At 73.0% G+C, this 55405-nt stretch carries 54 protein-coding genes and 1 riboswitch (1 of these 55 cut by a window edge); of the genes, 13 read left to right on the forward strand and 41 right to left on the reverse strand.

The window, feature by feature from the left end; genetic code table 11:
• Window positions 1–112: 112 nt before the first annotated feature.
• Window positions 113–1054, reverse strand: a complete 942-nt coding sequence (locus ACFYXS_RS22095) for an anti-sigma factor RsbA family regulatory protein (RefSeq protein ID WP_389250664.1) — start codon at window positions 1052–1054, stop codon at window positions 113–115.
• Between the two features lie 239 nt (window positions 1055–1293).
• Between ACFYXS_RS22095 and ACFYXS_RS22100 the strand changes: the two genes are divergently transcribed.
• Window positions 1294–2088, forward strand: a complete 795-nt coding sequence (locus ACFYXS_RS22100; RefSeq protein WP_389250666.1) for an ArsR/SmtB family transcription factor — start codon at window positions 1294–1296, stop codon at window positions 2086–2088.
• Window positions 2089–2137: 49 nt separating this feature from the next.
• Here ACFYXS_RS22100 and ACFYXS_RS22105 read toward each other — a convergent pair whose 3' ends face one another.
• The 7 genes from ACFYXS_RS22105 to ACFYXS_RS22135 form a co-directional block, all read right to left on the reverse strand.
• On the reverse strand, window positions 2138–2914 hold the full coding sequence (locus ACFYXS_RS22105) for a hypothetical protein (RefSeq protein ID WP_389250668.1): 777 nt from the start codon (window positions 2912–2914) through the stop codon (window positions 2138–2140).
• Between the two features lie 145 nt (window positions 2915–3059).
• Complete coding sequence (locus tag ACFYXS_RS22110) at window positions 3060–4031, reverse strand: acetylxylan esterase (RefSeq protein ID WP_389250670.1); 972 nt, start codon at window positions 4029–4031, stop codon at window positions 3060–3062.
• Window positions 4032–4050: 19 nt separating this feature from the next.
• Window positions 4051–5658 carry a glycoside hydrolase family 43 protein gene (locus tag ACFYXS_RS22115; protein ID WP_389250672.1) on the reverse strand — a complete coding sequence of 536 codons (1608 nt, stop codon included), beginning with the start codon at window positions 5656–5658 and terminating at the stop codon, window positions 4051–4053.
• Window positions 5655–7961: a beta-glucosidase gene (locus tag ACFYXS_RS22120; RefSeq protein WP_389250862.1), complete on the reverse strand. Its 2307-nt coding sequence runs from the start codon at window positions 7959–7961 to the stop codon at window positions 5655–5657. The genes ACFYXS_RS22115 and ACFYXS_RS22120 overlap by 4 nt, the downstream gene beginning before the upstream one ends.
• A gap of 47 nt (window positions 7962–8008) precedes the next feature.
• Entirely contained in the window at window positions 8009–8827 is an 819-nt protein-coding gene (locus ACFYXS_RS22125) for a carbohydrate ABC transporter permease (protein WP_389250674.1), read from the reverse strand.
• Window positions 8827–9756, reverse strand: coding sequence for a carbohydrate ABC transporter permease (locus tag ACFYXS_RS22130; RefSeq protein WP_389250676.1), 930 nt, complete (start codon window positions 9754–9756; stop codon window positions 8827–8829). The genes ACFYXS_RS22125 and ACFYXS_RS22130 overlap by 1 nt, the downstream gene beginning before the upstream one ends.
• 14 nt (window positions 9757–9770) lie before the next feature.
• Window positions 9771–11075 carry an ABC transporter substrate-binding protein gene (locus ACFYXS_RS22135; protein ID WP_389250679.1) on the reverse strand — a complete coding sequence of 435 codons (1305 nt, stop codon included), beginning with the start codon at window positions 11073–11075 and terminating at the stop codon, window positions 9771–9773.
• 149 nt (window positions 11076–11224) lie between these two features.
• Between ACFYXS_RS22135 and ACFYXS_RS22140 the strand changes: the two genes are divergently transcribed.
• Both ACFYXS_RS22140 and ACFYXS_RS22145 read left to right on the forward strand, forming a co-directional pair.
• Window positions 11225–12277, forward strand: a complete 1053-nt coding sequence (locus ACFYXS_RS22140) for a LacI family DNA-binding transcriptional regulator (RefSeq protein ID WP_389250681.1) — start codon at window positions 11225–11227, stop codon at window positions 12275–12277.
• A 227-nt stretch (window positions 12278–12504) separates the two neighbouring features.
• Entirely contained in the window at window positions 12505–12978 is a 474-nt protein-coding gene (locus ACFYXS_RS22145) for a hypothetical protein (RefSeq protein WP_389250683.1), read from the forward strand.
• 72 nt (window positions 12979–13050) lie between these two features.
• Here ACFYXS_RS22145 and ACFYXS_RS22150 read toward each other — a convergent pair whose 3' ends face one another.
• Window positions 13051–14229 carry an acyl-CoA dehydrogenase family protein gene (locus ACFYXS_RS22150; RefSeq protein WP_389250685.1) on the reverse strand — a complete coding sequence of 393 codons (1179 nt, stop codon included), beginning with the start codon at window positions 14227–14229 and terminating at the stop codon, window positions 13051–13053.
• A 348-nt stretch (window positions 14230–14577) separates the two neighbouring features.
• Here ACFYXS_RS22150 and ACFYXS_RS22155 point away from each other — a divergent pair, with 348 nt between their 5' ends.
• Entirely contained in the window at window positions 14578–15060 is a 483-nt protein-coding gene (locus ACFYXS_RS22155) for a hypothetical protein (RefSeq protein WP_389250687.1), read from the forward strand.
• Window positions 15061–15145: 85 nt separating this feature from the next.
• Here ACFYXS_RS22155 and ACFYXS_RS22160 read toward each other — a convergent pair whose 3' ends face one another.
• The 5 genes from ACFYXS_RS22160 to ACFYXS_RS22180 form a co-directional block, all read right to left on the reverse strand.
• Window positions 15146–15520 (reverse strand): hypothetical protein, encoded by a 375-nt coding sequence (locus ACFYXS_RS22160; protein WP_319658277.1) that lies wholly within the window; start codon window positions 15518–15520, stop codon window positions 15146–15148.
• Between the two features lie 116 nt (window positions 15521–15636).
• A complete protein-coding gene (locus tag ACFYXS_RS22165; RefSeq protein ID WP_319658275.1) occupies window positions 15637–16029 on the reverse strand; it encodes a roadblock/LC7 domain-containing protein in 393 nt (130 codons plus the stop codon).
• Between the two features lie 80 nt (window positions 16030–16109).
• Window positions 16110–17024, reverse strand: coding sequence for a transcriptional regulator (locus ACFYXS_RS22170; RefSeq protein WP_389250690.1), 915 nt, complete (start codon window positions 17022–17024; stop codon window positions 16110–16112).
• The gene (locus tag ACFYXS_RS22175; protein ID WP_389250692.1) at window positions 17021–17404 is read right to left on the reverse strand and encodes a hypothetical protein; all 384 of its coding nucleotides are present in this window, start codon (window positions 17402–17404) and stop codon (window positions 17021–17023) included. Before ACFYXS_RS22175 ends, ACFYXS_RS22170 begins: the two co-directional genes overlap by 4 nt.
• Window positions 17405–17539: 135 nt before the next feature.
• Window positions 17540–18886, reverse strand: a complete 1347-nt coding sequence (locus ACFYXS_RS22180) for a PLP-dependent aminotransferase family protein (RefSeq protein ID WP_389250694.1) — start codon at window positions 18884–18886, stop codon at window positions 17540–17542.
• Window positions 18887–19024: 138 nt separating this feature from the next.
• Here ACFYXS_RS22180 and ACFYXS_RS22185 point away from each other — a divergent pair, with 138 nt between their 5' ends.
• Window positions 19025–19840 (forward strand): alpha/beta fold hydrolase, encoded by an 816-nt coding sequence (locus tag ACFYXS_RS22185; protein WP_389250696.1) that lies wholly within the window; start codon window positions 19025–19027, stop codon window positions 19838–19840.
• A 461-nt stretch (window positions 19841–20301) separates the two neighbouring features.
• On the opposite strand, the gene ACFYXS_RS22190 is transcribed toward ACFYXS_RS22185, so the two are convergent.
• The 3 genes from ACFYXS_RS22190 to ACFYXS_RS22200 all read right to left on the reverse strand — a co-directional run bounded on the left by ACFYXS_RS22190 (window position 20302) and on the right by ACFYXS_RS22200 (window position 24634).
• Entirely contained in the window at window positions 20302–22470 is a 2169-nt protein-coding gene (locus ACFYXS_RS22190) for a putative bifunctional diguanylate cyclase/phosphodiesterase (RefSeq protein ID WP_389250698.1), read from the reverse strand.
• Complete coding sequence (locus ACFYXS_RS22195) at window positions 22467–23282, reverse strand: SAM-dependent methyltransferase (protein ID WP_389250700.1); 816 nt, start codon at window positions 23280–23282, stop codon at window positions 22467–22469. Before ACFYXS_RS22195 ends, ACFYXS_RS22190 begins: the two co-directional genes overlap by 4 nt.
• 203 nt (window positions 23283–23485) lie before the next feature.
• Window positions 23486–24634, reverse strand: a complete 1149-nt coding sequence (locus ACFYXS_RS22200) for a transglycosylase family protein (protein ID WP_389250702.1) — start codon at window positions 24632–24634, stop codon at window positions 23486–23488.
• Between the two features lie 4 nt (window positions 24635–24638).
• A riboswitch (cyclic di-AMP (ydaO/yuaA leader) is annotated at window positions 24639–24849 on the reverse strand.
• 657 nt (window positions 24850–25506) lie between these two features.
• Between ACFYXS_RS22200 and ACFYXS_RS22205 the strand changes: the two genes are divergently transcribed.
• Window positions 25507–26514 (forward strand): aldo/keto reductase, encoded by a 1008-nt coding sequence (locus tag ACFYXS_RS22205; RefSeq protein ID WP_389250704.1) that lies wholly within the window; start codon window positions 25507–25509, stop codon window positions 26512–26514.
• A 37-nt stretch (window positions 26515–26551) separates the two neighbouring features.
• Here ACFYXS_RS22205 and ACFYXS_RS22210 read toward each other — a convergent pair whose 3' ends face one another.
• Window positions 26552–27190 (reverse strand): GNAT family N-acetyltransferase, encoded by a 639-nt coding sequence (locus tag ACFYXS_RS22210; RefSeq protein WP_389250706.1) that lies wholly within the window; start codon window positions 27188–27190, stop codon window positions 26552–26554.
• A gap of 97 nt (window positions 27191–27287) precedes the next feature.
• Here ACFYXS_RS22210 and ACFYXS_RS22215 point away from each other — a divergent pair, with 97 nt between their 5' ends.
• Window positions 27288–27785, forward strand: a complete 498-nt coding sequence (locus ACFYXS_RS22215; RefSeq protein WP_389250708.1) for a peptidylprolyl isomerase — start codon at window positions 27288–27290, stop codon at window positions 27783–27785.
• Between the two features lie 215 nt (window positions 27786–28000).
• Window positions 28001–29266, forward strand: a complete 1266-nt coding sequence (locus tag ACFYXS_RS22220; protein WP_389250710.1) for a D-arabinono-1,4-lactone oxidase — start codon at window positions 28001–28003, stop codon at window positions 29264–29266.
• A gap of 35 nt (window positions 29267–29301) precedes the next feature.
• On the opposite strand, the gene ACFYXS_RS22225 is transcribed toward ACFYXS_RS22220, so the two are convergent.
• From ACFYXS_RS22225 to ACFYXS_RS22300, 16 genes are all read right to left on the reverse strand, one after another.
• On the reverse strand, window positions 29302–29988 hold the full coding sequence (locus ACFYXS_RS22225; protein WP_389250712.1) for a pyridoxal 5'-phosphate synthase: 687 nt from the start codon (window positions 29986–29988) through the stop codon (window positions 29302–29304).
• Window positions 29989–30107: 119 nt separating this feature from the next.
• Window positions 30108–31394 carry an MFS transporter gene (locus ACFYXS_RS22230; protein ID WP_389250714.1) on the reverse strand — a complete coding sequence of 429 codons (1287 nt, stop codon included), beginning with the start codon at window positions 31392–31394 and terminating at the stop codon, window positions 30108–30110.
• 17 nt (window positions 31395–31411) lie between these two features.
• Entirely contained in the window at window positions 31412–31951 is a 540-nt protein-coding gene (locus ACFYXS_RS22235; RefSeq protein ID WP_389250716.1) for an ArsR/SmtB family transcription factor, read from the reverse strand.
• A gap of 191 nt (window positions 31952–32142) precedes the next feature.
• On the reverse strand, window positions 32143–32715 hold the full coding sequence (locus tag ACFYXS_RS22240) for a Clp protease N-terminal domain-containing protein (protein WP_389250718.1): 573 nt from the start codon (window positions 32713–32715) through the stop codon (window positions 32143–32145).
• 2 nt (window positions 32716–32717) lie between these two features.
• Entirely contained in the window at window positions 32718–32927 is a 210-nt protein-coding gene (locus ACFYXS_RS22245) for an HTH domain-containing protein (RefSeq protein WP_319658245.1), read from the reverse strand.
• 138 nt (window positions 32928–33065) lie between these two features.
• Entirely contained in the window at window positions 33066–33515 is a 450-nt protein-coding gene (locus tag ACFYXS_RS22250; protein WP_389250721.1) for a phospholipase, read from the reverse strand.
• Window positions 33516–33748: 233 nt separating this feature from the next.
• On the reverse strand, window positions 33749–34471 hold the full coding sequence (locus ACFYXS_RS22255) for a cytochrome b/b6 domain-containing protein (RefSeq protein ID WP_389250723.1): 723 nt from the start codon (window positions 34469–34471) through the stop codon (window positions 33749–33751).
• Window positions 34455–35165 (reverse strand): molybdopterin-dependent oxidoreductase, encoded by a 711-nt coding sequence (locus ACFYXS_RS22260; RefSeq protein ID WP_389250725.1) that lies wholly within the window; start codon window positions 35163–35165, stop codon window positions 34455–34457. The genes ACFYXS_RS22255 and ACFYXS_RS22260 overlap by 17 nt, the downstream gene beginning before the upstream one ends.
• Window positions 35166–35239: 74 nt before the next feature.
• The gene (locus ACFYXS_RS22265; RefSeq protein ID WP_389250727.1) at window positions 35240–36421 is read right to left on the reverse strand and encodes a 4-hydroxybenzoate 3-monooxygenase; all 1182 of its coding nucleotides are present in this window, start codon (window positions 36419–36421) and stop codon (window positions 35240–35242) included.
• Between the two features lie 7 nt (window positions 36422–36428).
• Window positions 36429–37679, reverse strand: coding sequence for a 4-carboxymuconolactone decarboxylase (pcaC, locus tag ACFYXS_RS22270; protein WP_389250729.1), 1251 nt, complete (start codon window positions 37677–37679; stop codon window positions 36429–36431).
• Window positions 37680–37727: 48 nt separating this feature from the next.
• On the reverse strand, window positions 37728–39197 hold the full coding sequence (gene pcaB, locus ACFYXS_RS22275) for a 3-carboxy-cis,cis-muconate cycloisomerase (protein ID WP_389250731.1): 1470 nt from the start codon (window positions 39195–39197) through the stop codon (window positions 37728–37730).
• Window positions 39166–39753 (reverse strand): protocatechuate 3,4-dioxygenase subunit alpha, encoded by a 588-nt coding sequence (pcaG, locus tag ACFYXS_RS22280; protein ID WP_389250733.1) that lies wholly within the window; start codon window positions 39751–39753, stop codon window positions 39166–39168. Before pcaG ends, pcaB begins: the two co-directional genes overlap by 32 nt.
• Window positions 39750–40532 carry a protocatechuate 3,4-dioxygenase subunit beta gene (gene pcaH, locus ACFYXS_RS22285; protein WP_389250735.1) on the reverse strand — a complete coding sequence of 261 codons (783 nt, stop codon included), beginning with the start codon at window positions 40530–40532 and terminating at the stop codon, window positions 39750–39752. Before pcaH ends, pcaG begins: the two co-directional genes overlap by 4 nt.
• A gap of 11 nt (window positions 40533–40543) precedes the next feature.
• Window positions 40544–41737 carry a thiolase family protein gene (locus ACFYXS_RS22290; protein ID WP_389250737.1) on the reverse strand — a complete coding sequence of 398 codons (1194 nt, stop codon included), beginning with the start codon at window positions 41735–41737 and terminating at the stop codon, window positions 40544–40546.
• Window positions 41734–42417 carry a CoA transferase subunit B gene (locus tag ACFYXS_RS22295; protein WP_389250739.1) on the reverse strand — a complete coding sequence of 228 codons (684 nt, stop codon included), beginning with the start codon at window positions 42415–42417 and terminating at the stop codon, window positions 41734–41736. Before ACFYXS_RS22295 ends, ACFYXS_RS22290 begins: the two co-directional genes overlap by 4 nt.
• The gene (locus ACFYXS_RS22300) at window positions 42417–43187 is read right to left on the reverse strand and encodes a CoA transferase subunit A (protein ID WP_389250741.1); all 771 of its coding nucleotides are present in this window, start codon (window positions 43185–43187) and stop codon (window positions 42417–42419) included. The genes ACFYXS_RS22295 and ACFYXS_RS22300 overlap by 1 nt, the downstream gene beginning before the upstream one ends.
• A 134-nt stretch (window positions 43188–43321) precedes the next feature.
• Between ACFYXS_RS22300 and ACFYXS_RS22305 the strand changes: the two genes are divergently transcribed.
• The gene (locus tag ACFYXS_RS22305) at window positions 43322–44983 is read left to right on the forward strand and encodes an IclR family transcriptional regulator C-terminal domain-containing protein (RefSeq protein WP_389250743.1); all 1662 of its coding nucleotides are present in this window, start codon (window positions 43322–43324) and stop codon (window positions 44981–44983) included.
• A gap of 9 nt (window positions 44984–44992) precedes the next feature.
• Here ACFYXS_RS22305 and ACFYXS_RS22310 read toward each other — a convergent pair whose 3' ends face one another.
• On the reverse strand, window positions 44993–45541 hold the full coding sequence (locus ACFYXS_RS22310; protein WP_389250745.1) for a hypothetical protein: 549 nt from the start codon (window positions 45539–45541) through the stop codon (window positions 44993–44995).
• A gap of 67 nt (window positions 45542–45608) precedes the next feature.
• Between ACFYXS_RS22310 and ACFYXS_RS22315 the strand changes: the two genes are divergently transcribed.
• The gene (locus ACFYXS_RS22315) at window positions 45609–46547 is read left to right on the forward strand and encodes a hypothetical protein (RefSeq protein WP_389250747.1); all 939 of its coding nucleotides are present in this window, start codon (window positions 45609–45611) and stop codon (window positions 46545–46547) included.
• 21 nt (window positions 46548–46568) lie between these two features.
• On the opposite strand, the gene ACFYXS_RS22320 is transcribed toward ACFYXS_RS22315, so the two are convergent.
• Window positions 46569–47972: a peptidase C39 family protein gene (locus ACFYXS_RS22320; RefSeq protein ID WP_389250749.1), complete on the reverse strand. Its 1404-nt coding sequence runs from the start codon at window positions 47970–47972 to the stop codon at window positions 46569–46571.
• 288 nt (window positions 47973–48260) lie between these two features.
• Between ACFYXS_RS22320 and ACFYXS_RS22325 the strand changes: the two genes are divergently transcribed.
• The gene (locus tag ACFYXS_RS22325; protein WP_389250751.1) at window positions 48261–49433 is read left to right on the forward strand and encodes an exo-alpha-sialidase; all 1173 of its coding nucleotides are present in this window, start codon (window positions 48261–48263) and stop codon (window positions 49431–49433) included.
• An 80-nt stretch (window positions 49434–49513) separates the two neighbouring features.
• Window positions 49514–49792, forward strand: a complete 279-nt coding sequence (locus ACFYXS_RS22330; RefSeq protein ID WP_389250753.1) for a chaplin — start codon at window positions 49514–49516, stop codon at window positions 49790–49792.
• Between the two features lie 143 nt (window positions 49793–49935).
• Here ACFYXS_RS22330 and ACFYXS_RS22335 read toward each other — a convergent pair whose 3' ends face one another.
• Genes ACFYXS_RS22335 through ACFYXS_RS22345 form a run of 3 tightly spaced genes read right to left on the reverse strand, consistent with a single transcriptional unit; the run spans window position 49936 to window position 53221 of the window.
• Window positions 49936–51033: a threonine aldolase family protein gene (locus ACFYXS_RS22335; protein WP_389250755.1), complete on the reverse strand. Its 1098-nt coding sequence runs from the start codon at window positions 51031–51033 to the stop codon at window positions 49936–49938.
• Window positions 51012–51776 (reverse strand): SDR family oxidoreductase, encoded by a 765-nt coding sequence (locus tag ACFYXS_RS22340; protein ID WP_389250864.1) that lies wholly within the window; start codon window positions 51774–51776, stop codon window positions 51012–51014. The genes ACFYXS_RS22335 and ACFYXS_RS22340 overlap by 22 nt, the downstream gene beginning before the upstream one ends.
• A 26-nt stretch (window positions 51777–51802) precedes the next feature.
• Window positions 51803–53221 carry a DUF6421 family protein gene (locus ACFYXS_RS22345; protein WP_389250757.1) on the reverse strand — a complete coding sequence of 473 codons (1419 nt, stop codon included), beginning with the start codon at window positions 53219–53221 and terminating at the stop codon, window positions 51803–51805.
• Window positions 53222–53450: 229 nt separating this feature from the next.
• Between ACFYXS_RS22345 and ACFYXS_RS22350 the strand changes: the two genes are divergently transcribed.
• Window positions 53451–54146 (forward strand): glycerophosphodiester phosphodiesterase, encoded by a 696-nt coding sequence (locus ACFYXS_RS22350; protein WP_389250759.1) that lies wholly within the window; start codon window positions 53451–53453, stop codon window positions 54144–54146.
• A gap of 26 nt (window positions 54147–54172) precedes the next feature.
• Here the strand turns inward: ACFYXS_RS22350 and ACFYXS_RS22355 are convergent, their stop codons facing one another.
• Complete coding sequence (locus ACFYXS_RS22355) at window positions 54173–54718, reverse strand: GNAT family N-acetyltransferase (protein WP_389250761.1); 546 nt, start codon at window positions 54716–54718, stop codon at window positions 54173–54175.
• Between the two features lie 37 nt (window positions 54719–54755).
• A protein-coding gene (locus ACFYXS_RS22360; protein WP_389250763.1) for a hypothetical protein crosses the window boundary here: on the reverse strand, window positions 54756–55405 show its 3' portion. 223 nt of this gene lie beyond the right edge of the window; 650 of the gene's 873 nt are visible here — the last part of the coding sequence; its start codon lies off the right edge, out of view; the stop codon is at window positions 54756–54758.

Raw genomic sequence — 55405 nt, forward strand, 5'->3', positions numbered from 1 at the left:
CCGCTATCCTGTTCGTCAATATGCCAATCAACCCCCCCCCCCGGTCGGGGGCCCGGGCCCCGGGTGGGCGCGTGGGGCGGCCCCCGCGCCACGGCGGGCCCCCGCCCCACGGCTATGCCGGGGAAGGCCGCAGGTAGAAGCGGACCCGGGTGCCGTCGGCGCCGGTCCGCGTACGGACGAGGTCGGCGAGGTGATGCACCATCAGCAATCCGCGTCCGTGGGGCAGACCGCGGACCGCGGGACGGCGCCCCGCGAGCGGGTCGTCCAGCCGGCCGGAGTCGGCGACCTCGCACACCACGTGGCCGTCCTCGGCCCACACACCGACGGTCCCGGAACCGCCCGCGTGCACCACGCTGTTGGTGATCAGCTCCCCCGCGGCCAGCGAGAAGTCGCCGAGCCGCTCCCCGGCCAGGCCGAGCCGGCGGGCCCGCTCCGTCGCGGTGTGGCGCGCGTCGGCGAGGTGCTCGGCGTCGAAGGGGTCGGGGACGGTGTCCGGCGGCGGGGGCGGGAGGGTGTTGTACGCGGCCACCACGCGGTCCGGCGCGTACGCCGCGCTGCGCGACAGGCGTCCGCCGTCGACGGTGACGGGGTGCGTGGCATGGGCGTCGGCGAGCGCGGCGGCGTCCAGGCGCGCGGCGTCGTAGGGGCACAGGATCGTCACCGGGCGGCCGGCGAAGGCCAGGTTGATCAGCGCCTCGTGCTGGGCGCAGGCCGGGTACTCGGTGGCGGTGCGGCCCGGCCAGACGGGCTCGCCGATGATGCGGACGCGCCGGTCCGGGTGCTCGTCGGCGAAGGCGCGCAGCACGCCGGGGATGATGCGGCCCGGATTGCGGCCCGCCTGCTGCATGTCGTGCCAGTGGACTTGGTCCGCCCGTGCCCCCAACTGGGCCCGCAGCAGCTCCAGTCGGGCCCCGGGCACGGCGACGGCGACCGGTTCGCCGCTGTAGAGCCCCTCCAGGACGAAGGGGACCGTGCCCTCCATGTACTCGCGCATGCTCCGGTAGAACAGCGCCGGGTGCACGAACGGCCCGGCGCCGGGAGCCTCGTTCCGCACCTCGTCACCTTCCGCCGCCCCCGGCGACCCTACCAACCGCGCACGCGCCGCGGGCGCGGCAGCGCGGGTCGGTGGATCCCCGCGCCCGGGGCGCGGGACGCGACGTGCGCGTCCTGCCCGGTCGGAGGGTCTCCCCCTTGCACGGTCATGCCCGGGTCCCCGCGTTGACAGGCAGCCGGGAGGCTGCCTATGGTCGAGGGACAGGCAGCCGGACGGCTGCCTGTCCGGGACGGCGGGGAATGGACGACGCGATCTTCAAGGCACTGGCGGACCCCAGTCGGCGCAGGCTGCTCGACAGCCTCAACGCCCGCAACGGGCAGACCCTGCGGGAACTGTGCGCCGGACTGGACATGGCACGGCAGTCGGTCAGCAAGCACCTCGCCGTCCTGGAGGCGGCACACCTGGTGACGACCGCGCGCCGCGGCCGCGAGAAGCTGCACTTCCTCAACGCCGCCCCCGTCGACGCCATCGCCGAGCGATGGATCGGCCAGTACGACCGCGAGCGCGCCCGCGCGCTCGCGGACCTGCACAGGGCATTGGAGCTGCCGGCGATGAGCGAGAGCGCGTTCGTCTACACGACCTACATCCGCACGACGCCGGAACGGCTCTGGCAGGCGCTGACCGAGCCGGCCTTCACGCGCCGCTACTGGGGCGTGGCCTTCGAGACGGACTGGCGGCCGGGGTCGCCCATGGTCTGGGAGGAGAAGGGCGACCGGACCGCCGACCCGGAGCAGGTCGTCCTGGAGTCCGAGCCGTACCGGCGGCTGTCGTACACCTGGCACACCTTCACCCCGCAATGGGCCGGGAACGCCGGCGTGGACGCGGACGTGCTCGCCCGGCTGGTCCGCGAACGGCGGTCGCAGGTGACGTTCGAGATCGAACCCCTCGGCGACACGGTCAAGCTGACCGTGATCCACGAGGCCCACGACCCCGGCAGCACCGCGCTCGACATGGTCCGCCACGGCTGGCCCGCCCTGGTCTCGGGCCTCAAGACCCTGCTGGAGACGGGCGAGACGCTGCCGGAGCCGCGCTAGGCGCGGCCGCGCCCTGGGACGGGACGTCGCGCCACCGGACCGAGACGTATCACCGGGAGTCCGCGTGTGCGTCCACGCGGCGCAGGATGTTCTCGCCGAGCCGCCACCTGTCGGTGTCGCGGAGGAGGCGTGTCCGCTGTCCGGCCCTGATGACATCGGCGAGCCGCCGCAGTTGTGCCGCGTCGAGGTCGTCGGCCATCTGCTCGACGAGACGCATCGCCTGGTACTCCTCGAACGCGCTGTGCGAGTCCTCGACGGCGCCGAGCGCCGCGTCGAAGTTCCGCAGCTCCCGTCTGGCCTGCATCATGGCCAGGGCGGTGATGCGCTCCTCGTCGCTTCCTTCGCGGAGCCAGCGGAGCACCTGGCCGGGCTCGAACTCCTGCTCCGCGGCGAGTCGCCGGGCCTGGCTCATCACCGCTTCCATCGCACGCGTACGCTCCCGGCCGGGGCGCATCGAACCGCGGACGGACCGGTAGTCCGCGGCGATGGGACCGGCCGCCTGGAGCAGCGCCTGTGCCTCCAGGCGCAGTTGGGCCGCCTCCGCAGTGTCGCCGCGCTCCTCCGACTCCTCCGCCAACGCGAATCGCTCCGCTGCCGCGGCGCGCAGCCTGAGGGTCGATCCCCCGACTTCGAAGCTCTCGACGCGATTGCCGAGCAGCCCGAACACCAGCAGCACGCCGCCGAAGGTCAACAGCACGGCCGTGCCCGTCCCGTTCTGCGTCACGAAGACGGCGAACACCCCGGTGCCGAAGGACAGGGCGCCCAAGAGGCCCGTCAGCACCTGCAGGACAGGCGTGAACGGACCGGACGTGGGTCGTCTTTCCACCGGCTTCTCCTTGAGACGTGACCTACAACCCTGAGCTGCGGACCGCTGGAAGCTACCGTGTTTTCAGGGCACTTCGCACCGGTACCGGTCCGGCGAACCGCAGGGCCGGGGCGAGCGGATCGCGCCGAGGCGGAGATCGCCGCGGCTACGCGCCCAGCCGCGACCGCAGGAACGCCAGGGCGGCCTCGTCGTCGTCGATCGCGCCGCCCTCGTGGCCGTTGTAGGGCCAGACGGCGATGTTCTTGGGGCCCGCGTAGGCGTTGTACGCGGCGAAGACCGTCGAGGGCGGGGTGATCTCGTCCATCAGGGCCGCCGAGAAGCGGGCGGGGACCCGGGCGCGGGCGGCGAAGTTGACGCCGTCGAAGTAGGACAGGGTGCGGTGGACGCGGGCGGCGCTGTCGCGGTGGACGGCGAGGTAGCGGCCGATCTCGCGGTACGGGTCGGCGTCCGTGACGACGACGGCGCGGGGGAAGTCGCACAGGAACGGCACGTGGGCGACCAGGGCCGAGACGTCGGGGACGAGGGCCGCGACGGCGAGTGCCGTGCCGCCGCCCTGGCTGGCGCCGAGGACGGCGACGCGGGCGGGGTCGACGGAGGGCAGCGTGCGCACCGCGTCGACGGCGCGCACGGCGTCCGTGAACAGCCGCCGGTAGTAGTACTGGTGGCGGTCCTCGATGCCGCGGGTCATCATGCCGGGGGCCTGGGGGCCGGCGGGCCCGGAGTCGGGGGTGGCGCCGCGGCTCCAGCCGGAGCCCTGGCCCCGGGTGTCCATGTGGAGGTGGGCGAAGCCCGCGGACGCCCAGAGCAGCGACTCCAGGGCGTGCCCGCGGCCGCCGCCGTAGCCGACGTAGGTCACGACGGCCGGCAGCGGGCCCTCGGCGCCTTGCGGGAGCCGCAGCCAGGCGCGTACCGGCTCGCCGCCGTACCCGGGGAAGGTGACGTCGAAGACGTGCACGGTGCGCAGGCCGGTGGCGACCGGGTCGACCGTGACGGCGCCGGGTGGCGCGGCGGCGCGGGCCGCCGCGAGCGTGGCGTCCCAGAAATCGTCGAAGTCGTCCGGCGCGGTCTGAGTGCTGCGGTGGGCCCGCAGTTCCGGCTCGGGCAGGTCGGTGAACACGGCGGTGGCTCCAGGGTGGTCAGGGGGTGAGGGGCCGGTAGTCGAACCAGTCGACGTCGGCGACGCCGGGCGACACGGCGCCGTGCGCGGTGGCGTAGGGGCCCAGCCACACGCCGAGGAAGCCCCCGGCGCGCGGGGAGCTGAGGAAACCCCCGTCCACGGCGGCCAGTTCGGTCGCCTCGGGTCCGTACCGCAGCCCGTAACGCTGCCCCTCCGCATGGATGCGCAGGACCACCGGGCCGCCCGCCGGCAGGGGTGCCTCGGCGACGATGGTTTGCACACCGTGCTCGCGGAGGGCGGCGAGCACGCGGCGCCCACCGCGGCCGTCGCCCGCCACCGCAAGGACGAGGTGGTCGGCCTCGGACTGGCGGACGGCCAGGCCCGCCCACTCGCCGGGCGTCTGCGGCGCCACGTCGAACAGCGCGGAGACGCCGACGCTTCGGTGCTGCTGCCGCCGTCCCAGGAAGCAGGGCGTGGCGGTGTCGGCGAGCGACGCGGCACCGAGCGGCAGCCGCAGATGGCCGGGCCGTGCGGTCAGCGACCAGAACGGCTCGCCGGTGCGGACCTGGTTCCAGGACGGGCGCAGCGCGGGGCCGTCGAAGTCGTCGCGGGCCGGTTCCCGGTACGGCTCGTCCGGCGGGCCGGCGACCGCGGGCGGGGCGAACGGCCCGAGGGTCGTGCCGGCGCCCGGTGCGAAGACGGGCCAGCCGTCCTCCCACGTCACGGGGACGAGGAAGGTCTCCCGCCCGAGGTTGGGGTGGTAACCGCCGTAGGGGCGGCTGCCGAGGAGCACCGCCCACCACTCCCCCGCCGCGGTGTGCACCAGGTCGGCATGGCCGACGCCGACGACGGGGAAGTCGCGTCCCAGGTGCCGGTGGGTGAACACCGGGTTGGCGGGGTTGCCGGTCCAGGGCCCGGTGACACGGTCGGCGCGGGCGACGCTGACGGCGTGCCGGTGCTCGGTGCCGCCCTCGGCGGCGAGCAGGTAGTAGCGGCCGTCGACCTTGTACAGGTGCGGCCCCTCCGCCCAGACCGCGCCGTGCAGCGCACCGCGCCACAGCAGGTGCTCGGGCCCGGTGAGGGCGAGCGCGACGGGGTCGAACTCCCTCAGCCAGACGTCGGTCTGGCCGTCCCACTCCCCCGGTTCGGCGAGCCGGGTCCCCGTGCACCAGGCGCGGCCGTCCTCGTCGAAGAAGAGGGAGGGGTCGATGCCGGGGGCGTCGTCGAGCCACACCGGGTCGCTCCACGGCCCGGCGGGGTCGGTGGCGGTCGCGACGAAGGTGCCGTTCCTGCCCGTGCCGCCGACCAGGGTGGTGACGACCCAGAAGAGTCCGTCGTGGTGCCGGAGGGTGGCGGCGAAGATCCCCTCGGAGGAGGCGACACTGCCGAGGTCCACCTGCGCGGGGCGGTCCAGGACGTGGCCGATCGGTCGCCAGTGCACCAGGTCCCGGCTGTGGAAGACGGGGATGCCGGGGAAGTACTCGAAGGTCGAGGTGATCAGGTAGTGGTCGTCGCCGACCCGGCAGACGCTCGGGTCGGGGTGGCAGCCCGGCAGTACGGGGGCGGCGGGGGCGGCAGCCGGGACACGGCCGCCCGCCACCTCCCCCGTACCGTCGGACGGCTTCACCCGGTCGCCCCGGGGGCGGCGGTGACCCGCGCGTGCAGCCTGCGGGTGTGGTCCACCTGCCGTACCGGGCCGGTGAGTTCGGCCCGCGCCGTGAGCCGGACGTCGGCGCTGGAGGCGGCCAGCCGCAGTTCCAGCGTGCCGGGCTCGACGACGCGACGCCCGTCGCGGCCGGTGAACGCCGCGACGTCGGCGGGCACGGTCACCCGGACGCGGGTCACCTCGCCCGCCTCCAGCGGGAGCCGCAGGTACCCCACCAGCCGCTGTACGGGCTGCACGACCGAGGCGACCGGGTCGTGCAGGTAGACCTGGACGACCTCGCTGCCCGCGCGGGCACCGGTGTTGCGGACGGTGAAGGACAGTTCGACCTCGCCGTCGGTGCCGGTGACGGCGCTGCCGTCCTCCCCGGCGCCCGCGCCGGTGACCTCCAGGTCGTCCCACTCGAAGGCCGTGTACGTCAGCCCGTGGCCGAACGCGAACGCGGCGGCCGGGTCGATGTTGGAGACCTCGCTGGCCCGCGCGAGCGGTGCGGCCAGATAGGTGGACGGCTGCACGGCCGGGTGTGCGGGCACGCTGACCGGCAGCCGCCCGGAGGGGGCGATGCGGCCGCCGAGGACGCCGGCGAGTGCCGGGGTGCCCTCCTGGCCGGGGAAGAAGGACTGCACGATCGCGGCGGCCTCGGTGACGGCCCGGCCCAGGGCGTAGGGCCGTCCGGCGAGCAGGGTGAGCACCACGGGGGTGCCCGAGTCGAGCAGCGCGTCGAGGAGTTGCTGCTGCACGCCGGGGAGGGTGAGCGACTCGGCGTCGCAGCCCTCGCCGCTGGTGCCGCGCCCGAACAGGCCGGCCCGGTCGCCGAGCGCGGCGATGACGACGTCCGCGTCCCGTGCGGCGCGCACGGCCGCCGTGAAGCCCTTGGTGTCGGGGTCGTCGATGCCGCAGCCGGCGACGGTGACGATCTCGGCGCCGGGGAACTCCGCGACCAGCGCCTGGCGCAGCGTCGGCAGGTCGATGCCGGGCGGGGTGCCCGGGTGCTGCGACCCGACGTGGACGGGGAAGGAGTAGCAGCCGAGGACGGCGGCCGGGGTCTCGGCCTGGGGCCCGACGAGCGCGATCCTGGCGGGCCGGCCGAGCGGCAGGGTGCCGTCGTTGCTCAGCAGGATCACCGAGCGCTCGGCGAGCCGCCGGGACAGCTCCCGGTGGGCGGCGGAGTCCAGGTCGACGGTGCCGCGCAGGCTCTCGGGGTCGGTGAGGTCGGCACCGGCGAGGGCCGGCGGCACCGGGCTCCACCCGGGGTCGAGCAGGCCGAGTTGCGCCTTCTGCGTCAGGACCCGGCGCAGGGCCCGGTCGATCAGCTTCTCGTCGATCCGGCCGGCGGCGACGGCGTCGCGCAGCGGCTGCCCGAAGGTCTTGACCGTGGGCAGTTCGATGTCGACACCGGCGGTGAGCGCGGTGCCGGCGGCGTCGGCCCAGTCGGCGGCGACGCCGTGCAGGGTCTTGAGGAAGGCGATGCCGAAGTAGTCGGCGACCACGGTGCCGTCGAAGCCCCAGGTGTCGCGGAGCAGTCCGGTCAGCAGTTCCTCGTCCGCGGCCGACGGCACGCCGTCGGTGTCGGTGTAGGCGTGCATCACCGAGCGGACGCCGCTCTCGCGGACCGCCATCTCGAACGGCGGCAGGACGACGTCGGCGCGCTCGCGCGGTCCCATGCTGACCGGCGCCAGGTTGCGCCCGGCGCGGGAGGCCGAGTAGCCGGCGAAGTGCTTCAGGGTGGCGACGACGCCGGCCGACTCCAGTCCCTGGATGTACGCGGTGGCGATGGTGCCGACCAGGTACGGGTCCTCGCCGATCGTCTCCTCCACCCGTCCCCACCGGGCGTCGCGCACGACGTCGAGGACGGGGGCCAGACCCTGGTGGATGCCGACCGCGCGCATGTCGCGGCCGATGGCCGCGGCCATGACCCGGACCAGGTCGGGGTCGAAGGAGGCGCCCCAGGACAGGGGCACGGGGTAGGTGGTGGCGCCCCAGGCGGCGAAGCCGGCGAGGCACTCCTCGTGCGCCATGGCGGGGATGCCGAAGCGGTTGGCGGCGGCGATCCGCTCCTGGGTGCGCATCAGGGACAGCGCGCCGAGGGCGGGGTCGACGGGGGCGGTGCCGAACGGCCGGGTGAGCTGGCCGAGCCCGGACGGCAGGAGGTCGTCCAGGCTCGGGGGCCGGTCCATGTCGTGCTGGTGCGGGGCGACTTCGGCGCCCTCGTTGGATGCGCCGACCCACAGGCCGTACAGCTGGGCGATCTTCTCGTCCGGGGTCATGTCGCGGATCAGCGCCTCGACGCGGGAGTCGGCGGTCACGTTGTCGTTCACTTTCCTCCGACACCCATCAGCCCTTGGACGAGGGCACGGCGGGCGAACAGGTAGACGAGCAGGACGGGGATGGTCGACAGGACCACGGCGGCCAGCAGGCCGGGGATGTTGATGCCGTACTGGGTCCGGAAGTTGTACAGGCCCAGCGTGATCACCTTGGTCTCCTCGGACTGGGTGAGCACCAGCGGGAAGAGGAATCCGTTCCACGCCTGGAGCGCGGAGAAGACGACGATCGTCGACAGCCCGCTCTTGGACAGCGGCACCACCAGCTGGAAGAACGTGCGGCGCACGGAGGCGCCGTCCACGGCCATCGCCTCGAACAGTTCGGTGGTGATGTCGCGCATGGTGCCGGTGAGGATGAGCGTGCAGACCGGCAGGCAGAAGGCGGCCGTGGGCAGGATGACTCCGGCGAGGTTGTCGTAGAGCCCGGCCTTGCTGATCACGTAGAACATCGGGACGATCACCGCCTGGGCGGGGATGGCGAGTCCGAGCAGGAAGAGCCGGAACACCCCGGAGGTGCCGCGTCCCCGGTTGCGGACGATCGTGAACGCCAGCGGTGGCACGAGCAGCACGACGATGGCGACGACGCTGACCGTGACGAGCACGGTGTTGAGGAAGTACTGCCCGAAGCCGTTGCTGAAGTCCTGGACGTAGTTGTCCAGGGTGAAGGACTTGGGGAAGCTCAGCGGGCCGTTGGCGCTGTACGCCGAGCGCGACTGCACGGTGGCGCCGAGCATCACGTACAGCGGCAGGCCGACCAGCGCGAGCCACAGCAGGGCGCCGAGGCCCGCGAGGTAGTTGGGGCGGCGCCTCATCAGAGCCCTTCCTTGGTGCCGGCCATCTTGTCGTAGCCGGAGACCTTGACCACGACGAGCGAGATCACGGTGGCGACGACGACGAGCATGAGCGCGATGGCGGCGCCCGCGCCGAAGTCGAAGCCCTTGAAGGCCTTGTCGTACATGTAGTAGGCGCTGATGGTGGTGTCGGTGCCGGGGCCGCCCTGGGTGAGGATCAGCACGGTGTCGAAGGTGGTGAGGCCGCCGACGACCATGAGGATCACCGAGGTGATGATCGAGTTGCGCAGCTGCGGCAGCGTGATGTGGAAGAACTTCCGTACGGTGCCCGCCCCGTCGATCTCCGCGGCCTGGTAGAGCACCTCCGGGATGGCCCGGGTGGCGCCCTGGTAGATCAGCGCGTGGAACGGCGTGAACTGCCAGGTGCTGACGAAGACCAGCACCCCGATGGCGGCGGTCTGCGTGCCGAAGAGGTTGCCGTCGCCGAACAGCCAGCGCGCCTGCGAGGGCACGCCGAAGTTCGGGTCGAGCAGGGCCCGCCAGAGCACCGACACCGCGGTGGCCGACAGCAGCAGCGGTACGAAGAAGACCGCGGACAGCACGGCCCGGTTGCGCTCGGGGCCGGCCGCCCAGACGCCGAGCAGGATGCTCAGCGGGGTCTGCACGACGACGCCGAGCACGGTGAGCAGCACGCTCAGCCACAGGCTCTTGATCATCACGGGGTCCTGGAAGAGGCGGACCCAGTTGTCGAAGCCGGTGAACTCGGGCGAGCCGAGGCCGTTCCAGGCGGTGAAGGACAGGACCGCGACCATCACCAGGGGAACGAGGGCGAACAGGGCGAAGAACACGGTGGCGGGGAGCGCCCAGGCCAGGCCCGGCCGGCCGACGGTGCGGCCGGCCGGGCGCTGGGTCTGTCGCTTGCCCGTCACGGTGGCGGCGAGGGAAACCATGGGGATCGTCGCTCTCAGGCGGTGGGCAGGGCCTGCATGGCCTTGATGAAGGCCGCCGCGTCCATCTGTCCGTTGAAGAACTGCTGGACGGCCTGGTGGATCGGCGTGATGCCCGACGGCGGGTAGGCCTGGTCCCACGACAGCTGGAACGACGGGGCCTTGTCGACCAGGTCGAACTGGTACTTCAGGTAGTCCGGGTTGTCGGCCGAGTCGAGGAACTTGGAGGTGTTCGTGGTGGTGGGCAGGTTGCCGATGGCCAGCTGCTGCTTCACGAAGTCGTCGGAGTACATGAGCTTGAGGAAGTCCGCGACCGCCTCGGGGTGCTCGGTCTTCTTCAGCACCGAGTAGAAGTTGTTGGTGTTGCCGACGACGTTCGCGCTGTCGCCCTTGCCGCCCGTGACGGTCGGGAAGCCCGTGTACCCGAGGTCGTTCTTGGCGAAGTCCGGGTTGGCGTCCTGCTGCGTGGAGTACTCCCAGGAGCCCATGAGCTCGAAGCCGGCCTTGCCGGCCGCCAGCAGGGCGGGCGAGCCGCCGTCGGTGAACTTCACCGAGTCGTAGTTGGTGCCGAAGGCGCCGGCGTCGATCAGCTCCTTGAGCATGCCGAGCGCCTTCTTGCTGTCCTCGCTCTCCCAGGCGCTCTTGTCGCCGGACAGCGCCTTGGTGAACAGCTCGGGGCCGGCTATGCGGTCGTAGAGGTACTCGAACCACATGAGGGTCGGCCACTGGTCGCCGCCGCCGAGGGCGATCGGGGTGACGCCCTTGGCCTTGAGCTTCTTGACCGCGTCGACGAGCTCGTCCCAGGTCTGCGGGGGCTGGACGCCCGCGTCCGCGAGGACCTTCTTGTTGTTGAAGAGCAGGACGGGCTGGGTGCCGCGCATCGGGACGCCGTAGGACTTCCCGTCGATCACCGCGGTGTTGAACACGGAGGACAGGAAGTTGTCCTTCAGGCCGGGGTCCTTGGCGATGAAGTCGTCGAGCGGGAGGAGCAGGTCCGCCTTGACGAAGGGCTGGATGCTGCCGCCGCCCCAGTTGAAGAAGACGTCGGGCGCCTGCTTGGTGTTGATGATCGTCTGCAGCTTCTGCTGGTAGTCCGCACCGGGGATGGTGTCGAGGACCGCCTTGACCTTGGAGGTCTTGTTGAACTCGGCCACGATCTGCTTCTCCACCTTGTTGGCGGAGTCGCCGTACACCAGGACGTGAATCGTCCCGGAACCGCCGCCCGCGGAGGAGTCACCGCCGCCGCAGGCCGTCAGGGTCAGGCCCAGTGCCAGTACCGCACCGCCGGCGACGGCACGGGGAAACCACGCACGCTTCTTCATCTTCGACCTCTCGAAAGTTTCGGCTACTTTGCCGAAATTCGCCTGACGACGGACCGTAGGCTTCCCCCAGCCCGGGGTCAACAGGGTGGAATCCCCGCGACCAAACCGTTATCGAACGGCAGCGGGTCCGGTGCTCTATCCTGTGCGCCATGCATGAAGATGAGATCGAGGGCGGCCGGATCACTCTGGCCGACGTGGCTTCGAAAGCCGGCGTGTCACTTTCGACAGTTTCGAAAGTCCTCAACGGCCGTCCCGATGTCGCCGCCCCGACCCGGAGCAAGGTCGAACGGCTGCTGGAGGCCAACGGCTACCAGCGCCCGGCGCCCACCCAGCCCGAGTCCCGGCTGATCGAGATCGTCTTCCACGAACTCGAGAGCATCTGGGCGATGGAGCTGATCCGCGGCGTGGAGAACGTCGCCAAGAGCCGCAACATGAGCGTGGTGCTCACCGAGAGCGGCACCCGGCACGCCCCCGGCCCGGAGTGGATCGAGGGGGTGCTGCGCCGCCGCCCGCTCGGCGTCGTCCTGGTGTTCTCCACGCTCCCGGACGACCTGAAGCGCAAACTCCGGTCGCGGGCCATCAACTTCGTGATCATCGACCCCGCGGGCGACCCGGAACCCGACGTGCCGTCCGTGGGCTCGGCCAACTGGGCCGGCGGGGTCGCCGCCACGCGGCACCTGATCGAGCTCGGCCACCGCCGCATCGGGATCATCACCGGCCCGGACGACATGCTCTGCTCCCTCGCCCGCCTCGACGGCTTCCGCTCCGCCATGGGCATGGCCGGACTCGCGGTCGACCCCGACCTCATCCGGTACGGGGACTTCCACGTGCAGGGCGGCCACGACGGCGCGGTCGAACTGCTGGAGCACCCCGACCCGCCGACCGCGATCTTCGCGGGCAGCGACCTGCAGGCGCTCGGCGTCCTGGAGGCGGCCCGGGTCAAGGGACTCCAGGTGCCCCGCGACCTGTCCGTCGTCGGGTACGACGACATCCCGCTGGCGCAGTGGGCGAGTCCGGCGCTCACCACCGTCAATCAGCCGCTGCTCGAAATGGCCGAGGAGGCCACGCAGATGCTGCTGCGCATGGCCCACTCCGGGGACACCGCGGACGTCGGCACCATGCGCGTCGAGCTCGGCGTCCGACTGGTCGTCAGGAAGAGCACCGCCCCGCCCCGCGACTCCACTGGTCCGGACGCCGGCTGAAACGGCGGCGGCCGCGGGGAGGGCGCACAGCGGGCGCACGGCAGCGTCGGCGTGGGCGCGGAGGACTCTCCGGCCGGGTGGTGTGACGAAGGCCACACCCAATGTCAACGGTCGTCGGAGCGGCGGTGATTACCGCGGCCGGGTGGCGGGAAATGCTCGCTATGGCCGTGGCCGAGAGCCCTGGCCGGCCCCACTGATGGGCGTTCTTCTGAGGGGGAGATGCACCCATGCGTACCCACGCACGACACAGTCGCGGCGAGCGCACGACAGCCGCGCTCGGGGAGGAGCACGAACGCACTCAGGTGCTCGCGCTCCTGACGGCGGACGACTCCGACTCCGACGCCGCTCACGACTCCACCGATGACGCCTTCGACGCCTTCGACGAAGAGGGCTACGAGATCTTCCGCGTGCACTGCCCCGACTGTGCCCGTCCGATCGCGCTGCTCGCCGACGAGGACCTGCTGCCGGAGCACGCGCTGTGCTCCTCGCCGTGGAATCCCTTCGGGCTGACGGTCTGCCCCGGTTCGGGCCGGCCCGCCGCGGACGCGACGCCCGCCGACGGGGACGACGCGGTCGAGGACCAGGACTGGGTGCAGCTGCTCACGCTGCCGGACAGCCTCGACTGGCGCACGCAGCCCTTCTCGCACGTCGGCGGCCCGGGCTCGCAGCCGATCCGGCTGCCGTTCCAGCGCGCCGCCTGACCTCGCGCGACCGCCGCGGTGCCGCGCCGCCCGTGAGGAGCGGCGCGGCACCGATGCGTCACCGGGTGCCGCTCAGGGGGCCTTGCTCTCCGGCCCGGCGAGGCTGCGGGCGATGACCATCCGCTGGATCTGGTTGGTGCCCTCGACGATCTGCAGGACCTTGGCCTCGCGCATGTACCGCTCGACCGGGAAGTCGGCGGTGTAGCCGTAGCCGCCGAGCAGTTGGACCGCGTCCGTGGTCACCTGCATCGCGGTGTCGGTGCAGAACAGCTTGGCCATGGCGGCCTGCCGGGAGAACGGCCGGCCGGCGTCGCGCAGCCGGGCCGCCGCGAGGTACAGCGCCCGGCCCGCCTCGATCCGGGTCGCCATGTCGGCGAGCATGAAGCGCAGGCCCTGGAAGTCCACCACGGGCCGGCCGAACTGCTGCCGGTTCATGCCGTACGCCAGCGCCTCGTCGAGGGCCGCCTGCGCGATGCCGATCGCGCACGCGGCGATGCCGAGGCGCCCGGAGTCCAGGGCGGACAGTGCGATCGTGAAGCCCTGCCCCTCCTCGCCGATCCGGCGGCTGTCGGGAACGGTGACCCCGTCGAAGTGCACCTGGGCGGTGGGCGAGCCCTTCATGCCCATCTTCTTCTCCGGAGCCGCCGCCGACAGTCCCTCGGCGTCGCCCGGGACGAGGTACGCGGTGATGCCGCGCGGACCCTCGACACCGCTGCGGGCGAGCACGGTGTAGAAGTCGGCGACGCCGCCGTGCGTGATCCACGCCTTGGTGCCCTCGATGCGCCAGCCCTCGTCCACCCGGGTGGCCCGGGTGCGCAGCGCCGCGGCGTCGGAACCGGCGGCCGGCTCGGACAGGCAGTAGGCGCCCAGCAGCGAGCCCTCCAGCATCGCGGGCAGGTACTCGGCACGCTGCTCCTTGGCGCCGTAGTGGGCGACCGCGTGGCTGGCCAGGGTGTGCACGCTGACGCCGAGTCCCACCGTGAGCCGGGCGGCGGCCAGTTCCTCCAGCACCTGCAGGTACACCTCGTACGGCTGGCCTCCGCCGCCGTACTCCTCCGGGTAGGGCAGGCCGAGCAGTCCGGCCTCTCCGATCAGGCGGAAGGTGTCGCGCGGGAAGATCCCCGCGTCCTCCTCCCCGGCCGCCTTGGGCTTGATCTCCCGCTGGGCCAGCTCACGCACGAGCGCGAGCAGGTCGCGGGCCTCCTCGGTGGGCAGTTGGCGTTCCACCGGCTGGGGGCCGTCGTGGGTCATGGCGGCGCTCTCCTCCCTGTCGGGCGCGGCGGTGGCGTCCGCCCAGGATGTGGCGGCGCTACCGGTATACGTACCCTCCGCCCATGGTCTCCCGCCGGGTCACGGCATGGTCCGACCTGCGGCTTCGGCGCGATGGAGTATGCCCGATCGGAGGTGTCGGCGTCACGGGTTGCCGGTCGGCATGCGCGGGAGCGGCGGATTTTGTCATATCGCGCGCCACCGGGGCGCCGCTTTCGCAAGGCCGTACGGGTGGTGCGGGGTCCGGGTTACCGTCTGCGGGCGCGCGGTGCGCGTGGAGGGCCGTGCGATCCGTGCGGCCGGCACAGACGCTGGGGAAGGGTGATGCGGGTGTCCGTGATCCGTACGTGGGGTCCGCGGGCGGCCGCCGCCGTGGCGGTGGCGCTGCTGGGGACGGCCTGTGGCGGTCAGGGCTCCGGGACGCCGGACGGCCCGGTGGCGCTGGAGCGGATCGGCCGGGCGATCGGCTGCACCCCGCAGGTGCAGACCGACGTCGACGAGCTGCGCCAGGGGGCGTGCACGACGGAGCGCGGGGCGTACGTGATGGTGACCTTCACCAGCGCCACGGGACAGCAGTCCTGGCTGGACGAGGCACAGCCGTACGGCGGCACGTACCTGGTGGGCGAGCGCTGGGTGGTCGAGGCCGACCCCGACGCCCTGGAGCCGGTCCGCAAGGAGCTCGGCGGCACGGTCGAGGAGGGGCAGCACCACGCGGACCACGCCTCCCACCAGGGCGCCTCAACTCCCTCCGCCCCTTCTTCCGCCTCTACCTCCACTTCCTCCTCGGCGTCCTCGGACTCGCCGACGGGCTGATTCCCCCCACGGGACCGGCCCGGCACGCGGCGTCGCCGCCGTGTGCCGGGCCGTCACCGGCCGCGGGTGATCGGGTCGGCCCGGGTCAGATCTCCAGGTCGGCCTCGATGCGCTTGAGCTGGTGGCGGGCCATCGCCAGGTTCGCGCGGTCCTTGTCCAGCGCGACGTAGAGGAAGAGGCCCTTGCCCGAGCGCCCGGTCAGCAGCCGGATCATGTGGATCTGGGTGTTGAGCGTGATCAGGATGTCCTCGATGTGCTCCTTGAGGTTGAGCATCTCCATCGTGCGCATCTTGGCGCGGACGACGTCGGTGTTGCCGGCGGCCGCGACGGTCAGGTCGAGGTCCTTGGAACCACCGAGGGTGCCCAGGGCCATGCCACTGCCGTAGTCCACGAGAGCGACGCCCAGGACGCCCTCGATCGACGTCATTACATCCTTCAGCGCGGTCTCGGTGTTGGCCATGACGGTCTCGCTTCCTTGTCGTTGAGTTCTGTTGCGTGATGAATGCCTGGGACCCGTGGCGGCGCGGCCGCGTCCGGTGCCCGACGGCTTGTCGGCTGGTGAAGGTGGTCGTACGGTCATTTCCGCTCCTGACGTTGGAGCGCGAGGTCGACGAGATCCTCGATCCGCCGACTGGATCGGCGGGCCTCCAGGTGCAGCCGGCCCACGTTGGAGCCGGGACCCGCGACGAGGGCGAGGGCCATCGCGCTGCCCGCCGCGTACGCCGCGACGTATCCGCTGTCCCCCCGGACGATCAGCTCCCGGAAGGCGCCCCGTTCGGTCGCCTCGGTGATCCTCGCCGCCACCCCCAGCGCGGCGGCGGTGAGCGCGGCGACGCCCTCCGGTTCCGGCCCGCTGAGGTCGTGCGCCACGACCAGGCCGTCGGCACTGGCGACGAGCCCGCCCGTCAGGTGTGGCACCCTCGTCCGCAGACTCCGGAGTTCGGCCAGCACATCGGCTTCGAGTGCCACGAGCTGTCTCCTTCCGGCGAGCTGCCGCAGAGCCTTCCTCCACGGTCGGTCGGCAGGCGCCGGACGGGTCGGCAGGGCGCTCACAGGCGGGCCTCCAGGGCGGCACGTAGTCGGAGCAAGAGGGCGACGGTGGGATCGGCGGACACCGGCGCCGCGGGCTGCGGCGCGCCGACCGCCGGGGGTGGGGCGGGTGTGGACGGCTCGGCCCGGGCCGCGGTGGCGATCCGGCCCCCGGCGGCCAGCCGCCGGACGTCCAGCAGCGTGGCGAAGGCGGAGCGGCCCAGGTGCCACGCGATCTGGACGGGGGTACGGCGGCCGTCCGCCGCCGCGAGCACGGCCAGTTGACCCCGGGTGGGGGCGCGGGCCCGTCCGCCGCGGAACTCCTCCCCGGGGCGCGGGACGACGGGACCCGCGTCGGTGTCGTCCCACGGCCAGGCGCGCTCCAGCTGGGTGCGCCTGCGCTGCGCCTCCCGGGCGATCCGCTGTGCCGGGACCGGCCGGGCGATCGGGCCGAGCCGCGAGGTGGCACCCGGCTGGAACCGGTCGGGCTCCGAGTCGGGCAGCAGGGTGAAGTACGCGGCGTCGAACATCGCGAGCAGGTGGCACAGTTCGAGTTCGCCGCGGGCCACCCGGCCGGTGTCCACCAGGTGCCGGCCCACACCGCGGCCGGCGTCCGCGGTGGTGACCGCCTCACCCCACTGGTCGGGCGTCAGGCGGCCGCAGGCCATCAACCGCACGCCCAGGTCGGGGGCGCACGGACTCTCGGCGTGCACGACGGCGCCGTCGCGCAGGTAGACCACGCCCGCCGACCCGTACAGCGCCCCGCTGGCCCCCGCGTCGGCGAGCCGGGCGAGCGTGGCGCCGAAGGCGTACGCCCCGAACCGGCCGGGGCCGCCGGCGACGGGTGCGGGAGCCGGGACGCCGCCGCGGGACGGCGTCCGGCGGGGCAGCGAACGCAGCGCGAGTGGAGGCCGCGCGGCCTCGGCCCCGGTCACACGAGCACCAGCCGGTCGGCGATGGACTGGAGCCCGATCCGGGCGACGGCCAGGTTGGCGATCGTCCGGTCCAGCCAGATGTACAGGATGACGTCGCTGTCGAAGGACGTGTCCAGGAAGCGGATCAGGTGATAGCTCCCCGGCGCGGTGATGATGATGTCCTCCACCGGGATGCGCCCCGGCTCCTTCGCCGTGAAGGTGGCGCCCTCCACGACCGCCCGGGCCGCCTCCGTGGTGTCCGCGGCCGCGGCCTCGTGGCCGTGCCCCGGTTCCTGCCCGACCGCCCCGAGGATCAGGCCGCTGCTCCAGTCGACCACGCTCGCCCCGAGCACACCGGGTATGGCCAACGCCTCGGAAAGGCATTCGTCGATGCCGGGCACGCGCACCCCTTCGCCGCCACGTCTGGTATACGGAACAGCACGGAACGTTACTCAAGCCGTACGCGAATCAGGTGAGTTACGGCATTTTCCATTGGCACGTGCGACGGGCTCGCTAGGATTCCGAACCGCTTGCGCCTACTCGGCGGAATTGTCCTCCGGTGCCCCCTTGGCGATCACCGCGAGCGTGTCCAGCGCATGCCCCAGGACCTGCGGGGATGGCGAGGCGAGGCCGATCCGCACGGCGTGCGGGGCGCTGCCGCGCCCGGCGGCGAAGGCGGCGGCGGGGGTGACCGCGATGCCGTGCCGGGCGGCCGCGGCGACGAAGGTGTCGGCCCGCCAGCGGCCGGGCAGCCGCCACCAGCAGAAGTAGGCGTGCGGGTCGGCGGCCACCGCGAAGCCGGCCAGCCGCTGGGCGGCCAGCCGCGCGCGGGCGGCCGCGTCGCGCCGCTTGGCCGTCATCACGGAGTCGAGCGTCCCGTCGCCGATCCACCGCGTGGCGGCCTCCAGGGCGAAGCCGGTGGCGAGGCCGCCCGCGGAGCGCAGGGCGGCGGCGACCGGGGCGCCCAGCGCCTCGGGGACGAGGGCGAAGCCCGCGGTGAGGCCGGGGGCGAGCCGCTTGGAGAGACTGTCGGCGAGGATCACGTGCGCGGGCGCGTACGCGGCGAGCGGGGGCGGTGCGTCGGGCCGCAGGAAGGCCCAGACGGCGTCCTCGACCGCGTGCAGACCCAGCCGGCCGAGGGTGCCGGCGAGTTCGGCGCGACGGTCGGCGGACATGGTGACGCCGAGCGGGTTGTGGAGCGTGGGCTGCAGGTAGAGGGCGTGCAGCGGGGTACCGGCGTGCAGTGCGGCGAGCGCGTCGGGCCGGACACCGTCCTCGTCGCACGGGACGGGGACGAGGCTCACCCCGATGCGTGCCGCGACGGAGGCGATCACGGGGTACGTCAGCGGCTCGACGCCGAGCCGGCCTCCCGGCGGGACGAGGGCGGCGACGGCGGCGGCGATGGCCTGGCGCCCGTTGCCGGCGAACAGCAGCCGCCGCGGGTCCGGCCGCCACGCCGGGCCGGACAGCAGGGCGGCGACCGCCTCCCGGGCGGCCGGGGTGCCGTCGGCGGTGAGCGGGCGCAGGGCGGCGCCGAGGACGTCCGGCCGCAGGAGTGGGGCGAGTCCAGCGGCGAGCAGTTCCGACTGGCCTTCGGTGACCGGGTAGTTGAGCTCCAGGTCGACGCGCTGTCGCGCGGGTTCGGCGAGCGCGGGGCCCGCCGCCGGCGCGGTGGCACGGACGAAGGTGCCGCGGCCCACCTCGCCGACGACCAGCCCGCGGCGGGCGAGTTCGGCGTAGACGCGGACGGCCGTGGAGTTGGCGATGCCGTGCTGCCGCGCGAAGACGCGCTGCGGCGCGAGCCGGTCACCGGGGCGCAGCCGTCCCGCGGCGATGTCGGCCGCCACGGCGTCGGCGACGTTGCGGTAGTCCTCCGTCGGCATGTCCCCTCCAGAGCGAAGCCCGTATTGCACCGAGAGCAAAGACCTTATTGCACCGAGCGGGAGGAGGCACCTAGCATCACGATCAACGGCCCGGCACCGCCGGGTACATGGGGAATCCGGCGGGAAAGGGGCTCGGTTGTGGCGACCGCGCACGTCAACGGCATCACCGTCGCGTACGAGGACGAGGGCGGGCACAGCGGCGGCGCCGCGCTCCCGCTGCTGCTTGTGCACGGCCACCCTTTCGACCGCACCATGTGGGCACCCCAGATAGCCGCCGTCGCCGCCTCCGGGCGCCGGGTGATCGCCCCCGACCTGCGCGGATACGGGGCCAGCGACGTGGTCCCCGGCATCACGCCCCTGGGGACCTTCGCGCAGGACCTCGCCGCGCTGCTGGACCAGCTGGGCGTCGCCCGGGTGGTGCTCGGCGGGGTGTCGATGGGCGGCCAGATCGTGATGGAGTTCCAGCGGCGCTTCCCGGAACGGGTCGCCGCGCTCGTCCTCGCGGACACCTTCCCCGGCGCCGACACCGAGGACGCCCGGAAGGCCCGCGAGGCGATGGCCGAGCGCCTGCTCGCCGAAGGCATGGCGGGCTACGCCGACGAGGTGCTGGACCGGATGATCGCGCCGTACAACGTCACCGGGCGGCCCGGCGTGGCCGCCCACGTGCTGCGCATGATGCGCGGCACCCCGCCCGAGGGCGCCGCCGCCGCGCTGCGCGGGCGCGCCCTGCGCCCGGACTACGGCGACGTGCTCGCCGCCGTCCGCGTGCCCACCCTGATCGTCGTCGGCCGGGACGACGTGTTCACCCCCGTCGCCGAGGCCGAGGCCATGCACCGCACCGTGGCCGGATCGCGGCTGGCGGTGGTGGAAGGGGCCGGGCATCTGCCCAACCTGGAACGTCCCGAGGCCTTCGAGGGCGTACTGCGCGATTTTCTCGGCGGGTTGGAGGATTAGGAGCGAATCCGCCACGTTCCGTGCCGGGTTGCGACACGAACCGCACCCTCCCTGTCACAGGCCGCCCGCGCCGCTCGGCCTTCCGAACGGGACCGCCCGGACCTGGACGGCGTCACAGCCCAGGCGAGCTCTCCGCGACCGCCCGACCGCACGTCCGCTCACGGGCCGGCGCACCGCGAACCGAACCGCCTCCCCGGCGGGACCCCGCCGGCGTGCGCCCTGCACTCTCCGTCCGCTCAGACCGTCGCATCGACCAGCGACAGCCAGGAAAGGCGATCGGCCGGCAACCCGCGCGACCGCCCGACCCAGGACCGCCTCCCCGCGGAGCCGGACCGGCCGGACCCTCGCCGGCGCCAGACGTTCAGACCCTCGCGGTCAGAGGCGGTCGGGCGGGCCCGGCCTGCACGGCGTCACAGCCCACCGCGCGGCGAGCCGCACCGGTCGCCACCCGCCCCGTCCGCTCAGGCCGTCGCGTCGACCAGCGACAGCGAGTGGAGACGGTCGGGGGGGCCGGGCCTGGCGTAGTACCAGCCCTGGGCGGTGTCGCAGCCGAGGGCCCGCAGGTACTCGGCCTGGGTGCCGGTCTCGACGCCCTCGACGGTCACCGAGAGGCCGAGCGTGTGGGCGAGGTCGACGACGACCTCGACGATCTTCACGTCGACCGGGTCCGCCGGGTGCTGCTGCATGCCGCGGGTGAAGGAGCGGTCGAGCTTCAGCGTGGTGATCGGCAACCGGCGCAGCGAGGCCAGGTTGGAGTAGCCGGTGCCGAAGTCGTCCAGCGCGATGGCCATGCCCAGGTCGGCGAACTCCCGCAGCGGGCGCAGCAGTTCCTCGTCGGCGCCGATGAAGGCGCTCTCGGTGACCTCCAGGCACAGGGCGGTCGGCTCCAGCCCCGCGTCCTTGATGACGGCGAGGGTCTCCGGGACCAGGCCGCGGTGGCTCAACTGCGCCGGGGACAGGTTGACGTTGATCCGCAGCGGGTGGCCGTCACTGCGCGGGAACTGCCAGTCGCGGGCCTGCCAGGCGGCCTGCTCCAGCACCCAGTGGCCGAGCGGCACGATCAGCCCGGTGCTCTCCGCCAGCGGGATGAACCGGTCGGGACCGAGCACCCCGTGCACCGGATGGCACCAGCGCACCAGCGCCTCCGCGCCGCGCACACTGCCGTCGGCGAGCCGGACCAGCGGCTGGTACTCGATGAAGAACTCGCCGCGCTCCAGGGCGATGGGCAGCCGGTTGGTGAGTCCGTGCCGGGTGATGGCGCGGGCGTCGGAGTCGGGGTCGGCGAGCTCGAAGCGGTTCCCGCCGGCGGCCTTGGCGCGGTACATGGTGATGTCGGCGCTGCGCAGCACCTCGGCGGGGCCGAGGCTGCCGGCCTGGCCCTCCACGATGCCGATGCTGCACCGCACGGACAGTTCGCGGTCGTCGACGCGGATGGGGTCGGCGAGCGCTGCGAGGACGAGGTCGGCGAGGCCGGTGACGTCCGCGCGGCTCGCCGGGTTGACCACGAGCGCCGCGAACTCGTCGCCGCCGATCCGGGCGACGAGCTGGTCGGACGAGGTCACGCAGGCCTTCAGCCGCTCGGCGACGGCCACCAGCAGTCGGTCGCCCACTGCGTGGCCGAGGCTGTCGTTGACGTCCTTGAAGCCGTCGAGGTCGAGGTAGCAGACCCCGACGCGCGAGCCGTCCGGCCCGCCGAGCACCTGCTCCAGGCGCTCGAAGAACAGGTTCCTGTTGGCCAGCCCGGTGAGCGCGTCGTGCGTGGCCTCGTACCGCAGGCGCTCGTTGAGCAGGCGCTCCTCGGTGATGTCCTCCGTGAGCGCGAGCATGTACTGCGGGACGCCGGCGTGGTCGCGGAGCAGGGAGACCGTCAGATTGGTCCACAGGGCGGTGCCGTCCGGGCGGTAGTACGCCTTCTCGACGCTGTAGCGGTCGCGTTCGCCCCGGTTGAGCTGGCGCTGCATCTCCCAGACCTCGGGGGCGTCCTCCGGGTGCACCCAGTCGTAGACGTTCCTGCTGAGGATGCGGCGTTCCAGGCCGCCGAACATGGTGGTGAGGGCGTCGTTGACGTCGAGGATGCGGCCTTCCATGTCGGCGATGCCGATGCCTATGGAGGCGCCCTGGAAGATGGCGCGGAATCGCACCTCGCTCTCGTGGAGGGCCTGTTCGACGGCGATGCGGGCGGTGAGCGCCGCCCGGGACAGGGCCTCCTGCTCGGTCCTGGTCCGCTCCTGCAGGGCGCGCGCGTAGCCGGAGGCTATCCAGTGCTGCAGCCGGGCGGAGCGGGTGCGGCCCTCGTCGGCGGGCAGCGACGGGTCCGGCGGCGAGTACAGCAGCAGGTAGGCGTCCACGACGCCGAGGATGCGGGGCAGCGACTCGGGGTCCGTGCAGTGCGCGGCCACCAGCGCCGCGCCGATCTCCGCGCCGGCGCGCGGGTCGAAGGGCTGGGCGTGCAGGGCCGCCTCCAGCCGCGCGGCGAGCGGGAGCAGGTACTCCTCGAACTCGCCGCGGGTCATGGAGGTGGCGGTGGCCGGATAGATCGCCCGGCTCCAGATGATCGCGAAGCGCCGCAGGCTGTCGGCGGGCTCCGGGGCCGGTTCCGGTTCCGGGTCGGGTTCCGTGGTCACGGTCACGCCTTGCGGCCGACGCCCGCGAACCCGCTGAAGACGACCGGGTCGGGCTCGTCGTCGTCCGCGCCGTCCGGCCGCCACAGCGGGGCCGAGACCAGGCCGGGTGCGATGAGGTCGAAGCCGTCGAAGAACGTCTCCACCGCCTCGCGTGAACGCATGATCAGCGGTGAACTGGCGCTGCGGTAGACGTTCTGGACCCGCTCGCCCTCCTCGGGCCGGCGAGGGCCGCCCTCCATGGAGGCATGGGTGAGGACGAGCAGGCTGCCCGGCGCGAGGGCGTCGCGCAGTTCGGCGACGGCCTTGGCCGGATCGTCGGCGTCCTCGAGGAAGTGCAGGACGGCGACCAGCAGCAGCGCCACCGGTCGGTCGAGGTCCAGCAGCCGGCCGGCCTCCTCGCTGTCGAGGATGTCGCGCGGGGAGCGCAGGTCGGCGGCGACGATCACGGCCTCCTCGTTGCCGTCCAGCACGGCGCGGCTGTGCGCGACCGCGACCGGGTCGTTGTCGACGTAGAGCACGCGGGCGCCGGGGCTCGCGGCCTGGGCGACCTCGTGGACGTTGCCGAAGGTGGGTATGCCGGAGCCGATGTCGAGGAACTGGGTGACGCCCTCGTCCACCGCGAAGCGCACCGCCCTGCGCATGAAGGCCCGGTTGGCCTGCATGATCTTGGGCAGGCCCGGGAATGCCTCGATCGCCCGCCGCCCCGCCTCCCGGTCGACCTCGAAGTTGTGCGAGCCGCCGAGGTAGTAGTCGTAGATGCGGGACACGCTCGGCACGGACAGGTCGATGCCTTGGGGGGCCCAGGCAGGACGCTCCATCAACGGCTCCAGCTCGTCGGGATCAGGGCAGCGGGCCGTGCGGACGGCCGCCTGGCTCAGAGGCTACTGATCGTTCGTTCGAGAGGAAACCAGAAATGGAAATATTCGATCCGTTTCGGTCACTCGCCAACGGCAAGTGCCCTGCCCCCGCGATGCGGGGAACAGGGCACATGCCAGCGCCGGATGACGGGTGATCAGTTCGCTCAGATGCTGACGCCGTGCGCCCGCAGGTAGGCCAGCGGGTCGATGTCGGAACCGAACGACGCGGTGGTGCGCACCTCGAAGTGCAGGTGCGGGCCGGTGACGTTGCCGGTGGCGCCCGAGAGGCCCAGCTGCTGGCCCTCGGAGACGGTCTGGCCGGCCGAGACCGACAGCGAGGACATGTGGGCGTACTGCGAGTACTTGCCGTCGGCGTGCTTGATGACGACCTGGTTGCCGTAGGAGCCGCCCCAGCCCGCGGAGACCACGGTGCCGGAGGCGATCGACTTCACCTTGGTGCCGGTGGAGGCGATGAAGTCGACACCGGTGTGGTAGCCCTTCGACCACATGGAACCGGACTGGTGGTACGGGGTGCCCAGCGTGACGTGGTCCAGCGGGGCGGTGTAGCCGGAGGCGGACGAGGTGGTGGACTTGACCGGGGCCGGCGTGCTCGCGGCGGGCTTGTCCGGGAGGGCGACCGTGGCCTTGCCGCTCAGCGCCAGGACCTGGCCCGGGTAGATCAGGTTCGGGTCGGCGCCGATGACGGACTTGTTGGCCGCGTACAGCTCGCGCCAGCCGCCGGTCACGTCCTGGGCGTCGGCGATGGTGGAGAGGGTGTCGCCGCCGACGACCTTGTAGGAGTCGCCGGTGGCCGGCTTGGAGGCGGAGTCGGCGGGCTTGGAGGCCTGCGTGTCCTTCGCGGGAGCGGGGGTGGCGGGCTTGGTGGTGGTGCCGGAACCGGCGACGCTCTGCGGGGTGGCCGACGTGTCGGCCATCGCCTTGGTCAGACCGGCCTTGGGACCGCACACCGGCCAGGCCTGCGGGCCCTGGACCGCCAGCACCTTCTCGGCGACGGCGATCTGCTCGGACTTGGTGGCGAGGTCCGCACGGGCGGCGTACTTGGTCCCGCCGAAGCCGGCCCAGGTGCTCTGGGTGAACTGCAGCCCGCCGTAGAAACCGTTGCCGGTGTTGATGGACCAGTTGTTGGTGCTCTCGCAGCTGGCGACCTTGTCCCAGACGCTCACCGGTGCGGCGTGGGCGCCGGCGGCGCCGACGACCGGGAGGGCGATCGCGGCACTCGTGGTGCCGGCGAATGCGCCGAGGCGGACGAAACGATTGGTCCGCTGACGACGGTGCTTTCCCTTTGCGGGCATGGGGAATTCCTCTCCGACGCCTACGAGGTGAGCTGTCGGGTTCGGGCTGGAGATGCCCGGCCGCTTTGAGGCATGCCGACTAAAGGCACGTCGCTGCGACTTCACCCCAAGCCGTCCCGTGACACGGAACGGCACTTACCTGGGTCCCCCGCTCCTGCCGTGCGGTTCTTGTCATCCGGCTTACGAGTGGCGGCAGGATTAGGCGTTCCACTCGGAAGAATTCCCGCCGGCATCCGGCCTGCGGGACTTGGAAGCTAAACGACGCAATCGCGCCCCGGCAAGGTCCGGAATCACAGCAATCGCCGACCGGCAAGTCGATCAATGAATTCCGTGACGTTACGTGAGAAGTGTCCGCTCTGTGTAGGCGAAATAATGACCCCTGGCGAACGGCATTGCACAGGCGGTGAATACGGGGAAGATAAATCGACGCTCGGTGGCCCATGCCTGCCGGAGCGTGTTCGTCGCGTGACACCCATCACGTGCCTATTGCCTACGCATGCACTGTGGATACATATGTCCGCTTACGACCTTCGATGCCGGATAAGGCATGACATGGGGCGTTCCAACCCGCGTTGCAGGATGGCGTGATGAGGCCCGCACCCGTCGTCGTGTCCAGCAGGACAACCGATGACCGGCCCGCATCGATTCCCGGCGGCGTCGCCGCCCGCCGGGACCCGGGACGCGCCGGTGGCCGGAGACCGGGGCAGCCCGGGCCGGCCCCGCGTCCCGGCGGCACCTCCCGGGCGGTGCGACCGGGGCCGCGGGCAGCGCGTGGGGCGACCCGGGACCCGGGTGACACGGCAGAAGCCCCAGGGGTAGCCTCCCAATCCCGAACATTTTCTTACATCGACACCTCGACCGGGAGCCCCCGCGTGCCCTACCTCGCCGCAGAAGACCGCTACGCATCAATGGAGTACCGCCGCACCGGCCGCAGCGGGGTCCTGCTCCCCGCCGTCTCCCTGGGCCTGTGGCACAACTTCGGCGACACCTCGCCGCTGGAGACCCAGCGCGCCGTGCTGCGCCGTGCCGTCGACCGCGGGGTCGTCCACCTCGACCTCGCCAACAACTACGGGCCGCCCGCGGGCTCGGCCGAGGCCAACTTCGGCACCCTCTTCGCCCAGGACCTGCGCCCGTACCGCGACGAACTGTTCATCGCCAGCAAGGCGGGCTACGACATGTGGCCGGGCCCGTACGGCGAGTGGGGCAGCCGCAAGTACATGCTGGCCTCGCTCGACCAGTCCCTCGGCCGCATGGGCCTGGACTACGTCGACGTCTTCTACTCCCACCGCTTCGACCCGGACACGCCCCTGGAGGAGACCATGGGCGCCCTGGACACCGCGGTCCGCCAGGGCAAGGCGCTGTACGCGGGCATCTCCAACTACCCCGCGGACGCCCACCGCCGGGCCACCGAGATCCTGCGCGAGCTCGGCACTCCGCTGCTGATCCACCAGGCCGCCTACAGCCTCCTGCAGCGGAGCCCCGAGGCGGGCGTCCTCGACGCCGTCGGCGAGACCGGGACCGCGCTCATCGCCTACTCGCCGCTCGCCCAGGGCCAGCTGACCGACCGATACCTCGACGGCGTCCCCGCGGACTCCCGCATGGCCCTCGGTCACTTCCTCAAGCGCGACGCCCTCACCGACGAGAAGCTCACGCTGCTGCACGCCCTCAACAAGCTCGCCGGCGAGCGCGGCCAGACCCTCGCGCAGCTGGCCCTCACCTGGGTCCTGCGCGACCCGCGCGTCGTCTCCGTCCTCATCGGCGCGAGCAGCGTGGCCCAGCTCGACCAGAACCTCGCCGCCCTCGACGCCGCGCCCCTCACCGAGGCCGAACTCGCCGAGATCGACCGCCTGTCGGCGCAGGCCGGCGTCGAGATCCCGTAGGTCCCGCGCCGCACCGCCCCGGAGGTCCTGGCCGGCGTCAGGACCTCCGCAGGCGGCCCTCCAGGGCCGCCCTGACGCCGGGCCACTCGTCCTGGAGGACGGAGTAGTACGCGCTGTCGCGCACGGTGCCGTCGGTCGCGCGGACGTGCGCGCGGCGGATGCCCTCGAAGCGTCCGCCGATGCGCTCGATCGCGGCCCGCGAGCGGGCGTTGCGGGCATCGGTCTTGAGCGTGACGCGCAGCACGCCCCAGGTCTCGAAGGCGTGCGTGAGCAGCAGGAGCTTGGCCTCGGTGTTGCAGGGGGTGCGCTGGGCGGAGGCGGACAGCCAGGTGCTGCCGATCTCGGCGACCGTGGGCACCCCGTCCGGGCGCGGTGCGATGCGCCCCGCGGGCCAGGCGGGGGTGGCGGTCCAGTAGTCGAGGTCCAGGAAGCGCGTCGAGCCGATCAGGGTGCCGCGCGCGATGTCGACCACGGCGAACGGGAGAGCGACGCCGGTGGCCTGGTCCGCCAGTGCCCCCTGGATGTACCGCTCCATCGCGGGCAGGTCCTCCGGCACCAAGGTGAATCCGTAGGTGTCGCGGGACTCCCGGGCGGCACGCAGCAGCCCGTCCGCGTGGTCCGCGGTGAGCGGCTCCAGGCGGACGTACCCGCCTTGCAAGGTCCCGGTTTCCGGCATGCCCCGGATGCTATGCGCACCGCCGCGCGGCTGGTCAACTGCGTGTCCCGCGCGGGGCGCGGTCGGGAGTGGCGACCGGGGATGTGAAAATGTCGGCATGAGCAACAACGACGTGTACTTCGACATCACGATCGACGGCGAGCCCGCCGGACGGATCGTCTTCACCCTCTTCGACGACGTGGTGCCCAAGACCGCGCGGAACTTCCGCGAGCTCGCCACCGGCGAGAACGGCTTCGGCTACGAGGGCTCGCACTTCCACCGCGTCATCCCGGACTTCATGCTCCAGGGCGGTGACTTCACCGCCGGCAACGGCACCGGTGGCAAGAGCATCTACGGCGCCAAGTTCGCCGACGAGAACTTCCAGCTCAAGCACACCAAGCCGGGCCAGCTGTCGATGGCCAACGCGGGCCCGAACACCAACGGCTCGCAGTTCTTCATCACGACCATCGTCACCGACTGGCTGGACAACAAGCACGTCGTCTTCGGCGAGGTCGTCGAGGGCATGGACATCGTCAAGAAGATCGAGTCCCTCGGCTCGCGCAGCGGCACCCCCAGCGCCCGCGTCGAGATCGCGAAGTCCGGCATCGTCGCCTGACCCACGTCCTGCCGCCCGGCACCCGGGCCGCCCCGCGCGGCCTCCGGTGCCGGGCGCCCGGCTTTCCGCGGTCCCGGTCCGCGACCGGCCCCCGTCCCGGCCGCACCGCGGGCGGCGTACGATCCCCATCGGCGCTGCTCACCGCTGGTGCGCGCCGACCAGTCCGGCCGCCTCACGGCATGCCGGGCGCCGCACGACGGAAAGGAACGACCACGATGTCCGCGGAGAGGAACTGGGGCGGCAACATCGCCTTCCACGCGCGGCGGCTCCACAGCCCGGAGTCCGTCGGCGCACTGCAGGAGATCGTGGCCCGCTCCGAGCGGATCCGGCCGCTGGGCACCCGGCACTCCTTCAGCACCGTCGCGGACACCGACGGCGACCACGTCTCGACCGCGGCGCTGCCCCCCGTGGTCGACATCGACAGCGACGCGCGCACCGCGACCGTGAGCTCCGGCCTGCGCTTCGGTGAGATCGCCGGAACGATCGACCGGGCCGGTTTCGCCCTGCACAACCTGGGCTCCCTGCCGCACATCTCCGTGGCCGGCGCGTGCTCCACCGGCACCCACGGGTCGGGGACCACCAACGCGAGCCTGGCCGGCGCCGTCCGCGCGCTGACCATGGTCACCGCCGACGGCGAGCAGGTCGAGGTCCGCCGCGGCGACCCGGACTTCGAGGGCTCCGTCGTGGCGCTCGGCGCGCTCGGCGTCGTCACGCACCTGACGCTGGACCTGCTGCCCTCCTTCTCCGTGCGCCAGTGGGTCTACGACGACATGCCGCGCGAGGAACTCGGGCGGAACTTCGCCGAGGTGATGTCCGCCGGGTACAGCGTGTCGGCCTTCACGCGCTGGCAGGACCCCCTGCTGGAGCAGGTGTGGCTCAAGGAGCGCGTCGAGGACCCCTCCACGCCCCCGGCCCCGGCGCCGCGCGAGTGGTACGGCGCCGTCCTGGCCGACGGCCCCCGGCACCCCGTCCCGGGCATGCCCGCCGCGCACTGCACGCCGCAGAACGGCGACGTCGGCGCCTGGTACGAGCGGCTGCCGCACTTCCGGATGGAGTTCACGCCCAGCAGCGGCGAGGAGATCCAGTCGGAGTACTTCGTGGACCGCGCGGACGCCCCGGCGGCGTTCGACGCCCTGTGGAAGGTGCGCGAGCACTTCGCGGCCGCCGTGCAGATCGGCGAGATCCGCACCATCGCGGCCGACGAGCTGTGGCTGAGCCCCGCGTTCGGGCGCGACAGCGTCGCCTTCCACTTCACCTGGATCCCCGACACCGCGGCCGTCCTGCCCGCCCTCGCGGCGATCGAGCAGGCGCTGCGCCCGTTCTCCGCCCGCCCGCACTGGGGCAAGCTCTTCACCACCCCGGCCGCCGACCTCCCGGCCCTCTACCCGCGCTACGACGACTTCCGCGCGCTCGCCGCCCGCCGGGACCCCTCCGGCACCTTCCGCAACGACTACCTGCGGGAGTTCTTCCCCGGCCACTGACCGAGCGCGGTCGACCGCCGTGGGCCGCCGGGGACCTACGGCCAGAGCAGTTGCCTGGTCCAGCCCTGGTCGCCGGCGCGGTAGACCAGCCGGGTGTGCCGTCGTTCCTTGTCGCCCTGCCAGAACTCGACGGAGACCGGACGCAGCGCGTACAGCGTCCAGCCCGGCGCCACGAGGCCCGGCGTGCGGGCGAGTCGTGCCGAGGACTCCCGCACGGCCGCGTCCCGTTCGGCCAGGTCGGCCAGCGGCTGCGACTGCCGGCCCAGCAGGGCCTCGGCGCGCGCGCCCGGCCCGCGGGCCAGGAAGTCCGCCGCGCTGCGCTCCGGGCCCTCGGGCGCCACGGGACCGCGGACCCGGACCTGCCGGGCGAGCGCGGGCCAGTAGAACGTGAGCGCCGCGCGCGGGCGGGCGGCCAGGTCCCGGCCCTTGGCGCTGCCGGCGTCGGAGGCGAACTGCCAGCCCCGTTCGCCCACGTCCTTGAGGATGAGCACCCGGGCCGCCGGATTCCCGTCCGCGTCCACCGTCGACAGCGTCATGGCGTGCGGTTCCCGCACCCCGGCCCGTACCGCCGCCAGCAGCCATTCGGTGAACAGGGCCACCGGGTCCTCCGGAGCGGCCGCGGGGTCGAAACCCGGCAGGTCCCCCGCGAAGACCTCGATACTCCGCAGCAGTTCACGTGCACCGGCCGCCTCGGACGTGCGGTCACCCTCTTGATCGCTCACATACCGAACGTACACGGCCCGGCGCGCGTGGGCGTCAGGGCTTCCGCCGGAACCGGAGCGGTTCTTCTTCCTCGACGACGAGGGCGACCGTGCTCCGATCGCCCTGCGCCGAGCCGGGATCAGCGCGACCTCGCGGAGCCCTGAACGGCACCCTCGTGAACGGGATCCCGGGTTTCCGGGTGATCCGGGTCACCGGCCGGGGCGGCGGCACGCAGCCCCGCCTCGACCCGGCGGTTGCTGGTCATGGTCGCGGTGACGGTGGTCATGGTGAGGAGGAGCCCGGCGGCGGTGTAGAGCGGGGTGCGTACGTCGTAGGTGGTGGCCAGCCAGCCGCCGAGGAAGGCGCCGAACGGGGCGGCGCACATGGCGAGCATGCGGGAGGTGGAGGCGACCCGGCCCATCAGGTGGGCGGGGACGATCGCCTGGCGGAGCGAGGGGCCGAGCACCATCGTGGCGCCCATGCCCGCGCCGCAGACGGCGAGCGCGAGGCCGGCGACGTACGGGTTCGGGGCGGCGGCGAGGCCCAGGACGGCCAGTCCCTCGACTGCGGCCGTGCAGGTCAGCGCGGTGCCGGTGCCGAGTCGCCGGCCGAGGAAGGAGGCGATGGCCGCGCCGAGCAGACCGCCGGTGGCCTCCGCCGTGAGGAGCAGGCCGAAACCGAAGGTGTCGATGCCGAGACGATCGTGCGCGAAGAGGGCGAGTACGGTCTCCACGGCGAGGAAGGCGATGTTCCCGACCGCCGGACGCAGCGCGAGCCCGAACAGCAACCGGTCCCGGAAGACGTACGAGGCGCCGGCCCGCGCCTGCCGCAGCAGGGACTCACGGGCCTGCGGTACGGGCCGGGGTGCGGCGGGCAGCGACCGTACGAGCAGTGCGGAGACCGCGAACGACACCGCGTCGGCGAGCAGCGGAACCGCCCGCCCGAGGGCGAGCAGGGCACTGCCCGCAGGTGGCCCCGCGAAGCCGGACGCGGCGGTCTGGGCGCCGCGCAGCCGGGAGTTGGCGCGCTCCAGGAGCGCGGGGTCGCGGCCGAGCAGATCCGGCAGATAGGCCGTGGCCGCCGTGTCGAAGAAGAGTCCGCCGAGGCCGAGCAGGAACGCGACGGCCGCGAGCAGGGGAATGCCCAGCACGTCGAGCGCGGCCGCTACCGCGGGTATGGCGAGCAGCACCGCACGCGCCGCGTCCGTGACCCACATCGTGCGCCGGCGGTCCCAGCGGTCCACCAGCGCACCGCCGAGCACCCCGAACAGCAGCCACGGCAGTGTTCCGGCGGCCGTGACGACGGCGAGCGCCATCGGATCCCGCGTCAAGGTCAGCGCGAGCAGCGGCAGCGCGGCATGTGTCACCCCGTCACCGAGTGAGGACACCGTCTGCGCGGTCCACAGCCGTCCGAACCCCGTCGTCAACTTTCGGATGTCTGAGCTCACTTGGCGTCCCCCTCGGCCTGTGCGCGGGGTGCCGGGTGGAACAGCGCGAAGACGAGTGACGCGTCCGGCAGCGACGGATCCGACAGCTCCCGGTACTCGTCCGCCAGGGCCTCCAGCCGCGCCCCCAGCTCCGCGAACTGCTCCTCGGTGAGCCGCAGATGCGCCATCCGCACGTGCCGCTCGCCGTCCGCCGGCGCTGCCTCCAGGTCCGCCACCGCATGCCGCATCAGCACATCCGGCCCTCCCTCGCCCGGATCCGGCAGCACGATCGCCCGCGCGGCCATCGCGTAGTACCGCTCGGTGACCCCCCGGACCTTCCGCGTGCGGACCACCTTCACCAGGCCGGCTCGTTCGAGCAGCCTTACGTGGTAGCTGGAACTCCCCTTCGCGAGGCCCACTCGCTCGGCGATCTGCGTGATCGTCGCGGGTTCGAAGCGGAGCACGGCCATGATCCGGTGGCGCGTGAGATTGGAAACGGCGCGCAGCTGCTCGTCGGTGGTGACGTGGAACGTCTCGGGAAGCTCATCGGCAGGCATGCCCCCAATGGTCAACACTTCTTGACCATTCGTCAAGGGAGTTGCGTCCTTCGCTCCGCCCGACTCCTCGAGTCGCGCGCAAACCGATGGTTCAGATGATTCGGGCGCCCCGGGCGCGCCCGAGGTGCCTTCGGCCCGCCAACGCGGCCGTACGCGGCCGCGGTCGGCGCCGCGGCCGCGCCCACGGCCCGTCAGCTCGCCCTGGCCCGGCCCTCGCCGCCCTCCGCGAGGACCCGCTCGATGTCGGCCCACGACGCCCCGAACTCCGCGAGCACGTCGGTCACCGCGCCGGGACCGGTGGCGAGCGCCAGCAGCAGGTGCTCGTCGCCGATGTGGCGGTCCCCTCGGGCCAGGGCGGCCCGCAATGAGCGCTCCAGCACGGTCTTGGCGCCGCGGGTGAGGGGCCGGCGCCCGGCCGGCCGCCACCGCCGGGGCTTGCGGCCGACGGCCAGCGCCCCGGCCCCGTGGGCGTCCTCGACGCGGGCGACGATCTCGGCGACGTCGATGCCGAACCCGGCCAGCGCCTCGGCGTCCGCCCGTGAGACCCCGCCGCGGCGCCGGGTCTGCGCCAGCGCCTCCTCCAGTTCCTCGCGGCGCCGATCGACGCCCAGCGCGGCAAGGACGCCGGAGGCCCGGGTGCCCTCCGCGTCCAGCAGTGCGAACAGCAGGTGCTCCTCGGCGACCGCCTCGGCCCGCGCGGTGTCGGCGTGCCCCAGCGCGCCCTCCACCACGTCGCGCGCGCTCTTGGTGAACCTCTCGAACATCGTCAATTCCTCCCGTACTTCTTGTGCACGGCCTGCCTGCTGACGCCCAGTTCGTGGGCGATCTCCTGCCAGGACCACCCCTTGGCCCGCGCGCTCCTGACTTGCACGGCCTCGAGCTGCTCCAGCAGCCGCCGCAGCGCGGCGACGGCCCGCAGCCCGATCCGCGGATCACGGTCTCCCGCCCGCTCGGCGAGATCGGTTGCCTCGGTCATGCCTGTCAATCTACGTTGACAGGCGGCGCACGTCAACCAGAGTTGACAAGAATGCCGGGGGCGACGGCAACGCGCGCCCGGCCCTCCGTGTCGACGGAGGACCGGGCGCGCGGGAGAGGGTCGCGGCAGGGGCGCCGGTCAGCCGAAGGCCTTGACCGCCTGGTAGTAGGTCCACGCGGTGCCGTTGCACGCGGTCGCGGTGGCGCCGCTGTAGCCGGCGCAGACGCGCTTCAGGTCCTCGTAGAGGGCGCTGTCCAGCCGGCTCTTGTTGGCCGAGAAGGTTCCGGCGGCCTTGTAGTTGCGGTAACCGAAGTCGTGCCGGGCACAGGAGGTCGCGAAGGGGAAGCCGAAGGGGTTGTCCGGGGAGGTGCTGCAGTAGTCCGTGGACCAGTCGAAGGCGTAGGCCGACCAGGCGGCCTGGTTCTGGCGCGCGGCCGACCACGCGTTGTAGCTGGAGGCGCTGGTCTGGGTCCAGCTCGACAGCACCTGGGCCTTGTCGGCGGGGACGGCGTTGGCGGGCGTGGTCAGGGCGATGGTGGCGACGGCGGCGACCGCGGCGGCGGCGAAGCCGGTGGTGATTCGGCGCATGGGGTCTCCAGAGACGGGCGCGCGGGCGGCGCGCGGGTACGGGGGTGGCACCGGATGCGGAATCTCACGGGTGGTGCGGAAGTGCCGGATCAGAATCGCGCCGGGAGGGTCTATGCGAGTAGACATGGGACGGCAAAAATTGCATGAACATGCCTAAGCGCCGCCGACGTCAGTCGTCGACGGCGCATCACGAACGGTTCAGGAGCGAGGGGAACGGCCCCGCGGCCGGCGGATCAGGAGTGCTGGCCGCCCGCCGGGCCGCCGGACCCCGTGGAAGGGGCGGAGGAGGCGGAGGCGGACGCCGTCCGCCCGGTGTCGCCGGTGTCCCCGCCCGCGACGTCCGCGGCGTCCTTCGCGTGGTCCCAGTGCGGATGGTGCAGCCGCGCCCAGTTCGGCGTGACGAAGCCCGTGCGCATCCCCTGCCGCGCCTCGGGGTCGTGGGCCGCCATCCACCAGTGGCCCGCCACCGCGAACGCGACGGCCAGCGCCAGCCAGTCGTGGACGAAGGTGGCTCCCGTACGCCAGACGACCGCCGTCAGGTGAGGGAACATCATCAGCAGCCCGGTGCCCAGCATCACCAGCACCGCCCCGGCCGCGAAGGCCGCGTAGAGCTTCTGCCCCGCGTTGAACTTGCCCGCCGGGCGCCCCTGGTAGAGCCTGCCGCGCAGCGCGGTGCGCAACCACTTCCCGTCGTACGACGCGAAGCGGTTGAGCCGCCGCAGGTCCAGCCGGAACGCCCGGGAGGCGAGGCCGGCGAGCGCGGGCAGCGGCAGCGCGATGCCGGACCACTCGTGGACGGTGACGATCAGGCGCCTGCGGCCGACGATCTCGGCGAGCGGCGGCAGGTAGAGGCACGCCGCGGTGAAGAGGCAGATCATCATCAGCGTCGCCGTGCTGCGGTGCACCCAGCGCTCGGCCCGGGTGAAGCGGCGTACGGACTCAGGAAGTCGGGGCATCGTCGCGTCCGTTCGAACGGCCGACCCAGGCGTCGACGTCGTAGCCGTAGTGCTCCCAGTAACCGGGCTGCACCGACTCGGTGACCTCGATACCCGAGAGCCACTTGGCGGATTTGTAGAAGTACATCGGCGCCACGTACAGCCGCACCGGACCGCCGTGGGCGGAGGTCACCGGCTTGCCCTGCATCTTCAGCGCGACCAGCACGTCGTCCCTGCGGGCCTGTTCGAGGGTCAGGCTCTCGGTGTAGGCCCCGTCGAAGCAGGTGAAGCGGATGGCGCCGGCCCCGTCCCGCACACCCGCGAGGTCGAGCAGATGGGACAGCCGCACCCCTTCGAAGGCGGTGTCGTCCACCCGCCACCCGGTCACGCACTGCACATCGCGCACCATGTGCGTCTGCGGCATGGCCCGCAGGTCGGCGAGGGTGTAACCGGCCTGGCGGTCGACGAGCCCGGAGACGGTCAGCCGGTAGTTCGAGGCGTCGCGCTGCGGGACCGAGCCCGTCACGTTGTAGAAGCGGAACCCTCCGCCGCCCGGCAGGAGTCCCGTCAGACCGGTGGGGTCCTTGCTGGTCACCTGCGACAGCGCCGAGTCCAGGCCGTCCTGCACCCGGCTGCCCACCGCCACGCCGAGGGCACCCAGCCCGAGCATGCCGAGCACCACGCGCCGCCCGACCGGCGTGCCCTTGCTTTCCATGTCCCCCACCGTAATCCCGTGGACGCTGCTCACAGAGTGCCTGGTCACCCCGTAAGCAACGCGTAATAGGTCGGTCAGCCGATCTCCAGGCCCGCGTAGTTCTCCGCCAGCTCCGCCGCCGCGTGCCGGGAGGCCGCGATGCGGTCGAGCTGGCTGACCTGCAGCCGGGCGTCGAATTCACCGTGCGCGGGATCGGTGTGCAGGGTCGTGGTCATGAACCAGGAGAAGTGCTCGGCCCGCCACACCCGGCGCAGGCAGGTGTCGGAGTACGCGTCCAGGAGTGCCTGCGACCCGGTCTCCTGCAGGTACGCGAACGCCCTTGCCAGGACGACCACATCGGCGGCGGCCAGGTTGAGCCCCTTGGCGCCGGTGGGCGGCACGATGTGCGCGGCGTCCCCGGCGAGCAGCACCCGGCCCCAGCGCATCGGCTCCGTGACGGAACTGCGCATCGGCAGCACCGCCTTGGCGGTGATGGGCCCGCGCTCCAGCTTCCAGTCGCCGTCGATCGCGAAGCGGGCGTCCAGCTCGTCCCAGATCCGCTCGTCGGACCAGTCGTCCGTGTCGGTGCCGTTGGGCACCTGCAGATAGAGCCGGCTGACTTCGGGCGAGCGCATGCTGTGCAGGGCGAAGCCGCGCGGCGAGTGCGCGTAGATCAACTCGTCGCAGGACGGCGGGACGTCGGCGAGGATGCCGAACCACGAGTACGGGTAGACCCGCTCGTACGTCCGGCTCGCGCCCCGCGGGACCGCGCGGCGGGTCGGGCCGTGGAAGCCGTCGCAGCCCACGACGTAGTCGCAGGTCAGGGTCTTGTCGCGGTCCTCGTGGGTGTAGTGGATCACCGGGCGGTCCGTGTCGGCCCCCCCGACCGCCATCACCTGGGCGCCGAACACCAGCGGGGCGCCGTCCTCGATCTGCAGGGCGATGAGGTCCTTGACGACCTCGGTCTGCGCGTACACCCACACGCGGCGGCCGCCGGTGAGGTCGGGGAAGTCCAGGCGGTGCGTGCGCCGGTTCCAGCGCAGTTCGATGCCGTCGTGGACCATGGCCTCGCGATCCAGCCGGCCGGCCGCGCCGGAGGAGCGCAGCACGTCGACCGTGGACTGTTCGAGGATGCCGGCCCGCTGGCGGTGCTCGACATAGGCGCGTTCCCGGCTCTCCAGGACCACGCAGTCGACGCCTGAGCGGTGCAGGAGCCGGGCGAGCAGCAGGCCGGCGGGGCCGCCGCCGACGATGCCGACGGTGGTGTGGGGCTGCATGGGTGGGCTACTCCCCCTCTTCCGAAACTTCTTCCGGTCCGTCTTCCCGTAGTGCTGGGTCTTCTGGTTCCGGTTCTTCTGGTTCTTCCTCTTCGAGGACGCGGTTCGCGATGGCGAACGCCGCGTTCGCGGCGGGCACGCCGCAGTAGATCGCCGACTGGAGCAGGACCTCCTGGATCTCCTCCCGGGTCAGTCCGTTACGGCGGGCGGCCCGGACGTGCAGTGCCAGTTCCTCGTGATGGCCGTGCGCCACGAGCGCGGTGAGCGTGACGCAGCTGCGGGTCCTGAGGTCGAGGCCGGGACGGGTCCAGATCTCGCCCCACGCGTAGCGGGTGATGAAGTCCTGGAACGGCGCGGTGAAGGCCGTGGTCCGCGCGACCGCCCGGTCCACGTGGGCGTCACCGAGCACCGCGCGCCGGACGGCCGTGCCCGCGGCGTGCCGGGAGCCGTCGTCGGCGGCGGGGCCGGGCGTCAAGTGCCCCAGCAGCGCGGCCAGTACCGGAGCCGGGCACTCGACGTTGGCCAGGTGCGCGGCGTGCCCGACCTCGGTGAGGCTCGCGCCGGGGATGCCGTCCGCGAGTTCCCGGGCGTCGGCCACGGGTACGACGGGATCCTCCCGCCCGGCGACGACGAGCGTCGGCGCGGTGATCGCGGCCAGTCCGGCGCGCACATCGTGCGTGGCGAGCACGTCGCACAGCCGCGCGTACGCCTCCGGGTCGGCGGCCCCCAGATCGTCCACGAGCGCCTCGGCCGCGGGGCCCGGGACGGTGCCCGACGTGAACCAGCGGGCCGCCGTGGTGTCGGCGACCGGCCCGGTGCCCTTCGCCCGCACCAGCGCGGCCCGGTCCCGCCAGCCCTCGGGAGTCCCGAAGCGGGCCGCGGCGCACAGCACCGCCAGCGAGGTCACCCGCTCCGGGCGGTGGATCGCCAGCCAGGTCCCGACCGCGCCGCCCAGCGAGATGCCCGCGTACGCGAAGCGCTCGATGCCGAGCGCGTCGGCGAGTTCGAGCACCAGCCGTCCCAGGTCCGCCGTCGTGGGCTCCGGCGGCAGCAGCCCGGCGGGCGTGCCGCCGTGCCCCGGCAGGTCCCAGCGGATCACCCGGTGGTCGCGGGCGAGCGCGGGCACTTGGGCGTCCCACACCGCCAGCGACGTGCCCAGGCTCGGCCCCAGCAGCAGCGCGGGCCGACCGGCCGCCCCGTCCACCCGGTGATGCAGCAGCCGCGGCTCCGCGGCGTCGGGCGATGTGCTGCCGCTCATGCGTCCTCCTCTGTGCGGGCGTTCGGGTGGGCTCGGGCGGCCGGAAGGTCACAAGGCGGAGCCCGGCGGGTCGGGGCGGCGCAGGGCCCGGTCGACGAGAGCGGCCGCGGAGCCGGTGTAGCGGGTCGGGTCGGTGAGGTCGCGCAGGCGCTCCTTGGGCAGGAGGGCCGCGAGGGCGGGGTCCTCGGCGAGGACGTCGTCGAGGTCGATGCCCTCCTCGACGGCCCGGAGCGAGGCCCGGGAGAGCGCGGCTCTCGCCTCGCCGCGGCCGATCAGGGCGGCGAGGGCCGCGGCCAGGCGCTCGCTGACGACCAGGCCGCCGGTCGCGTCGAGGTTGTCGCGCATGCGGTGCGGGTGGACGCGCAGTCCCTCGGCGAGTTCCGCCGCTCCCCGCGCCGCGCCGCCCGCCAGCCGCAGGGCCTCGCGCAGCGGCTGCCACTCGGCGTGCCAGGCGCCGGCCGGCCGTTCGTCCTCGGCGGCCAGGGAGCCGTACAGGACGGAGGCGAGCGCGGGCACTTGGCGGGCCGCGGCGGCGATGAGGGCGGCCCGCACGGGGTTGGCCTTGTGGGGCATGGCGGACGAGTCGCCGCCGGTGCCCTCGGTGACCTCGCCGATCTCGGTGCGGGTCAGCACCAGGACGTCGGCCGCGATCTTCCCGAGCGCGCCCGTCGTGTGGGCGAGCGCTCCGGCGAGGTCGGCGACGGGGGTGCGCAGGGTGTGCCAGGGCAGCCCCGGTTCGGCGAGCCCGGTCTCGGCGGCGTAGGCGGCGATCAGCCGCTCGCCGAGGTCGGGCACCCCCTCCGCGCCGCCCGCGCCGTCCGCCGCGCCCGCTGTGGACGCTGTGGACGCTGTGGACGCCTCGGCGAAGGCGTGGAACGCCGCGAGCGTGCCCGCCGCGCCGCCCAGTTGCGCGGGCAGCGCGGTGCGGACGGCCGTCAGGCGGTCGTGGGCGTCCAGGACCAGGGCGCGCCAGCCGGCCGCCTTGAGCCCGAAGGTGGTGGGGACGGCGTGCTGGGTGAGCGTGCGCCCGGCCATGGGCGTGGTCCGGTGCTCACGGGCGAGCCGTCCGAGCGCGCGGGCCGCGCGGGCGAGGTCGTCGAGCACCGGCGCCAGCGCACGGGAGGCCACCAGCATGGCGGCGGTGTCGGTGATGTCCTGGCTGGTGGCGCCGCGGTGGACGTAGGGCGCCGCGGCTTCGTCCCGCTCCCCCACGGCCGCCGTCAGGTCGGCGACCAACGGGATGACGGGGTTGCCGCCGGGGCGGGCGCGCAGCGCGAGGTCGCGCGCGTCGTACCTGCCGGTGTCCGCCGCGGCGGCGGTGACGGCGGCGGCCGCCGAGGCGGGCGCGAGGCCCAGCGCGGCCTGCGCGCGGGTCAGCGCGGCCTCGGCGTCGAGCATGCCGCGGACGAACGCGGCGTCGCCGGTCGCCTCCTCCACGGGCGTGCCGGCCCGGCCCGGGGAGAGCAGGCCGGCGTCCGCGAAAGGTTCAGTCGAAGGCAAGGAAGACCGTCTCCTCATGCACTCCGTCGTACTGCAGGCGGACGTCGAAGCGGTGGACGCCCTCGCCGTCCGGAGTGGCGACCAGCGTGGCACGCCGCCCGGGTTCCAGCGAGCCGAGCAGCGCGTCGCCGGCCGCGTCCTCCAGATAGACGCGGGTGTGCAGATGGTGCAGCAGGCCGCGCGCGAAGACGATCATCGACAGGTACGGGACGCCGCCCGGCGGCAGCGTGCGGAAGACGTAGTGCCCGTCGGCGTCGGTGGGCACGCGGCCGAAGCCGGTGAAGGCCGGCCCGTCACGGCCGAGGACCGCGCCGTTCACCGGGTCGCGGCGCAGCGAGCCGGGGGCGCCGTGCCGGGAGCCGTCGGGGGCGGGCTGCCAGATCTCGATCAGCGCGTCGGGGACGGGCTGCCCGGCGCCGTCGTACACGTACCCGTGCACGGTGATCGTGCCGGGATGCCCGGCGGGCGCCAGATCGCCGCCCTTGGCGAAGGGCAGCGCGTAGCCGTAGAAGGGGCCGACGGTCTGCGAGGGCGTGGGGGCGAGAGGTTCCGCCGGATCGGGGGGCGGGGTCATCGGCCCTCCTCGGTCCAGGTGGCGGCGGGTCCGTCCAGGACGATGTCCCAGCGGTAGCCGAGCGACCATTCCGGGGTGGACAGTTCGTGGTCGTAGGCCGCGACCAGCCGCCGGCGTGCCGAGTCGTCGGTGACCGACTGCAGGATCGGGTCCCGGGCGAAGAGCGGATCGCCGGGGAAGTACATCTGCGTGACCAGGCGCTGGGTGAACGCCGTGCCGAAGAACGAGAAGTGGATGTGCGCCGGGCGCCAGGCGTTGACGTGGTTGCGCCAGGGGTAGGCGCCGGGCTTGATCGTGACGAACTCGTACGATCCGTCGTCGCCGGTCAGGGTGCGCCCGACCCCGGTGAAGCCGGGGTCGAGCGGGGCGGGGTGGTCGTCGCGCTGGTGGGCGTAGCGGCCCGAGGCGTTGGCCTGCCAGATCTCGACGAGCTGACCCCGTACCGGCCTGCCCCGCCGGTCCAGGACGCGCCCGGTGACCCGGATCCGCTCTCCGAGCGGCTCGCCCTGGTGCTGCCGGGTGAGGTCGTGGTCCAGGGCGGTGATGTCGGTGACGCCGAAGACCGGCCCGGACAGCTCGACGGCCTCGGGGTCACCGCCGGCCGTACCGGCGGCGACCAGCGGGCGCTTGGGGTGCCGCAGCGCGCTGCTGCGGTAGGGGGCGTAGCCACGCCTGGGGTGGTGCTCGACGGCCGCGCCGTCCGCGAGGCGTTCGGCATAGGCCGCGTGCGCCTCCGCGATCTCGCGGGAGACTTCGTCCTGCGTGAGCGGGGTGGCCATGCGGGGCGCTCCTACCTCTCCAGGACCAGGGCGAGGCCCTGCCCGACGCCGATGCACAGGGCCGCCAGGCCGGTGCCGGAGCCGCGGGCCGCGAGCTGGTGGGCGACGGCTCCGGCGATGCGGGCGCCGGACGCGCCGAGCGGGTGGCCGACGGCGATGGCGCCGCCGCGCGGGTTGACGAGCGCCGGGTCCAGTTCGGGCCAGCCGGCCAGGCAGCCCAGCACCTGGGCGGCGAAGGCCTCGTTGAGCTCGACGGTGCTGAGGTCGCCGAAGCCCTTGCCGGACTTGGCCAGGGCCTTGCGGACGGCCTCGACAGGGGCCAGGCCGAAGTAGTCGGGCTCGATGCCGGTGACCGCGGAGGCGCGGATGCGGGCGAGCGGCTCGCGGCCGGTGGCCCGCAGACCCTCCTCGTCGACGATCAGCAGGGCGGCCGCACCGTCGTTGAGCGGCGAGGAGTTGCCCGCGGTGACCGTGCCGCCGTCCTTGCGGAAGGCGGGCTTGAGGCGGGCGAGCGCCTCCATGGAGGTGTTGTCGCGGATGGTCTCGTCACGGACGAGGTCCACGCCGTCGAGCGGCACGACCTCAGCCTCGTACAGACCGTCCTTCCACGCGCGGGCGGCCTTCTCGTGGCTGGCGACAGACCAGGCGTCCTGCTGCTCGCGGGTGATGCCGTGCCGGTCGGCGATCAGCTCGGCGCTCTCGCCGAGCGGGATGGTCCACTGCGGGTTCATCCGCGGATTGACCATGCGCCAGCCGAGGGTGGTGGAGTACATCTCCTGGTGCCCGGCGGGGAAGGCCCGTTCGGGCTTGGGCAGCACCCACGGGGCGCGGCTCATGGACTCCACGCCGCCGGCTATGGCGACGGAGACGTCGCCGACGGCGACCGCGCGGGCGGCCTGGATGACGGCTTCGAGGCCGGAGCCGCAGAGCCGGTTGACGGTGGTGCCGGGGACGGTGACGGGCAGTCCGGCCAGCAGGACGGCCATGCGCGCGACGTCGCGGTTGTCCTCGCCGGCGCCGTTGGCGTCGCCGAAGAACACGTCGTCGACACGGGCCGGGTCGAGGTCGGGGGTGCGGGCCATGAGCGAGCCGACCACGTGCGCGGCGAGGTCGTCCGGGCGCACGCCCGACAGGGCGCCGCCGTACTTGCCGACCGGGGTGCGGACGGCGTCGACGATGTAGACCTCGCGCAGCTGCTGGCTCATGACTGGCCTCCTTGGCCGGTGGCGGCGACGGCGGCGTTGCCGGCGCCAAGGGTGGTGCGGACCGGGGCGGCGGTCTTCTCCAGAATCTCCTCCACGGCGACGCCGGGAGCCGTCTCGACGAGGACGAGTCCGTCGTCGGTGACGTCGAGGACGCCGAGGTCGGTGATGATCCGGTCGACGCACGCCTTGCCGGTGAGCGGCAGGGCGCACTCCTGGAGGATCTTGGGGCTGCCGTCCTTGGCGGTGTGCGTCATGGTGACGATCACGCGCCGGGCGCCGTGCACGAGGTCCATCGCACCGCCGATGCCGGTGACCAGCTTGCCGGGGATGGCCCAGTTGGCCAGGTCGCCGCGGGCGGAGACCTGCATGGCGCCCAGTACGGCAGTGTCGATGTGGCCGCCGCGGATCATGCCGAAGGACAGCGCGGAGTCGAAGAACGCGGCGCCGGGCAGGACGGTGACGGTCTCCTTGCCGGCGTTGATCAGGTCGGGGTCGACCTCGTCCTCGTACGGGAAGGGGCCGGTGCCCAGGATGCCGTTCTCCGACTCCAGGACGACCTCGACGCCCGCGGGCAGGTGGTTGGGGATCAGCGTCGGCAGGCCGATGCCGAGGTTGACGTACTCGCCGTCACGCAGTTCCAGCGCCGCGCGGGCGGCCATCTCGTCGCGTGTCCAGGCCATCAGGCCGACACCTCCCTCGCGGTGACCGTGCGGAACTCGATCTTCTTGTCGGCGGCCTGCTCGGCGGTGAGGGCCACCACCCGCTGGACGAAGATGCCCGGAAGGTGGACCTGGTCGGGGTCGAGTTCACCGGGCTCGACCAGTTCCTCCACCTCGGCGATCGTGATCCGGCCGGCCATGGCCGCCAGCGGGTTGAAGTTGCGGGAGGACTTGGCGAAGACCAGGTTGCCGTGCCGGTCGCCCTTGGCGGCCCGGACCAGGGCGAAGTCGGTGGTGATGCCGCGCTCCAGGACGTACTCGACGCCGTCGAACTCGCGGACCTCCTTGGGCGGGGAGGCCAGCACCACCCCGCCGTCGCCGTCGTAGCGCCAGGGCAGTCCGCCGTCGGCGACCTGCGTGCCGACCCCGGCGGGCGTGTAGAAGGCGGGGATGCCGCAGCCTCCGGCGCGCAGCCGTTCGGCGAGGGTCCCCTGCGGGATGAGTTCGAGCTCCAGCTCGCCGGCCAGGTACTGGCGGGCGAATTCCTTGTTGGCGCCGATGTAGCTGCCGGTGACCCGGGCGATGCGCCCGGCGGCGAGCAGGACGGCGAGGCCGGACTCCAGGGCGCCGCAGTTGTTGGAGACCACGGCGAGACCGCCGGTCCCGGCGTCGTGGACGGCCTGGATGAGCGTGTCGGGCACACCGCTGAGCCCGAAACCACCGACGGCCAGCGACGCCCCGTCATGGACGTCCGCCACGGCCTCGGCGGCCGAGGCGACCACCTTGTCCATCCTGTGCCACCTCTTGTTCGCCTGGTGAACTTAAGTTCACAATCTTCCGTGGCCGAGTCTGATCCTCGGCGCCCGCTCTGTCAACGTTTCGGGGCGGTACGGTTTCGACGACATATCTCCATGCTGGAGCGCCCATGACATCCCCCGCACTCGCGACCGCTCCCCCGCCGCAGGAGGCCGTGGGCCCCCTCATCCGGGGGCTCGCCGTGCTGCGCGGGCTCGCGGCGGCCGACGGACGGCGCTCGGTGGGCGACCTGGTGCGGGACACCGGGCTCGCCCGCTCCACCGTGGACCGGGTCGTCAGCACGCTCACCCGCACCGGCTACCTGCGCCTGGAGGGCCGGGACGCGGTCCTCGCGCCCCGGCTGATGGAACTGGGCAACGCCTATCTGGCCGCCAGCCGGCTGCCCGAGGTCCTCGGACCGCTCGCCGACGCGCTGGCGGACGGCCTGGACGAGTCGGTGTCCATCGCGGTGCCCGACGGGGACGGCGTGCGCTTCGTCCACCAGGTCACCCGGCGCCGCGCCATGTCGCTGACCTTCCGGCTGGGGGACCTGCTGCCCGCCGAACGGGGCGCCCCCGGCGCGCTGTTCGCCTCCGGGTGGGGCGAGCCGGAGTGGGACCGCTGGCGGCTGCGCCGGGCGACCGACCCCCACGGCGCGGGCTTCCCCGCGCTGCCCGACGGGCACGGCGAGGGCGCCGCCTCCTTCGAGGAGCGCGTCCGGGCCGCCCGCGAGCACGGCTGGTCGGCGGACGACCAGCTCATCGAACCCGGCCTGATCGCCGTCGCCGTACCGGTGCGCGACCCGTCCGGTGCCGCGGTGTGCGCGGTGAGCGTGGTCAGCCACACCAGCCGGCACAGCGCCGCATCGCTGCGGGAAGCGGTGCTGCCGCGGCTGCGCGTGACCGTCGCCGCGATGGAACGCTCCCTCGCCGCCCCCGCCGGCCGGCCCGCCGCCGCGACGGCCGGCCCCACCCCGGCGGCCTGGACGCGGGCCTCCAAGCAGGAGCTCGGGCCGGAGTTCGTGGAGTCCCTCGCGCGCGGGCTCACCGTGCTCACCGCCTTCGGCGAGGGCCGCGCCGAACTGCCCCTGACCGCCGTCGCCGAGGCCACCGGACTGGCCCGGGCCACCGCGCGCCGCTCCCTGATCACCCTGGAGCACCTGGGCTACGTCGCCGCCGAGGGCCGGCTCTTCCGGCTCACCCCGCACGTGCTGGAGCTCGGCTGCGCCCACCTGTCCCGGCTGACCCTGTCCCAGATCGCCGGGCCGCACCTCGTCGGCCTCGTGGAGCGCGTGCACGACTCCGCCTCCATGGCCGTGCTGTCGGGCGCGGACATCCAGTACGTGGCCAGGGTCCCGACCGTCCGCATCATGAGCGTCAACATCACCGTGGGCACCCGCTTCCCCGCCTACGCCACCGCCATGGGCCGGGTCCTCCTCGCGGGCCTGCCCGACGGCGAGCGCGCCGGGCTCCTCGCGCGCACCGATCGTGCCGCGCTCACCCCGCACACCGTCACGGAAGCGCGGGCCCTGAACGACGTCCTCGACGTGGTCACCGCCGACGGCCACGCGCTGGTGAGCGAGGAACTGGAGGAGGGCCTGCGGTCCATCGCGGTCCCCGTCCGGGACGGCACCGGCCGCGTCGTCGCCGCTGTCAACGTCTCGATGCACGCCAGCCGCCGCACCGTCGAGCAGTCCCGCGCCGACCTCCTCCCCCCGCTCCGGGAGGCCGCCGCCCGCATCGAGGAGGACCTGCGCGTCGTGGGCCGCTACGCCCGCGTCGCCGTCTCCTGACCGGCCGCCTCACGACGGGGACGAAGGCCCGCCGTCCGCGTCGGGTGCGTCCACGTTCCACTCGGCGGGCAGGTCGCTCCCGCAGAAGACGCACACGAAGTCGTCCTCACGCACGATGCCGCGCTCCCCGCACCCCGTGCAGCGACGGAAGACCACCGCGTGCGTGAACCCGGGCGGACGGCCGAGGCCCGCGCGGTCCAGGGCGCGGGCGACGGAGGGCCACGAGACGGTGTCCGGACTGTAACCGGTCGAGAGATTGCTGACCTCGACGGCCGCCCACGTCCCGGAGGTCTCGCGGAAGGCGATCTCCCCGGCGCCCAGGACATCCTCGCCCTCGGCACACGCCACGTGCTCGCTGCGGCGCGGCGCCAGGCGCAGCACACCGGCGACGTCGACGACGTAGGTGAAGGGCTCGGCCAGGTCCGCCGTCGTCTGTTCGGCCGCCCAGGCGGCCAGGTCACCCGCGTCGCGGATCGGCCGCCCGGTACCCCCGGGAGGGACGGCGGACCGCAGGTCCGCCGGTCCCACGTAGCGGTAGTGCCGTACCCGGTGGTCCACGCAGCGACCGTAGAACATCCGTCCCACCGGGGGAACCGCGGCGGCCGGGCGTGCGTGATCACAAGACGTGATCCCGAAGAACGTGGCAGGGCCGGCACTCGTCCACCTCACCGCGGTGTGGTTCGTGGGCTGTGCCCTCACCGCGATCGGGTTCGAGGCGGTGCTGTTCGGGTTGTTCACCGGCGGGGCGGCGGCGGGGGTGGCCGCGGCCGTCTGCTGGGCGCCGTTCGCGGTGGCGCTGCTCGCGGCGCTGGGATTCGCGGCGCGCCGGCTGAGCCCGGTGACGGCGCTGCGCGTCGGGGTGTGGGCCTGGGCCGTCGGCGTGTTCGGGGCGGGCACGGCCGGAGTGCTGATCGCCGTGGCCGTGCGCCTGCATGTCGACGGCCTGCGGAACGGCCTTGTGCTCTGCGTCTCCGGAGGGTTCTGCTACGCCCTCGCCGCCGCGCTCCTCCTGCCCGGCGCCCGGACCCGGATCGCCGCCGTCGCGGCGGCCGCCGTGTTCGCGACCGGCGGGGCCTGGACCGCCTGGGACGCCGGGCGGCTGCCCACCCTCGACACGTGGATCCGCGCCAACGGCGTGGACCGCGGCCTGCTGCGCGTGGGCGACCCGCCGCCGGGCTACACGCTGCGCGTCCTCGGCGCGGGTGAGGACGGTTTCGGCGCCGACTACGAGCGCCCCGGAACGACCGCCATGCACCTGGCCGTCGAACGCACCGGCCACGACGCCACCCGGCGCGTGGACGCGCGCGGCTGCCCGGTCCCGTTCGGCGGGACGATCCGGTGCACCGACGACGGCGGGGGCCGCCGGCTCGTCACGTACGAGGGCGCCTACGAACGGCGGGAACTGCAGGTGCGCCTCGGCGGCCTGGTCTGCACCGTGACCCTGTACGACCGCGGCCCGGCCCCCGGGGCCGGACTCCCGGCCGCCCGCCGCGTCCTGTCGACCCTCCGGCCGGCGACCGACGCCGAACTCGCCCCGCTGGTGCGGCTTCCCCTGCGCGGGTGACCCGCCGCGACATCGCGGCGCTCAGAGCACCCCGAGCCGGTGCAGCACCCGGCTCTGCGCCGGGGAGGGCCACAGCGGCCAGGAGAGGTAGCAGACGCCGCCGGTACCGCTGCGGACCTGGCCGTCGGCGGCGTAGCGCTTCGTTCTCAGCCAGTTGGTCTCGAACTGCTCCCGCCGGTAGACCCGGCGCACGGCCTCGTCGTCCGGGCTCGCCGGGTCGTTGACGATCACATCACCCTCGGGGGTGAATCCGATGACGCACATCAGATGACCGGAGGTGCCGTAGCCCGCCCCGTCCAGCTCGGTGGCGAGGAAGGACTGGGACGTCATCACCGGGATGCCGGCCCGGATCAGCCGCTCCACGTCGTGCAGGCCGTGCAGGCGCGTCACGGTCGCGACGAGGTTCCGGTAGGTGGCGGTATAGGCCGTGTTGAAGGGCCAGTTGCCGCAGCCCTCGTACTGGTAGTCGTAGGTGAAGCGGGCGGCGTGGTCGACCTGCGGGTCCTCGTAGGAGGGGTCGACCCAGGCGAGCTCGTCGTCGTCCGGTCCGCGGCCCCAGTACTCGATCACCATCTGCGAGGAGGTGGGGCTGCACCAGGCCTCGCCGCCGTTGTCGTACTCGGGGTACTGGCCCTTGTGGATCTCCTGCGAGTAGCGCGGAACGGGCAGTTCGATGCCGCGGGCGACGCCGGGCTCGGAGGCGGGCACCGTGAAGCGGTCCGGGATGTCGGAGGCCAGCCCGCCGACCCGCCAGACGGTGGGGCTCGCACGGCTGCCGGGGCGGCGCAGCAGGGTCAGGCGCAGCCGGTACCAGGCCAGGCGCAGGCCGGAGGCGGGGTCGTCGATCGCGAGGGTGTCGGTCGAGACGCTGCTCTTGGCGTCGGTCTGGCCGTCCACCGAGGTGCGCCGGATGTCGGCGTCGCCCGAGGCCCAGCGGCCCATGACGTACCAGGGGGTCGTGCTGCCGTCGGTGTACGCGGCGCGCAGCTCGACCTGGATCCAGGTGTCCGCGGGGGTGCGGGCGTTCCAGGAGGCGACGATCTCGGTGGCGGGACTGCGCGGGGTGTGGACCGGCGAGGTCCACGTGGCGGTCTCCCACGTCTCGGTGATCCCGGTGTGCGGGTCGGCGTACTCCAGGACGCCCGAGGGCCTGCCGATGGCGATCCCGGGGCGGGGACCGGGCTCGACGCAGGTGCCGCTGCCGTCGCCGCTGTGCCAGTCGGACCAGCGGGTCCATGCGTGGTGGTCCACCGGGGCCTCGTCCTGATCGCCGTACGGGTGCCGGCCGGGACGGCCGCCGGACGGCCCGGGCTCGCAGGGGCGGCGGTCCCCGCCGGTCGCGGCGAAGGCCCGCGGAGCGGCCGCGACGGTCGCGGCCACGAGGGCGGCGGCCAGCATCGTACGGCGTGCGGCGGGTCGTGTCATGAACGGTCCCCCTGTCATGAGCACGGGCGGCGGTTTCTCGGCTGTCGCCCCGCGCGCGCCTCTCGACCATCGGTTCCCGGCACATTGGAGCACGGTCCGTGGTCGATACCATTGAATGCAGCCAAGGGACACGCCAAAAAAGTGTCAAGGATATCCGCACCGTTTCGCACGCATTACTCATATTGACTTACCGGAAAAAACGCGAACGGAGTGTCATCCACGCACCCCGCATGGCGGATGAGAATCTTGCGCTTCTGGCCATGTCGACGCCGCTCCGGAGGAAGCCTGATGACACTCGGTGCCGTCAGAAGCAAGCGCACACTGGCCGGTCTGGCCGTCCTCTTCACCGGGGCGGCGGGCTGGCAGGCGCCGGCCGGAGAGGCGGCCGTGGCACCCACCGCGCAATGCGCCACGTCCGTGCCGTTCCGCTCCGGCACCGGCGGCTACCACACCTTCCGTATCCCAGCCGTCCTGCGGATCGGCAAGAGCACCGTGCTGGCGTTCGCCGAGGGCCGCCGTACGTCGGCGGACGACGAGGGCGACATCGACGTCGTGCTGCGCCGCTCCCTGGACGGCGGCTGCACCTGGCAGGCGATGCGCGTCGTCGCCCGCGGCGCCGGCGAGACGTTCGGCAACCCCACACCGGTGGCCGACCCGAAGACCGGCCGCATCGTGCTGCTGATCTGCCGCACCGTCGGCGATCTGACGAAGAGTCAATTGGGCGGCAGCTCCGAGGCGGTCTACGACGCCCGTCAGGTCTGGGAACTGCACAGCGACTCCGGCGGGGCCAAGTGGTCCGCGCCCCGGCAGATCACCAAGAGCGTCAAGCCCGCCAACTGGCGCTGGTACGCGACCGGGCCCGGCCACGCCATCGCGCTGCGCAACGGTCCGCACGCCGGGCGCCTGCTCGTCCCGGCCAACCACACCGCCGTCGTCGACGGCGAGGTCGTGCACGGCGCCCACGCCCTCTACAGCGACGACCACGGCAAGACCTGGCACATCGGCTTCGTCGAGGAGGTCCCGGGCGGCTGGATCAATCTCAACGAGACCACCATGGCCGAGCTGCCGGACGGCCGGATCTACATCAACAGCCGTGACGACGGCGGCTTCTCCAACGCCTCGCGGGCCAACGCCTACAGCACCGACGGCGGGGAGAGCGTGGAGGGCACCTTCGAGCCCCAGGAGGCCATCGAGGGGCCGGAGGTGCAGGGCAGCGTCCTGCAGCTGCCGGGCGGGCCGCTCTTGTACTCCGGACCCTCCGATCCGGGAGCACGGGCCGCCATGGAGGTCCGGGCCAGCGACGACGGCGGCATCTACTGGGAACCGGCCCTGCTGACGAGTAGTCACCCGGCTGCGTACTCCGACCTGGTGGACTTGGGGGGTGGCACGGTGGGGCTGCTCTACGAGACGGGAAGCACTTCTCCGTACGAGACCCTGACCTTCACCCGGTTCACCACGTGACCGGACCGGCGGGCGCAGACATTCGGGTCGCGCCACACGCCGTCGGACGGGGTCACCAACGAATTTCGAAGGAGAACGCCATGAAGCGCATCGCGAAGGCCGCGGCCCTGTCCGCAGTCGCCGGTGTGACCGTGCTCGGTGCCGCCACCGGCGCCGTCGCCGGCGGCCACGGCGGCGGCTTCGGCGGCCACGGCGGTGGCGGTGCCAACGCCCGGGCCGCCGCCATCGGCTCGCCCGGCATCCTGAGCGGCAACGTCGTCCAGGTGCCGGTCAACATCCCGATCAACATCTGCGGCAACGGCATCAACGCCGTGGCGCTGCTCAACCCGGTGGCCGGCAACGTCTGCGTCAACCGCTGACACCACGGAAACGGCGCGAGGGGCGTACCGGGATCGTCCGGTACGCCCCTCGGCGTTTGCCGGCTGTTCCGGCGGCGGCGTTCCCCGGGGAATTCAGCCCCGGGGAACGCCACCCTGGAGAATTCCGCCCCTGGAGAGACCGCTCACGCCGATTGCGCGGCCATTTCCTCGGCCAGCGCGGCCGCGAAGGAGTCCACGTCCTCCTCGGTGGTGTCGAACGAGCACATCCAGCGCACCTCGCCGGTGGCCTCGTCCCAGAAATAGAAGCGGTAGCGCTTCTGCAACCGCTCGCCGACCTCACGGGGCACCAGCGCGAAGACCGCGTTGGCCTGGACCGGCCGGACGACCGTCACCCCGTCCACCCCCCGTACCGCCGCCTCCAGGCGGCGGGCCATCGCGTTGGCGTGGCGGGCGCTGCGCAGCCACAGGTCCCCCGTGAGCAGCGCTTCGAACTGCACCGAGACGAAGCGCATCTTCGAGGCCAGCTGCATGGACAGCTTGCGCAGATGCTTCATCGCCCGGACCCGCTCCGGGTTCAGCACCACGACGCACTCGCCGAACAGCAGCCCGTTCTTGGTGCCGCCGAAGGAGAGCACGTCGACGCCCGCGTCGGTGGTGAACTCCCGCAGCGGCACGCCGAGGGTGGCGGCCGCGTTGGCGATCCGCGAGCCGTCGAGGTGAACGGCGAGACCGCGCTCGTGCGCGTGCTCGCAGATCGCCCGGATCTCCTCGGGCGAGTAGCAGGTGCCCAGCTCGGTGGTCTGGGTGATCGAGACGACCTGCGGCTGCGCGCGGTGCTCGTCGTCGAAGCCCCAGGCCTCCTGGTCGATCAGCTCGGGGGTGAGCTTGCCGTCCGGGGTCGCCACGGTGAGCAGCTTCAGGCCGCCCATGCGCTCCGGGGCGCCGCCCTCGTCCACGTGGATGTGGGCGGAGGCCGCGCAGATCACCGCGCCCCAGCGCTCGGTGAGCGCCTGCAGACCGACGACGTTGGCGCCGGTGCCGTTGAAGACCGGGAAAGCCTGCGCGCGCGGGCCGAAGTGGGCGCGGAAGACGTCCTGCAGGTGCAGGGTGTAATCGTCCTCGCCGTAGGCGACCTGGTGGCCGCCGTTGGCGAGGGCGATCGCCGCCAGCACCTCGGGGTGGACACCCGCGTAGTTGTCGCTCGCGAAGCCGCGTGTCCGCGGGTCGTGGTGGCGGACGGCGTCCGTACGGGCATCGGTCACGGGCGGGGTGTCAGCCACTGGCGGGTTCCGTTCACTTCCTCGGCGGGCCGGCTCCAGACGTCGGCGACGGCGTCGGCCAGCTCGGTCACATCGGTGAAGCCCGCGAACTTGGCGTTCGGGCGCTCCTTGCGCATCGCATCGTGCACGAGCGCCTTGATCACCAGGACGGTGGCGGCCGCGGTCGGCGCCTGCTCCCCCGCGGCCTTGCGGAAGGAGTCGCCGAGCGCCAGCGTCCAGGCCTCGGCGGCGGCCTTGGCGGCGGCGTACGCCGCGTTGCCCGCGGTGGGCTTGGTCGCGCCGGCCGCGCTGATCAGCACGTACCGCCCGGCGGGCGCGGCCAGCAGCGCGTCGTGGAAGGCGAGCGAGGTGTGCTGGACGGTGCGGATCAGCAGCTTCTCCAGGAAGTCCCAGTCCGCGAGGTCGGTCTCCGGGAAGGACGCGGAACCGCGCCAGCCACCCACGAGGTGGACCATCCCGTCGACGCGCCCGTGCTCCTTCTCGATCCGGCCGGCCCACTCCTTGGTCGCGGAGAGGTCCAGCAGGTCGACCACGTCGCCGGTGATGACGGCGCCGCCCGCGTCGAAACGCGCGAGGTCGACCGCCTCGGCGAGCCGCTCCGGATGGGCGTCCGCGCCGATCACCCGGGCCCCCGCGCGAGCGAGTCGCTGGAGGGTCGCGCGTCCGGCGGGCCCGCCGGCTCCCGCCACCGCGATCACGGACCCGGCCAGGGTCCCCCCGGCCGTCCCGCCTGTTTCCGTCATCCGCGCCGCCTCCTCCGCTGCGTCGGTCACGCCGCCACCCGGCCCGTGCCGTGGGCCGTGATGCCCTTGGTCGAGGCGATCACATCACGGAGCTTCTTGGCCAGGGCCTCGTAGAACATGCTCAGCGGAAACTCGTCCGGCAGCACCTCGTCGACGAGCTTGCGCGGCGGCAGGCCGAGGTCCAGGGCGTCCGGGCCCTTGGCCCACACCGAGCCGGGGTGCGGGGAGAGGTAGCCGGAGACGAGGTCGTAGGCGGCGAACCAGTGGACCAGCTTGGGGCGGTCGATGCCGTCCCGGTACAGCTTCTCGATCTCGCCGCAGAGCTGGTTGGTCACCTGCGGGGCGCGCTCCCAGTCGATGCGGAGCTTGTTGTCGGTCCAGCGCACCGCGTCGTGCTTGTGCAGGTAGGCGAAGAGCAGCTGGCCGCCGAGCCCGTCGTAGTTGCGGACGCGGTCGCCGGTGACCGGGAAGCGGAAGAGGCGGTCGAAGAGGATCGCGTACTGGAGGTAGCGGCCCATGCCGTGGCCCTCGGCCTCCAGTTTCACGGCCTCCTTGAAGGTCGTGAGGTCGCAGCGCAGCTCCTCCAGGCCGTACATCCAGAACGGCTGGCGCTGCTTGATCATGAAGGGGTCGAAGGGCAGGTCGCCATGGCTGTGGGTGCGGTCGTGGATCATGTCCCAGAGCACGAAGGTCTGCTGGCTGAGCTCCTGGTCGGCCAGCAGCTCCTCGGCGTCGTCGGGCAGCGCCACACCGAGGGTGTCCACGGCGGCGCGGCTCACGGCGCGGAAGCGGGCGGCCTCGCGGTCGCAGAAGATGCCGCCCCAGGTGAAGCGCTCGGGGGCCTCGCGCACGGCGACGGTCTCGGGGAAGAGCACCGCGGAGTTCGTGTCGTACCCGGGCGTGAAGTCCTCGAAGGTGATCGGCACGAAGAGCGGGTTGTCGTAGCGGGTGCGCTCCAGTTCGGACAGCCACTGCGGCCACACCACACGCAGCGCGACGGCCTCCAGGTTGCGGTCCGGGTTGCCGTTCTGGGTGTACATCGGGAACACCACGAGGTGCTCCAGGCCGTCGGTGCGCTCGGCGGCGGGGTGGAAGGACAGCAGGGAGTCCAGGAAGTCCGGGACCGCGTAGCCGCCGTCCGACCAGCGCCGCAGGTCCTTGACCAGGGCCTCGTGGTAGGCGGTGTCGTGCGGGAGCAGCGGGGAGAGTTCCTCCACGGCGCGGACCACGCGGTCCAGCGCGTTGTCGACGACGGCGCGCTGCGGCGCGTCCTGCGCGGAGAAGTCGATGGAGCCGTCCCCCAGCTGCCAGGGGCGGATCTCCTCCACCGCCTGCTTCAGGACCGCCCAGGCCGGGTGCCGGACAACACCGCCGCCGGACACACCGGTGCCGCTGGTGCCCGCGCTGTCGTTCGACGCCGTCGCCGGCGACAGGATTTCCGTCATGACCCCTCCTTCGCAGAAGAACCTCTTGTATGGCCACCGTATATAGGCCTGCTTCTTCCGTTCAAGTGGAGGCGGAGGAAAATCTTCCGCCCAGGGGCATCCTCGCCGCGATTCTTCCTGTCGACGGGCGCGCCGTTCACCCGGCGTTCGGCCCGCCGCCGCAAGGGCCCGCTAGGCTGCGCGATGTCCGTCGAATCTGCGCAAGCACCAGCACCGGAAGCGAACCGCTTTGAGCTTCTTCACCGTCGGTCACCGCGGTGTCATGGGCGTCGAGCCCGAGAACACCCTCCGCTCCTTCGTCCGCGCCGAGCGGGAGGGACTGGACCAGATCGAGCTCGACCTGCACCTCAGCAAGGACGGCGCCCTGATCGTCATGCACGACGAGAAGGTCGACCGCACCACCGACGGCTCCGGCTTCGTGTCCGACCTCACCCTGGAGGAGCTGCGCGGCCTCGACGCGGGCCGCGGCGAGCGCGTGCCGGTCTTCGAGGAGGTCGTCGACGCGGTCGCCAAGCCCATCCAGGCGGAGATCAAGGACGTCGCCGCCGCACACGTCCTCGCGGACGTGCTGCGCGAGCGCGACCTGGTCGAGCGGGTCGACGTGCTGTCGTTCCACGACGCGGCCCTCGCCGAGATCCGCGCGTGCCTGCCGGAGGCCCGCACCGTGCTGGTCGCCGAGGGCCCGATGGGCTCCGAGATCATCCCCCGCGCCCAGGCCGTCGGCGCCCGCCTCGTCAGCCTCAGCCTGCGGCGCATCAGCCTCGCCCTGGTGCAGGAGTGCCACCGCGCCGGCATCTCGGTGATCGCCTGGACGGTCAACACCCCGCGCGAGCTCGCCCTCGCCCACGCCCTCGGCCTGGACGGGGCGGTCACCGACGTCCCCGAGGTCAAGCGCGCGGTCGAGACCGGCCTCACGGACTGGTAGCCGCCGCCCGCCGCCGCGGCGGCCGGTCAGCCGAGCTTCTTCACCAGCAGCTCGAAGGCCAGGTCGTCACGGGTGGGCAGGCCGAAGCGGGCGTCGCCGTACGGGAAGGGGCTGATCGTGCCGGTGCGCTCGTAACCACGGCGCACGTACCAGGCGATCAGCTCCTCGCGCTGGGTGATCACGGTCATGTGCATCGCGTCGGCGCCCCATTCCTCGCGCGCGAAGCGCTCCGCCTCGGCCAGCACGACCCTGCCCAGGCCCCCGCCCTGCAGGCCCGGGCGGACGGCGAACATCCCGAAGTAGGCGTGCCCGTCCCGGTTCTCCACCTGGCAGCAGGCCACGAGCTCGCCGTCCGACTCGACCACGACCATCCGGCTCCGCTCCCCGTCGACGACGGCCCCGACGCCCTCGGGGTCGGTGCGCCGGCCCTCCAGGAGGTCCGCCTCGGTCGTCCATCCGGCCCGGCTCGCGTCGCCGCGGTACGCCGACTCGATGAGCGCGACGAGTGCCGGCACGTCGGCGGTGGTCGCGGTGCGGAACTCGGGGGTGACGACGGGCTGTGCGCTCTCCATGACGGGGTCCTCTCGGGTGCGGCGGGTCGTCCCGAGGCTAGCCGGTCACCGCGGGTGGGGGTGCGAAACCCCTGGCCGCCACGTACGAGACGAACTCCGCGGGCGGCGCGCAGCCGTGCACCCCGACCCAGTGCTCCCACGCCAGGTCCCAGGTCCACCTGCCGTCCGTCGCCAGGCCGGGCCGGATCGTGTCGTGCGGGTCCTGCGCCAGCGGGTCCGGTGCCCAGCCCACCGCGATGACGACGACGCTGCCCCCGGCCAGGTAGCGGGCCAGGGGGTCCCGCAGTTCCCCGGCGAGGCTCCCGGGCACCAGCTCGACCTCTGGCGCGTCCGGGATCTCGCCGGCCTCCGCCAACTCGGCGCCGTCGGCCGGGAACGGGGCACGGGCGAACACCGGCCGGCCCTGCGCGGCGGGGTTGGCGGGCCAGCGGGCGTCCCAGCTCCCGAGCTCGTCCGGCTCGTCGCGGTCCTTCCGCACAGCCGGTTCCGCCACCCGCAAGGACGCGGAGAAACCGGCGTCCTCCAGACATGCGGCCAGCAGGGACAACTCCACCTCGGAACCCTTCACGCCGTCGCCCGCCAGGACGCGCAGGCGGGAGCGGACCTCGGAGAGCGGCACACCGAACAGTTCACGGACGGTCTTGAGCGCGGCCGCCCCCGCGCCACCGGGCCGCGGCTCCGCGCGCA

The organism is Streptomyces sp. NPDC002574, from assembly GCF_042889545.1.
Classification (GTDB): Bacteria; Actinomycetota; Actinomycetes; order Streptomycetales; family Streptomycetaceae; genus Actinacidiphila.

Bases quoted from the DNA above. Each gene is read 5' to 3' on its own strand.
- ACFYXS_RS22100 (WP_389250666.1), top strand. From the start codon at position 1,294: ATGGACGACGCGATCTTCAAGGCACTGGCGGACCCCAGTCGGCGCAGG.
- ACFYXS_RS22120 (WP_389250862.1), bottom strand. From the start codon at position 7,961: ATGACCCCGGACGAGAAGATCGCCCAGCTGTACGGCCTGTGGGTCGGC.
- ACFYXS_RS22125 (WP_389250674.1), bottom strand. From the start codon at position 8,827: ATGAGGCGCCGCCCCAACTACCTCGCGGGCCTCGGCGCCCTGCTGTGG.
- ACFYXS_RS22130 (WP_389250676.1), bottom strand. From the start codon at position 9,756: ATGGTTTCCCTCGCCGCCACCGTGACGGGCAAGCGACAGACCCAGCGC.
- ACFYXS_RS22135 (WP_389250679.1), bottom strand. From the start codon at position 11,075: ATGAAGAAGCGTGCGTGGTTTCCCCGTGCCGTCGCCGGCGGTGCGGTA.
- ACFYXS_RS22140 (WP_389250681.1), top strand. From the start codon at position 11,225: ATGCATGAAGATGAGATCGAGGGCGGCCGGATCACTCTGGCCGACGTG.
- ACFYXS_RS22145 (WP_389250683.1), top strand. From the start codon at position 12,505: ATGCGTACCCACGCACGACACAGTCGCGGCGAGCGCACGACAGCCGCG.
- ACFYXS_RS22150 (WP_389250685.1), bottom strand. From the start codon at position 14,229: ATGACCCACGACGGCCCCCAGCCGGTGGAACGCCAACTGCCCACCGAG.
- ACFYXS_RS22160 (WP_319658277.1), bottom strand. From the start codon at position 15,520: ATGGCCAACACCGAGACCGCGCTGAAGGATGTAATGACGTCGATCGAG.
- ACFYXS_RS22180 (WP_389250694.1), bottom strand. From the start codon at position 18,886: ATGCCGACGGAGGACTACCGCAACGTCGCCGACGCCGTGGCGGCCGAC.
- ACFYXS_RS22195 (WP_389250700.1), bottom strand. From the start codon at position 23,282: ATGGAGCGTCCTGCCTGGGCCCCCCAAGGCATCGACCTGTCCGTGCCG.
- ACFYXS_RS22200 (WP_389250702.1), bottom strand. From the start codon at position 24,634: ATGCCCGCAAAGGGAAAGCACCGTCGTCAGCGGACCAATCGTTTCGTC.
- ACFYXS_RS22210 (WP_389250706.1), bottom strand. From the start codon at position 27,190: ATGCCGGAAACCGGGACCTTGCAAGGCGGGTACGTCCGCCTGGAGCCG.
- ACFYXS_RS22215 (WP_389250708.1), top strand. From the start codon at position 27,288: ATGAGCAACAACGACGTGTACTTCGACATCACGATCGACGGCGAGCCC.
- ACFYXS_RS22220 (WP_389250710.1), top strand. From the start codon at position 28,001: ATGTCCGCGGAGAGGAACTGGGGCGGCAACATCGCCTTCCACGCGCGG.
- ACFYXS_RS22235 (WP_389250716.1), bottom strand. From the start codon at position 31,951: ATGCCTGCCGATGAGCTTCCCGAGACGTTCCACGTCACCACCGACGAG.
- ACFYXS_RS22240 (WP_389250718.1), bottom strand. From the start codon at position 32,715: ATGTTCGAGAGGTTCACCAAGAGCGCGCGCGACGTGGTGGAGGGCGCG.
- ACFYXS_RS22245 (WP_319658245.1), bottom strand. From the start codon at position 32,927: ATGACCGAGGCAACCGATCTCGCCGAGCGGGCGGGAGACCGTGATCCG.
- ACFYXS_RS22250 (WP_389250721.1), bottom strand. From the start codon at position 33,515: ATGCGCCGAATCACCACCGGCTTCGCCGCCGCCGCGGTCGCCGCCGTC.
- ACFYXS_RS22255 (WP_389250723.1), bottom strand. From the start codon at position 34,471: ATGCCCCGACTTCCTGAGTCCGTACGCCGCTTCACCCGGGCCGAGCGC.
- ACFYXS_RS22260 (WP_389250725.1), bottom strand. From the start codon at position 35,165: ATGGAAAGCAAGGGCACGCCGGTCGGGCGGCGCGTGGTGCTCGGCATG.
- ACFYXS_RS22265 (WP_389250727.1), bottom strand. From the start codon at position 36,421: ATGCAGCCCCACACCACCGTCGGCATCGTCGGCGGCGGCCCCGCCGGC.
- pcaC (WP_389250729.1), bottom strand. From the start codon at position 37,679: ATGAGCGGCAGCACATCGCCCGACGCCGCGGAGCCGCGGCTGCTGCAT.
- pcaB (WP_389250731.1), bottom strand. From the start codon at position 39,197: ATGAGGAGACGGTCTTCCTTGCCTTCGACTGAACCTTTCGCGGACGCC.
- pcaG (WP_389250733.1), bottom strand. From the start codon at position 39,753: ATGACCCCGCCCCCCGATCCGGCGGAACCTCTCGCCCCCACGCCCTCG.
- pcaH (WP_389250735.1), bottom strand. From the start codon at position 40,532: ATGGCCACCCCGCTCACGCAGGACGAAGTCTCCCGCGAGATCGCGGAG.
- ACFYXS_RS22290 (WP_389250737.1), bottom strand. From the start codon at position 41,737: ATGAGCCAGCAGCTGCGCGAGGTCTACATCGTCGACGCCGTCCGCACC.
- ACFYXS_RS22295 (WP_389250739.1), bottom strand. From the start codon at position 42,417: ATGGCCTGGACACGCGACGAGATGGCCGCCCGCGCGGCGCTGGAACTG.
- ACFYXS_RS22300 (WP_389250741.1), bottom strand. From the start codon at position 43,187: ATGGACAAGGTGGTCGCCTCGGCCGCCGAGGCCGTGGCGGACGTCCAT.
- ACFYXS_RS22305 (WP_389250743.1), top strand. From the start codon at position 43,322: ATGACATCCCCCGCACTCGCGACCGCTCCCCCGCCGCAGGAGGCCGTG.
- ACFYXS_RS22320 (WP_389250749.1), bottom strand. From the start codon at position 47,972: ATGACACGACCCGCCGCACGCCGTACGATGCTGGCCGCCGCCCTCGTG.
- ACFYXS_RS22325 (WP_389250751.1), top strand. From the start codon at position 48,261: ATGACACTCGGTGCCGTCAGAAGCAAGCGCACACTGGCCGGTCTGGCC.
- ACFYXS_RS22330 (WP_389250753.1), top strand. From the start codon at position 49,514: ATGAAGCGCATCGCGAAGGCCGCGGCCCTGTCCGCAGTCGCCGGTGTG.
- ACFYXS_RS22340 (WP_389250864.1), bottom strand. From the start codon at position 51,776: ATGACGGAAACAGGCGGGACGGCCGGGGGGACCCTGGCCGGGTCCGTG.
- ACFYXS_RS22345 (WP_389250757.1), bottom strand. From the start codon at position 53,221: ATGACGGAAATCCTGTCGCCGGCGACGGCGTCGAACGACAGCGCGGGC.
- ACFYXS_RS22355 (WP_389250761.1), bottom strand. From the start codon at position 54,718: ATGGAGAGCGCACAGCCCGTCGTCACCCCCGAGTTCCGCACCGCGACC.